The sequence below is a fragment of the Vibrio sp. Vb0349 genome (assembly GCF_033338975.1).
On the sequence record NZ_JAWOTS010000003.1, the window covers coordinates 57,672 to 115,342 of the forward strand.

Sequence of the window (57,671 nt, forward strand, 5' to 3'; positions counted from 1 at the left end):
CGCCTTGGGTAGGTGTTAATGAGGACCCAGTTACAGGCTCTGCACATTGCGCTTTATGTGTTTACTGGGCTAAAGAGCTCAACAAAAAGCAACTGAAAGGCTTCCAAGCCTCCAAGAGAAGTGGGGTCGTCCATACAGAGTTGTTAAGCACTGAGCACGTTAAGCTTTCTGGAAATGCAGTAACGATATTGCGAGGATTTATGAGAATCGCGTAGCGGTCCTTGTGGGAATGATTTTATTTTCGTGTTACCCAATGCTCAATAGTGAAGACGCTTGAATGCTGCTTATTTAAGTGGCTGATTTTTTTGTAAAAACACCCCTGGCACGGTGGTGTATAACGATTGGAGAGTTATATGAAAACTATCGGTCTTCTAGGTGGTATGAGCTGGGAGTCGACGCTTAGTTATTACAAATTGATCAACGAAGGAGTCAAAGAGGCGTTAGGCGGCCTAAATTCCGCAAAAATTTGTATGTATAGCGTGAATTTTTCGGAGATAGAGAAACTTCAACATCAAGGTAAATGGGAAGAAACGGCAAGCATTTTATCTGATGCTGCATCTTCAATAGAAAAAGGGGGCGCTGACTTCATTCTTATTTGTACTAACACAATGCACAAAGTTGCGCCTCAAATTGAAGCCAGTACTAATATCCCTATACTACATATCGCAGACGCGACTGCTGAGTTACTTCGTGAGAAAGGGGTTCAAAAGATCGGACTCCTTGGTACTCAATTCACAATGGAGCAAGACTTTTATAAAGGAAGGCTTTCAGACCTCTATGGGCTTGATGTCATCATTCCCGATCAAGACGACCGCTCTAAAGTACATAACATTATTTATAAAGAGTTATGCCAAGGTGAAATCAAAGAGGAGTCAAGGACGATATACTTGCAAATTATTGAAAAACTAAAAGAGCACGGAGCTGAAGCTGTGATTCTCGGGTGTACTGAAATTGCCTTACTTGTAAACCAAAGTCACACCGATGTTACACTACTCGATACCACTTCTATCCATGCTCAAGCAGCAGTCCGTTTGGCAATTGAAGGTGAATGATCTACGCTTTCTTTCCTGCAAAAAAAGAGAAAACCAAGCACGTGGTTTTCTCTTTTTTATTATCAAGTTATAAGCGAGCAAATTTGAGAGTTCTGTATCCACCAATCAAGTTGCGGGCTTTGTAACCATTGTTGACCAGCTGACGGTATGCTACGTTACCGCGTAACCCAACTTGACAGTAAATCACGATCTCTTTGTCTTTAGGAAGTTCGTGCATGCGACGACGTAGTTGATCGACAGGAATATTAATTGCACCTTCAAGATAACCAACGGACTCCAATTCACCAGGATTACGAACATCAAGTAACAGTTGGTCTTCTGTCAGTGAATCCATTTCATCATAATGAATCGCGGTCGCATCGCCTTTGATGATGTTATTTGCCACAAACGCCGCTTGGTTAATTACATCTTTAGCAGAGCCATAAGGTGGCGCGTAAGTTAGCTCGAGGTGTTGCAGTTGCTCTACCGTCATACCAGCACGCTGAGCAACTGCCATTACGTCGATACGTTTATCAACACCGTCTTTACCTACTGCTTGCGCACCTAATATTTTACCTGTTACTGGATCAAACAGCATTTTGAATGACACGGTTTCTGCACCTGGGTAGTAACTCGCGTGACTTGCTGTATGCACATACACTTTTTCATAAGCGATGTTTTCACGTTTCAGCTGTTTCTCGTTTTTACCAGTAGAAGCGACGGCTAAATCAAAAATCTTACAGATCGCCGTGCCTTGCGTACCTTGGTAAGTTTCTTGGCGGCCAAGCATGTTGTCTGCTGCCATTCGGCCTTGACGGTTTGCCGGGCCCGCAAGTGGCACTAGAGTTTGCTCGCCAGTCACGAAGTCTTTCTCTTCTACCGCGTCGCCGACAGCGTAGATCGAAGGATCGCTGGTTTGCATGTATTCATTGGTATAAATACCACCAAGAGCGCCGATTTCTAAGCCAGCTTCTTTTGCTAATTTGGTCTCGGGGCGAACACCAATTGCCATAATCAGAATATCGGTGGTGAGTCTTTCACCATTGTTTAGTGTTAATTCCAATTCACCTTCTAGATGTTGGTGTTTTTCGCTTTCACCAGAGTCGAAACTTGCCACGTGCTCGTTAGGTACGAATTTCACCGACTCAAGTGCGACGCCAAGTTTAAGGTCGATGCCTTTCTCACGAATTTCAGCATGTGCGAAGCCAGCCATTTCACGGTCAACGGGCGTCATCACTTGATCCGCCATTTCAACTAATGTGGTTTTTATGCCTAGCTGGTGGAAGGCTTCCATCATTTCCAAACCGATAAAACCACCACCAACGACCGTAGCGTGTTCAACTTTGTTGGTTTCGATCGTTTTAATGATGCGATCCATATCTGGAATATTGCGCAGCGAGTGTGTTAACGGGTTATCAATACCCGGAATAGGCGGCACAACTGGACCTGCGCCAGGGCTAAGTAGAAGAAAGTCGTAGCTCTCTTGGTATTCCGAGCCATCAAGCAAATTGTTAACCGTAACCGTTTTGTCTTGACGGTTAATAGAAACCACTTCGTTCATCACACGGACATCAACATTGAAACGCGCTAGAAAGCTCTCAGGCGTTTGAAGAAGCAGTTTGCTGCGCTCTTGGACATCGCCACCAATGTGATAGGGTAAGCCACAGTTTGCAAATGACAATTGTATGATAAGCTACATTTATGATTGTTTAAAATGTACTAGTTAAAAATGAAGAAATATCATCTATACCAACGTGTTAGCAAGCAGATTCAGGCAGAGGAAGGACTGGGCATACAAAGGCAAGAACAGGTTTGTGAGCATTGGATCTCTGAATACAACAAACGTCTCTTAGACGATGGTAAATCGGCATACTCAAAGGGATTAGTGTATGAAGACCATGGTAAAAGCGCTTACACAACCGCCAATTTTAAAAGAGGCGAACTCGGAACTTTGATGAAAGACATTGAAAGTGGCAAGATTGCAAAAGGCGATCTTATTGTAATTGAATTAATAGACAGGTTTAGTCGCGCTAATGTTGACTTTGTGAGGAAGAAATTTCAAAGCATTCTCGATGCTGGTGTTAAAGTCGCTATCACGAAATGGAATCTTGTATTTGAAGAAAATATGGAAGGTATATCTAGTGTATCAGCGAGACTACTACTTGAAATCGGAATGCACTTAGCATACCAAGAGTCTAGTCAGAAAAGTACAAGAATAAAAGCTAGTAGAAAATTGCTTGAACGTTCAGGAAAAAAGTCTATCGCTAAACCACCTTTCTGGTTAGTTAGGAACTTAGACTTGAGGTCTTATACAATAATTGAAGAAAATGCCGAAATTGTTAGGAAAATATTTGATTTAAAACTGAAATTTAATTATGGACCTCAAAAAATCATTAAGAGCCTTGGTGAATTGGAGATATACCGATACAAGTTTGATGATAATGGTAATCTAGTAAAAACAACTAAAAATAGTCCTCTATCTGAATCTTCTATCAATGCATATATAAGAAATCCAAACGTAATTGGAAAATTAGATGGTAAAGATTACTATCCTAGAATCATAGATGATAAAACATACTATGCAGTTCAAAAAAGAACGCGGGAAAATACTGGAGGTGCTAGTGATATATTTCGTAATGTTTTTGTCGGTGTAGGGAAGTGTGGTTGTTTAATTAGAAATGAAGATGAGAACGGCTATGTAAAATTTACTAAGTGTGGATATATAATGGCATACTCTAGCCGAAAGGTTAAGAATCCAACCAAAGGTCAGTATTTAAAGTGTAATAAGAAGAGGAAAAACACTAAATGTAAATCCGAAAATATAAATTATTATTTAGCTCAAAATAAAGTTTATAGTGTTCTTAAATCATTGAAATTTGATTTTTCGCAAAGTGTTGATATATCTCATTTAGAAGAAAAAATTAACATCCTTAATAAGGAAATGTCAAAGATACGTACATTTATGGCAAAATATACTGATGATGACGAATGGGAAAATCATTACAATGTTAAGAGAATGGAAAGAGAAAAAATTGAAAATGAAATCAAGAACAGTAAGTCATTGATTACAGGTAAAATTTCTAGCCTGGATCTTGATTTCTCAGCTGAAAAAGATAGAGTTTTATTTAATCAGTTTTTGAAAGATAATCGTGTAATAGTGTACTTCACAAAAGAGAATATGGAAATAATCATAGGCTCTTTAAACAACTTTTCGATAAAGTGTGGATATGATGATAGTAGCCGTGACATAGATCATATCATTGAATCTTATTCAAAAAATGGTTTAGTTGGAATAGAAGAAAAAGTTGGTAAATCAGAAGGTAAGGGATTACTTAGATTTAACCTACCCACTGTATCAGGATCGTAGGAGCATTCTAATATGTATAAGATACAAGACTGTTATACGATTATACCCGTGATCATTGAAGATGCTTGATTTTTTTAGAATCAGGATCATGCTACGAACCATGAAAATTACACTGACTCCTCAACAGAAACAACAACTCGAAGAGATGCACGATTCAACTCGTGATGGTCGAGTGCGTGACCGCATCAAAGTGGTTTTACTTGCGTCTGAAGGTTGGAGTCAGACCATGATTTCTCAAGCTCTTCGTATTCACGAATCGACCGTTGCTCGTCATCTCAGTGATTATGTTCTTTCTGAAAAACTTAAGCCTGAAAATGGTGGTAGCCAGAGCCGACTTTCTGCTGGGCAAACCATGCAACTTATCGAGCATCTGGCTGAAAATACGTACTTTCATACCCACCAAATTGTCGCTTATGTACAAGCTGAGTTCGGTATCCGTTAGTTGCTGGCATGAACAAGTGGTTACATCATCACGGCTTCTCATATAAGAAACCGAAAGGTGTACCGCACAAGTTTAATCCAGAGATGCAGCAAGCCTTTATCGAATACTACAACGAGACGCTAAAAAACAGCGAAGACCCTGTGTTATTCATGGATGCTGTTCATCCTACGCAGTCAACAAAACTCAGTTATGGCTGGATACGAAAAGGCCAAGACAAAGTGATTGAGACAACAGGCAGTCGAACACGTCTTAATATTATCGGTGCGTTACCGCTTCAAAATATTGGCGCAACGGTGACAGAAACGTATGACACGATAAACAGCGAGAGCATTGTTCGCTTCTTCTGGAAGCTCAAAAAGGAGCATTATCCGCTGGAGCAAAAAGTTCACCTAGTGCTTGATGGTGCCGCCTATCATCAGTCAGAGTTGGTGAAAAATGCGGCAAAATTGCTCAATATCGAGCTTCATTACTTACCGCCTTACAGTCCAAATTTAAATCCAATAGAGCGGCTTTGGAAAGTGATGAATGAGCATGTGAGGAATAATATTTACTTCGCATCCAAGCCTTAATTTACTTCAGCCATCAAAGAGTTTTTCGATGTGACGCTACCAGAAGTTGCAGGCACACTCGTATCCAGAATTACGGATAATTTTCAGATTTTGAAACCTGCATCTTTAAGTTGAACAGGTATAATTGCAAAAACAGTCATTAAACATAAATAGGTTGGTATTTAGATATCTGTGTCATTTCAGTATGATGTACATAACAGGAATGACACATGATCAAAGCCTATTGAGGCCAAATCGTGAGTGTTCACCAAGCCCTATTGACAACAAAAGTGCGACTTCGCGCAACTGCTCCGCCTTTGACTATTGAGTGATCGTTTTGGGTCTTCATTATGGGAGCATGACTAGAAAAAATCTTCCAAATACCAAGACTCACCACCTAAAGTCTATGATTTGAATGAGGTTAAGGTGCTTATTGATTAGCTGTGGGAACAATCTCTATTAATTGTTGTATGCTAAAATTGCATTGGATTTATATTTTAAATAAATTACCCATTAATTAATAGTAAGTAATATGTACTTAATCTTCAACTTATCATAATTACTGACTACTTATACTGTGAGAACAAGTTGTTATATGACTACTTAAGGTTTAAGATTATTAATTAATAGTCTACTTATTTAGAAAGTAACCTATTAATTAAAATTTTCAATGTTATTGATTTATATATGATTATTCAATTGTCCTAATTATTGGCCTTTGAGCTATGTCATTTGGATTAAATTTACTTCTATTAAAAGTGAAATATAAGTTGAAATTAATATTAATATAAAGCAATAATATAAAAAATGAAAATTTAAGCAAGCTATGTCTGTGAGTTCTATTTGTCCCAAATATCCTCATCAGACGATTTCCTCACAATTAGTTCGGTTGCACTAACACTCTTCGAGGTTAGCGCTATATTAAGCCATTATCGCTTCGCTCAAAAAAGTTGACATATAACAATTATAATAAGGAACACAAGCAATGAGTGATTACATAGATATATTCCATTCTGTAGATAAAAATGAACTTTTGAAAATAGAAAAAGCACTACAGTCTGCAAAGAAAGATAAAATTAAAAAAAGAAAGTCTGATGAAGACAAGTTGTCTAAATCAGTGAAAATAAACTTTACAGAAATTGAATATCAAACACAAATAGATAATAAGAAAAAATCAGGGTATAGCACTTTATCTGCTTATATGAGAGCTATATTAAATAGGACGATGGTGGTTAAACCAGTTGTACTTGAAGCTTCAAAAAGCTTTTTCCATAAAACATCGGGTATTTTTAAAGATATTAGCTCTATTGCTTCACACCTAGAAAATGGAAAACAGCTTGATAGACAAGAGGTAGAGCTAGTTTTCCAAGCATTTGAAGTATTAAAACGAGAATTCCAAGAAACCAGGCTCTTGTTAATAAATTGCTTTACTGAAGATACTGCGTATGAAATAGCAAAGGAGCATATTTCGATTGAAAAATTAGAAAGTTTGATACAAGAAAAAAAGAGAAAAAACTATGATATATGAAGAACCTGAACAAAAACAAAAAAAGCACAATAAGAAGACTGTACATATACTTGTTGATTATATAAAAGGTAACGATGAGCGTGTTGCGAAAAACCTAATTAACTATTCCGCTGGTACTAGCAAAGAGCGTGCTGCAATAACTGAGTTCATATACGCCAACAACATCATCCACATTCCTCATGAAGCTAGAACAGCGGCAGGGGAGTTATTAGACTTGTCAATGGCCATCACGGAAATGCATCAATCAATTGCTCTAAATCCCGCTGTAAAGCAACAGTTCAAGCACATGATAGTTTCTTTAGATACGAACGAACATTTGAGTAACACTCAATGGCAAAAGACTGTCAAGAGGCTTATGGATAAACTTGGATACGACAATTGTCGCTATATATCTTTCAAGCATAATGATACGGACGAAGAGCATGTACATATCGTGACTAGCACTATAGATATGATAACTCGAAAGAAAGTCTCTGACAGCTATAGCTATTATCTTGCACAAGAGGTAATGAGGGAACTTGAAATCGAGTTCGGCCTGCGGCAGTTAGTTTCGAGTATAGATATTTGCTATGACGATAGTTCAAGCATCAATAATGCAAGAGTTAAAACTAAAAAAGCGCAAGTTGCACGATTGATTTCGAGAGCGATTAACCGTCTTAATCATTGCTCAACGCTAGCGGAATTTGTCTTTGCGGTAGAGAAGCAACATCCAGAACTCACAGTCGAAGTACGAGAGAAGGACGGGAAAGTATCTAGCCTTATCTTTAAACTGAGCGACCACCGATTTTCTGCATCTCAGCTAGGTGGAAACCGCAAGTTTACCCTCGGTAAGCTTATAAAAAACGGAATACTATCAGCTGATTCACTCAATTTCGATCGTTTTAAAGAAGAAATTAATAAGTCAGCTTTGCTATCGCAAAGGCAGAAAAGAGAAGCGCATATAAGTTACGTAAAGCGTCAGTCTGACGATAACGGCTGGTTACTTGTTTTGTTCACTGCTAACAAAATTTACTTTAATAAACTGCAAGCGATTTTACAGAACGATCGATTCCATTTTCGCTCTAGAAGGTTTATACAAAGTGGAAATAAAATGTCTTGTGCGATCGCTATTCAGATCAATTTAGTACAACTTAGCGACGCATTCTCTGATGTTCTCCGCCAGTTGTTTATTGATTTGTTCTCTTCTATCAGAGATAACAGCAACGAGATTCAACACAAGTTAGCTATGCAAACATTCATCAACGATTTCAATTTAGAAGTGATCTCTTTAAAGGAACTTAAAAAATTTGAGTCACAGAAAGATTCTGAAACTTTTTGTACTGAAGAATTTATTGAGTGCAAATTTGAATGCAAAGGAGAAGCTATTGACATAGTGTAATATATTCATAATTAATTTTTTATCTGTAAGTTAGAAAAGGTTACTTCCAGAGGTGGTTATAAGTAGATGTTCGTTTTATATTAATTATCTTGGTCATTCAATGTAGATCTTTTATTATCTATAGATAATGATCTAGTCATTGTTTTTTAATATTTGCCTAAGGCTTGAAAACTCAATGATTCATCATGGTTAATAAATAATTTATCAAATCTTCCTGCCAATAATAATAAAATATTAGTTCCTTTGTATGAGATAGATCTTTAAGATCAATATCTTAAAATTATTTTTTTGAAAATATCAGTTTCTTTACTTATATTAATTTTACTGGTATCTTATATTAAAAGATAAAAATAAATGATAAGGTTTTAATCATGGCTAATAACGCAGATGCAATTAATATGGCAGTAGATAAAGAAAGATATAACAAAAATAATGATGGTATGTATTATACTCCGTATCGACATAGAAAAGGTATGACTCTTTATCTTCGATTAAATATAAAGATAAATAATGAAGATTCTAGAAATAGATCTCCAATGACAATGGTGATTAATGTTGCTCAAAAACGTATTGATGAGTACCCCAAGTATACATTTGAAGAATTTGTAAGTAACAATGCTTCTGAATGTGTGAAGTCGGGGGAGTTCGAGATTACTCGAGGTGCATATGAGAAATTTTTAGCTAAGCATAAATACTATTACGGAATATATCAAAAAACAAAAGTGAATGAATGCCGTGGTTACTTCGAGATTGACAGGGCGGGAATTAAGAAAGAGGCGGCAAAGATATCAAAGCCAGTTCATGACGTCGCAGATATGGCTGAAAAGCTTGCTTTAGATGGTCTTTTGACTGCTGTAGAAGCACAAGATCTGTATCAGTCAATGTACAGAATTAAACAAGTATTAGACGCATACGTTATGCCTGATATTCTTTTTCAGAATATGCTTTTCTATGATAAAAAATTAACTGATAAAATTAAGACTTACAATCATTTATCTAACTTCAAAATTTCAAGTAAAGCAAATGCTGATCGTTTTGTTAAACACATGAGCAAAATAGACGGTTTTGAAACTGGTAATAGAGTTAAAAAGTTAAGCACTGAAAGAAAGGTATTAGAGTCTTTGTGTTCCACTCTTTAATAAACCTCATTGATATCTGCCAGATCAAAGATCTGGCTTTTTACATTTTATGCGAATGTACATTTTGACATCTAGTGAATGAATAGGATTGTTTTTCACAAAATGATGAATTAATATTAACTCATACTCTTCTGTCAACATGTAATAGGGATGATTATGAAGGATGATATTCATGAGCAGCTTGGCGTCAATAAGTCATTTCTTAACGAAACATTTGCAATGATCCGCATATCTAAAAACGGCGAAGTTTGGGTGCAATATCAAGATAAGATGGATATACCATCAAACACTAAAGCAGTAAATATTGCAGCTGATGTCATTAAGCTTATTGCTAGTCATCAAAGTAGTGAGTAATAATAGTGAGATTTAAAGACAATTAATATATTATAAACATGGATAGACTATGAAAGCTAGTATCGGGATCGCCTCGGAAGAACTCGTTCGGAAGTATATCCTGGATATTTCAGGTGGTAAAATTAAACATGTCGAAGGTATGCCCAATATCTGGTTTACATCGTTAACAGAGCTGTCTCAGGTGTTAACTAACGATAATATTAAACTCCTAAACATGTTATCTCATGAGAGATCAAACAGTGTAGTGAAGCTAGCAGAGATAACAGATCGTAGTGTCGAAGAGCTTTCGATTTCTATTGAGAGCCTCATATCTAAAGGTTTTGTTCGTATTGATAGATGTGGATACGAAGATCGTCTTACTTCAACTTATACATCTTTTGAAATCTTCATAGGCTATTTTAATTTTTAAAACCAAGCAGTCTTCCTTATGCAGATATTCGTTATCGAAACAATCAATGATCAACCGAAAAAATATAATTTCTTATTCTAGAAATCGCCGATTACATGATTTTATGTTGAGTTTATTAGGGGGCCTAATTTCTTTTTCTAAGAGTTATAAAATCCATTCATAAACATCATGGATACTGAGAAGTAAGGGCTGATGGCGATGGCTTAAACCGATCTCAAGTATTAGTGCTAATACGACCATGCAGTTGTCAAAGCTACGAGTTCATGGTGCCAACTTTAAACGAAATGACTACTTGGTGCATGACTATACGTTGTGGCGATAAACACTCAAGTAAAACTAAAAGGTACTATTTAAAAATGATGGAAACTAATAGCTAATGTAGTCCATCATTTGAATAAGATACATTCGTATTTCATTGTCTGTTTGGCTATGCCAATAACCAAGCGTCAACGCTACTAACGGAACTCCAAACATTATCAATAGAATCATAATGAGTAGATGTTTAGCTGAAAGCTGCCAATTATTGCGAGTTTTAAAACCAAGTGAATCCTTTTTAGGACATGCAGCAACACAACGTAAGCAAGCTTGGCATTCATCAGTTCGAATTTGTGTCGCGGTATGAATAACAATGTTTGAGGGACATGCGCGTGAGCATTTATCACAATTTAGATCGTCGCGTTCATTTAAGCAATGATGAGCATCTCGACGAATTTTGAAAGGGCTGAACACACTTACTATCCCTAATAGTGCGCCATAAGGACAAAAGTAGCGACAAAAAGAACGTTGTCTCCATGCTGCCATTAATAACATTACCGCTAATATGGAAAGCGTAATTACTCCTGGTTCAACAAATACCCAGGCCGTTTTGACATCCGCAATTTTATGATAATTTCCGTTAAGATAGTAAGGGATATTCGCAATAGGCATTCCCAACGAAATAAAAATAAAGAATGCCAATAAGACATATTTCATCATGCGAAGTGGCCAGTCGAGCCAAGTTGGTGCCAAATAAGCTTTTCTTATCACCTTCAAACGAAAGTTATATATGTATTCTCCTGCCAGACCTAAAGGGCATACCCAGCCACAGAATGCGCGTTTACAAGTAATTGCAGTGAGCAGAACAGTCACAAGCATTACGGCTCCCGCAGGATGAGTTTGATCCCAAAATCCGAGAGTGAAAATGGCTTTGAGCTGAATTGCAGCAGCAATAGGTAAGAAAGCGTCAGTTACATCAGGTCGCATGAAGCTCGGTGATATTTGGTGAACAAGCAGCCAAGTATGAGCAGTGTATTGAATAGCAACTAAAAATAGCGTAAGGGCCATTGCGTGCTGGCAATACTTTCTTAATACGTTAGTTCTCGCATTCCCATCTAAAAATTTTGGTTGCAGTTTTGACAGTACAGAAATTACAACTAAACAGAGGAATAATGCAATTAGCGATGACAAGTTTAGATTGCAAATGAGTGCAACAAAAAAAATGCAACTGGTCGTCATTGCACCGAATTTTCTTCCACTGGTATACAACAAGCAAACGCTATAAATCAACGCTAGTATCAGGGTGAAAGATTCTATAAAAGTCATATCGTTACCATCAGTTAGGAATTGACATTATAAGATGGCAGCCACGGTAAATCTGTTGATAAGGATAGTAATTCAACTTACTTTGATTTCGGATAATTTTTGCACAAAAAGTATGTACCTACTTAGAGTTAATTTAGAGGTATTTATGCATTAGCATGAATTTTATCTTTCTAGATTACTGGCAGAGAAGACTGATCATGAAGATCGATAGAAAATGGGTAGTGGGCTAGTGTCAGTTTAAAAAGTGGTCGGCTAGTACGTAAAATTGATTTAAATCAATTTATGTGCTGTTTGATGTTATTACCAAGTATTTATATCTGATATTAGTAGTTTAGAGTTACTCATCAATTACATAAAAAATATCGGAGGTTAATTCGACACTCTCACACATTGCTTCGATATCTAGTAATCGAATTTGATTGCCATTTTCTGTAATGAAACCTTCCGCTTTGAGCTTCTTGAAAGCTCTAGATAGCGTTTCAGGGGTCATGCCCAATTGGGAGGCAAGTAATCGTTTGTTTGTTGGAAGCGTGATCTTCTGGTCATTTTTATTTTTAGTCCGATAAACATCCGCGAGCTTCATCACTAGCCTTTGGTTTGCATTTACTTGTGTGAGAATGTTAACTGTGTCCATTAGTTGATGTATGCGATTGGTCATATAATTCATGACTTTTATTGATGTTTCAGGCGATTGTGTAAATGCCTCGAGAACATCTTGATAGTGAAACACAGACAATTCCGTTTCTTGTTCCACTCGAGCACTCATAGGGTAAGTTCTCGGCGACATAAACATCGCCATCTCCGCGATAAATTCTCCCGCAGTAAAAACTCTAAACAATTTTTCATCGCCATTCGGCATCAATCGAAACAGAGAAACTTTGCCTTTCTCTACGTGATACATATGCAGTGCAGATTCGCCATGAGTAAAAAGCAGTTGGCCTGCCATATAACGCTTGAGTTTTCGCTTGGTAAGCAACTGAGCTTTTTCTTGAGCATTGAGAAGAGACAGAATCGAATTGGGCAATTTGCGTACCTTAGGCTTGATAATTGTCAAGCAAGTCATTTTGAGTAGGCTGCTAAAGTATAAATAAGAATCATTATTGATTTCAATGCCAATATCGTTTGTGTCCTCAAGGAGCAAATTATGAAAAACATCAGTTACGGATTCCGATGGATCGCATTAGTCGGAATGGTTGTCTTTTTTACCCCTGTCATGCTATTTACTTAGGAGCTACTATGTCTGAAAAACTCGCGATGCCTAACGCTGACCGTGAATTAGAAAAAACGCCTGGCCACTGGGTGCTTGCTCAACTTGGTAAGAAAGTTCTTCGCCCAGGAGGGCGGGAGCTTACAAATAGAATGCTCAATGCCTTATCCATCTCATCTCAAGACAGCGTGGTTGAATTTGCACCAGGTATGGGTTACACCGCACGTGAATGCTTAAAAAATCACCAGCGCACTATACGGCGATTGAACAAAACGAACAAGCGGCTGAAATAGTTCGGTCTTATCTAAATGGTCAAAACCAAACCTGCCAAATCGGCAACGCACAAGAAACAAAGTTGTTTTCGGACGTTGCTACGGTTGTATACGGTGAAGCGATGCTAACGATGCAATCGGACTTGCGTAAAAATGAAATTGTTTCTGAAGCGGCTAGGATTTTACAAAGTACTGGACGTTACGGTATCCATGAATTGTGCATTACTCCTGATAATATTGATGAAAACACCAAACGTAAGATCCAAAAAGCAGTTTCTCAAACAATTCAACATCCCGCAAAACCAATCACGCCGTCAGAATGGAAAACCTTGTTAGAAGGCAATGGCTTTGTTGTCGAATTCGAGGCGCTCGCGCCTATGCATTTGTTAGAACCAAAGCGGGTTATTGCAGATGAAGGGATTCTAGGTTTTATTAAAATTCTGAAGAATGTGCTGACCAAACCACAAGCCCGAAAGCGAGTTCTGGGCATGAGAAAAGTCTTCAAAGAACACAGTAACCACCTTTCTGCGATTGTACTTGTGGCGAAAAAGAGGAAGTAAATGATGTTCGAATATACTCTATATGAAGACTTAGCAAGTGAAGTTGATATTCCCAATGCAGGTATTACTAGTCGCCCTGTGTACAAAGGTGAACGTATGAGAGCGGTGATGTTTGGTTTTGCTCAAGGAGAAGAAATGACCGAACATACGGCTTCGGTACCTGCGATTGCACAAATCTTAGAAGGGGAGTGCATTTTCACTTTAGAGAATGAAACTAAGTCGCTTAAAGCAGGAGCATGGTTGCTAATGGATGCTCATTTGCCTCATAGTGTCGTCGCACAAACGCCTCTAAAGCTGATGTTTTATCTCCTGCGTGATGCGACGTAATTTAACAATGTTTTCTTGATTCGTATTCAAAAATGATTTTTAGGTAATCGGTATGTCTTCAAAATTGTTAGTCGGTGCCTTAGCTACTGAATTCAAAACGGTTTCTTCAATGATAGATGTTTATTGTCAAGCTCATCACAAGACAATAGAGACCTGTGATCATTGTAAAACCTTAAAAGAATATGCTGAAATACGATTAGACCGTTGCCCTTATGGAAACAGTAAACCAACTTGCAACAAGTGTCCGATACATTGTTATAAGAAAACTGAAAAAGAGCAGATGCGCTTAGTTATGCGCTATTCAGGTCCTCGGATGTTATTGACACACCCTATTCTGGCAGTACGACACCTTATACATGAAAGAAAATCCGTCCCAGACAAGATTATTGCAAAGAACTCAAATCGACATAAAAGATTGGCTAGGACGGGTGATGAACGCAACGTGTGAGAGGCAAGGTTCAATAGGACCAGCAAGGAGATTTTTCTCCTTGCCTAAATGAAATGATTTAACTTGTCTATTTAATTAAACTCAAATGTCCCTTTCATAATCGCCCAATGTCCAGGGAACGAACAAAAGAATGAGTAATCTCCCCCAGCGACTAGGTTTGCCGTATTGAACGTGATAGTTGTGCTTTCTCCGCCTCCAACAACTTTTGTATGTGCATAAACTCGAGAATCATCAGGTTTTACATAATCGTTTTCAATTCCCGCAGACATTCCCTCGGTGGCAACCGTTTGAAGGTTGGCTGTGTCGGTAATCACGACATTATGACCCATTGATTGAGCTGGTAATTTTCCTGTATGGTTGAGGGTTAGGGTGACATCAGCACAAGTTGCAGGAACCGCTAAACTTTGTTTTGAAAATTGCATCATGTCATTAGCTTCAATAGTGAGTTCACATTCAGAGTTTGCATATGAGCTGGTGCTGATAGCTGTAAGAAAAAAAGCAAACGATAATGTACGTAGTGTCATTTATATTCTCCGTTTGAGGGGGCGTTAATGCATGAAATTAGATTCATGATAAACAACATTTTTCATTTTCACCAAGTTAAACATGAAAGTGTTTGAGTAATATCTCATTCGTATCATGAATTGATAATTCAAATATGCATTTTAATCATTGCTTGATCTCTAAACGTTTCGCTAAACGATGTAGATTTCCACTATCAAGCTTTAATTGGCGAGCCGTTGCTGCCCAGTTTCCTTGGTTTTGATTGAGAGTATGAAGAATCGTTTTTTTCTGATACCTATCCGTTGCTTCTTTAAGCCCCACGATAGGTTCACTAATCGACGAAATATCGGGTGTGTTGATTCCATCTGAACTTGCAGATGGTGATGTCTCGATATCAAAGTCTGACACCATCAATTCGATGTCCGCTGAGTGTGTGCGAGCTTTGGACAATACACCTGCACGTTTGATCATATGCTCCAGCTCTCGCACGTTCCCTGGCCATGAGTATTGTTTGAGTGCTTGGATAAGAGCGGGCGAAAAACGAATACTATTAAGCCCCAATTTACTTCGTAGCTGTTCTGCGAAAAAACCAGCTAACAATATTACGTCCTCCTCGCGTTCACGCAGTGGCGGAACGCGAATAGGAAAGACGCTTAAACGATGATATAAATCAGCTCTAAAACGTCCTGTTGTGACTTCTTCATGCAAAATTCGGTTGGTGGCTGCCACAATACGCGTATTGACACGGATATGTCGGTCATCCCCGACGCGTTGAATGTCCCCATACTGCAAAGCTCGCAACAGCTTTGCTTGTAATTCAAGTGACAACTCACCAACCTCATCTAAAAATAAAGTACCACCGTCGGCCTGCTCGAATTTACCTTTGCGGTTACTTATCGCTCCAGTGAACGCTCCTTTTATATGCCCAAACAATTCACTCTCTGCTACAGATTCAGGTAACGCTGCACAATTTAGGTAGACCAATGTTTTATCTGCGCGATTAGAACGATGATGAATGGCGTTGGCAACCAACTCTTTTCCAACCCCAGTTTCGCCCATGACCAATACGGACAGTTCAGTATCGGCGACCGCATTAATTTGTTGTTGCAATGACTTCATTTCTGGCGATTCGCCAATAATGTCGTCATTCAATGCCCGTTTTTCAGTAAACGATTCTCTCGGCAAGCTGGTCTGTGTTTCCAATTGTTCTAGAAGCAATGCGGTATGAAGTCCGCCAGCGGCCAACGCACTGATAAAACGTAGCTCATGATTTAGAAGTGAATCAAACTGGAAGGGATCAAAAGCATCAATGGTGATTGCGCCAATGAGATGATCGTCTATTAACAAGGGCAACCCGATGCATGAATGGATGTGTAATTTGTCATCATGGTTCGGGATCAAGCCGTCGTAGGGGTCGGGTAAGTTACTATCCGATGGAAAACGCACAATATCACCCGCGCGGGCAATCGCTTCTAATCTTGGATGTTCATTGATAGAGAAACGGCGACCCAATACTTCTTTTGCTAAACCGTTGATGGCTAGCGGTTTAAAGTGTTGATCTTCATAAAGAAGCAGAGCAGACGAATCGCACTTTAAGACTTCTCGTATTGTGGTGAGCAAGGTGTCAAAGCGAGCTTGTCGAGTAAGAGCTGAATTCAGATCTTGTGTAATGTGAAGCCATTGGGCGATTAATGAAGTCATATTTAATACCTGCATTTGTCAATATGACAATTCTAGCGTCATAATGACAGTGGTCAACAATGTCATTATGACACCTTTGTGAGGGGTTTTTCTATAAATATATGATAATAAAGAAAATATATTTTTGGCATGCCTTGTGCTTTAACGAGTGTATCAGAGATAAATTAACTTAAATCCACGTTAAGGTAAGACAATGACAATTCATGTTAAAAACAATATTCACTGGGTAGGTCAACGCGATTGGGAAGTGCAAGATTTTCATGGTACAGAATACAAAATGACTAAAGGTACAAGCTACAACAGTTACCTCATTCGAGAAGAAAAAACGGTATTGATTGATACTGTTGATCATCGATTCAGCCATCAGTTTCTTCAAAATCTTGAGATGGAAATTGATCTTAAGTCCATTGATTTTATCGTTGTAAACCATGCGGAAGAAGATCACTCAGGTGCCTTATCTGCATTAATGGAGAAAATTCCTAACACCCCCATTTATTGTACCGAAGCCGCGATAGATTCAATTGTTGGACATCACCATCATCCTGAGTGGAATTTCAAAACGGTAAAAACGGGTGACAGCATTGATATTGGTAACGGAAAACAGCTTGTCTTTGTTGAAGCGCCAATGCTTCACTGGCCAGACAGTATGATGACTTATCTAACGGGTGACGCGGTATTATTTAGTAATGATGCATTTGGCCAACATTATTGTGATGAACGATTATTCAATGATGAAGTTGATCAAAATGAGTTGATGGATCAGTGCTTACGTTATTACTCCAATATCTTGACGCCGTTTAGCAGTCTAGTAACGGCAAAGATTAAAGAGGTGCTCAGTTTTAATCTGCCTGTCGATATGATTGCTACATCACATGGTATTGTGTGGAGAGATAACCCTGCTCAAATTATTGAGCAGTATTTGGAATGGGCGGATGACTATCAAGAAGATCGCATAACGATTTTCTACGATTCGATGTCGAATAATACGCGAATGATGGCGGATGCGATCGCGCAGGGTATTCATGATGTTGATCCTGGCGTTGCCGTTAAGGTCTTTAACGTCTCTAAGCATGATAAGAATGAAATTCTCGCGAACGTATTCCGCTCTAAAGGTATTTTGGTTGGATCTTCAACCATGAACAACGTCATGATGCCAAAAGTGGCAGGTATGCTAGAGGAAATCACGGGGCTTCGTTTTAAAGCGAAAAAAGCAGCTGCCTTCGGTAGTTATGGTTGGAATGGTGGCGCGGTTGATCGTATTCATGCGCGATTAACCGATGCAGGATTCGAAACGGCCATAAGTTTGAAAACCAAATGGCGACCAGATGGAAAAGCAATGCGCGAATGTCGTGAACATGGTCAGGCGATTGCTAAATTATGGGCTAACAACTCGCTATCAAGATCTACAAAAGTACATTCGACAGCTCTCGAACCAGCATCTCAGGCTCCTCAAGTGAATCCGCGAAACGTCGAAGAAGTTCAGCTTGGTGTCCAACAGGAACAGCCACACCCTGAAGGTTGTCAGTGCATGATATGTACTGTATGTAACTGGGTATATGATCCTTCACAGGGTGAGCCAAACCAAGGCATTGAACCTGGAACAGTATGGTCTGACATACCCGATTACTTCTTATGCCCAGAATGTCACTTAGGCAAAGATGTCTTTGTAGAACATAAAGCGTAAGGAGGCAGTATGCAGACACCTATAGTGATCATTGGTAGTGGCTTTGCTGCTTACCAGTTAATTAAAACAGTGCGTCGTATGGACGCACATATTCCAATTCAGGTTTTTACTGCTGAAGATGGTGCCGAGTACAACAAGCCAGATTTGAGTCATGTTTTTAGTCGAAAACAAACAGCCTCGGATTTAGTTGTCAAATCTGGCGACATGTTTGCAAAAGAACATAACATCGACTTGTTTGCAAACACCAAGGTTGAAAAGGTAGATATTTACACGCAGCAGGTGACAGCAAATGGGCAAGTTTACCCCTATGGAAAACTGGTGTTTGCTACAGGAGCAAAAGCATTTGTTCCACCAATGAATGGTGATGGAGTAGGAGGCGTATTGACGTTGAACTCGCTACAAGAATATCAGGCGGCTGAAACACAAATTAGCCGAGCAAAGCGGGTTTTGATCATCGGTGGCGGGCTAATTGGTGTTGAAATTGCAATGGATCTTGCAACCTGTGGTAAAAACGTAACCGTTATTGAGCCAAATATTCGCTTATTGGCAAACTTAATCCCTGAGTTCATTGCTTTGCCAATTGAAAGACAGCTTAAGCAGCAAGGTATCCAACTGGGATTAGAAACTAGCGTAGTCGCAATAGACCGTTCAGAAAGTGGATTAACGGCAACATTACGCTGTGGGCGCACAGTTGAAACCGATATCGTGATTTCAGCGGCTGGCTTATGTGCCAATACACAGTTGGCTAAAGAAGCGGCTATTAGAGTTAACAAAGGAATTGTCGTCGATAGTCGTTTGCAGACTTCAACTCGTAATGTTTTTGCGTTGGGAGATTGCGCAGAAATCCAAGATCGAATGATGCCATACCTACAACCTATTGTGTTAGGCGCCAACGTACTAGCCAAACAACTATTGGGGCAAGACGCCCAGTTAGTGTTACCTCCCATGATGGTCAAGGTCAAAACGCCTAGTTACCCAATCCAACTAGCAGGAACAGTAAATGAGGTTGATCATTGGGAAGTAAATATTTCTGTTTCTGGTGTTGTGGCGAAAGCGAAAGATGACAACGACCATCTCGTCGGTTTTGTCGTTACAAACGAACAAATAGAGCAGGCATTCCCACTGCTTCGTGAGCTATCACAGATATCTAGACAATCGTAACATCGAATTTAAACAAAAGAGGACATTATGTCACATTTGCGTATACCAAAAGAGTGGACGATTCAACGCTCAACACCTTTCTTCACATAAGACAACGTGCCGAGTGCTTTACTTTCTCACCATAACACGGCGGAAGATGTTTTCGGTCAATTGTGTGTTATGGAGGGGCAAGTGACTTACTATGGCTTTGCCGATGCGAATGCCACGGAACCTGAGATGGTTGTTGTTATTAATGCAGGTCAATTTGCGACAAGTCCACCGCAATATTGGCATCGTATTGAGTTGAGTGATGATGCCCAATTCAATATTAATTTTTGGTCCAATTCAACTAAAACCAATCAGCCAATGTATCAGTCTCAATCTAAATAGTTTTATCTATGTATCTTGGGGCAAAATTAGTTGCCTCAATGCTAATTAAATATCTATGATTAGTCTTGAAAATAAGGAAAATTGATGTATTCACTATTTATTCGTATGCGATTTGTGCATTGGTTAGGTGTTGTTATTCTTGTGATGAATGCATTATTTTTTACCGAAAATATGATTTCTCAGATACTTCAAGGCATCGTTGTTATTTTTTTAATTATACACGATATAGATGAAAAAATTTGGGGTGTTGATTCTCTAAAAAATGTCACCATGTATATGAGAAACTTTGAAAGGAAAGATTTATCAACACCTTGCAACATTAACAGCCAATACAACAGTGAAATTACCAATGTGTTGAATGTAATCAACACATTCAGATTCAATGTTAAGGTGGCGCTTGAAGAAATTCAGCAACAAGCGATTGCATCAGATGAGATTTCTACGCAATTGAAATATAAATCGACAAATATCTCGGAGCGAATTTTAAGGCAGGATGCTAGTGTTAGTTCACTAAATGAACAGCTTGAAGAGCTTGATAACACTTCAATCGCTCTTAAAGTGAAGGCCGAAGAAACTCAGATTCAAGTAAAGAGTACACACGCGAAGCTTGAGAATTCTGTTGGGATGATGGACAACCTTGTCCAAGGTCTCGATCAATACTTAGAAAGTAACCACCAGTTACAGAAGAGTTTCAATAAGCTTTCCGCGCAAACACTATCGATAGAAAATGTCGTTTCAGTTGTTGCAAAATTAGCGGACCAAACTAATTTACTAGCATTGAATGCCGCAATTGAAGCGGCCCGCGCTGGAAATCAAGGTCGAGGTTTTGCGGTTGTAGCAGATGAAGTCAGAAGATTGGCGCAATCCACGCAAGAGAGCTTGCATGAAATTAACTCGATAGTTTCTGAGATATCAACGACTGTAAAAATGGCTGGGGCGCAAATGTCGTCGCAAACATCGACGATAACTCTTCTATCTGAAAATACGATTAAAAGCCAAACTGAAATTCGCAACGCTAATGAAAGCATAGGGTCTGTACTGTCATTTATTGAACATAATGAAAGCGAACATGAAGTTAACATTCATACGATCAGTCAACTAGTTTGTGAAGCAAATTCCAAAGTTGATGAGTTGAAGCAATTGTCTAGTTCGAACGCTATTGACTGTGAGGCCCTTATAAAACAGGGTATTAATTTAACAAAGGTAACAGAAAATGTTGTTGAAAAACTGAGTATGTTCAAAACTGCTTGAATGAAATTGGTTGGTTGTAAATTATTAAAACCAACCAACCATTTCAAAGGGAATAAATCTATCAACCGTTTAGTTTATTGTTTTAAGTTGTACAAGAATTCGATTAGATCTGACTGTGTGACCATTCCGATTAATTGGTTATGGTCATTTGTAATCGGTATATGGTGAAACCCCGAGGTCAAATATGGAATAAGACGAGCGACATGTTGATCTTCATGCATAGAAATCGGATTTCTTTTCATATATTGGCCAATAGTGTTCGACGTCTTTTTCTTTGCCAAGAGGTATAAACCTACGAATGAATTTATTTTTCTTTTTTCGACATAAAGTAAAAAATCGACTAATGAAAAAATACCTACAATTTCTTTATCGGAGTTTATAATAGGAATTGCACTAAATTTATTTTTTTGAAGTGTGTTTAGACCTTCGTAGACTGAATCATTTTCTGTGAGTGCTAGAATGTTTTCTGTCATTACATGTTTGCAGGTCAGTTTTTGACTTTTGTGCTCTAAAGCGAGCAGGTGGGTTTGTTTAAAAATTTCGTCGAGCGTTTTTTCATCAATGTCTAACCATTCATTTCTTGTTTCCAAAACTTCATGTAATTCATCAAAGTAAAGTGATGACTTTTCATGTGCAGATTTTGAGTTCATTGATGGTTTTTCAGTCGTGTTCGAAGATCTCATAGTGATCCATCTACGATACACAATACCAGATAAGGCTAGGGGAAGTACGTTCAATAAAACGGGATCGAGTAAGAAATAGGCATCTGGTTGAGATGTATTACTCAACACAGGGACAAGCGCAGTTGCTACGCCTGGTGGATGAACACATTTTAGTACAATCATAATGATTATAGTGCTGGTTATCGTTAGTGTTATCAAGACTATGACATCATCGAATGCCGTCGATAAACCAATACCTACCAACGCCGCCGTAACATGTCCACCGAGCAAGGGCCATGTTTTTCCCATTGGACTGCTAGGGATCACAAAAATGATCGTGACGGAAGCCCCTATTGATGCAATCAACAAAGGGGTTGCGGAAGTGGTATGCCCGTAGTTTGCAAGTACCGCAATGATAGCTGATGTAAGGAATACAGGTATTGCAATGAATGAAAGATTGAATAAGCGGTCAAAATGAGACATAGGAATCAAAGTAAAAGTGAAAAACGGAATTTTATGCGATCATTAAATGTTGATAAAGCGTTTAAATTTTTATGGATATAATTAAAACGAACATGATTTGTCTAATCTTTATATAAATAGGCTTGATTTATAAATACCATTATCGTATGTCGCGTATAAATATGAAATGTTATTTTTCATTATTGTTGTAATCATTTAGGGGTAAATTTAATTGAATAATATATTAAGACTAATAGGTTAGATAGTTCTAGAGTAGAATAAAAGTGTTATGAAAGAGGATAATTGATATGAACATAAATAATATTTCCCTATGTGACATTATAAAAAACGTTCCAGGTTCAATAAATGTATTAAAATCGTACAACATTAATGTATATATAAACCTAAGGAAAACATTAAATGAAGTTTTAGTTATCGATGATATTTTCAAATATTCTAATATGATTGATGAATTAAACGAACTGAGTCGGGATAACAAAGAGTTGCTGAAATTTTGTGATATACCTCATCAAGAGTTGATAAAATATATCATTGCTAACTTTCACATAAAACACAGAGATCAATTGAATCGGGCGATAGAGTTAGCGAAACGTGTTGAAACTGTACACTATGACCACCCTAAATGCCCTCTTGGTTTGAGTGAATGCTTAGAAGGGATTGAGAACGATCTATGCAGTCATATGGAGAAAGAAGAACAAATCTTGTTTCCAATGATCAGTCAAGGGATCTATCCTGATGGGCCTATTTTCGTCATGGAGAAAGACCATGATGACCATATCCAGGCATTGAGTGAATTAATGACCTTGGTGAACTACTTGGAAGTTCATGAAGATGCATGTCAGTCATGGAAAAAATTATATTTATTATTAGAGCAATTTGAAAGTGACATCCTCACGCACATTGCTTTAGAGAACAATATTTTATTTAAAAATTAATGTACAGTGAAGAATGAATTTCTGCTTAATCGATGTGTTTAGGCAGAAATATCTAATTATTCGAACCTAATTTTTTCTTGATGTACCCAAACTGCTGCTTCAACTCGAGAGCGTAATTGTAGTTTTTTCAAGATGCTTTTTACATGAACTTTTACTGTGCTTTCGGAGATGAAAAGTTTATTAGCAATCATTTTGTTTGATAAACCAATAGCAATGTTTTTCAGAATCTCCTGTTCCCGAGTGCTAAGAACATCTATGGATACATTGGTTAGTTTTTCCTGTTTCTTTTCTCTTAGATTTCCTACTAAAATTGATGTTAATTCGGGGCTAATGACTGTTTTTCCTAAACATGCATTTTCAATAGAGGCTAGTAATTCTTCTGGTTCCATATCTTTTAAAAGATATCCGTCTGCACCTAATTTAATCGCCTTAGACACGTCTTCATCGTAATTTGAAACGGTAAAAATAATAATTTTGCTTGAGATGTGTTTATCTCGTAGTAATTTTAACGTTTTCAATCCATCTAACTCTGGCATATTGATATCTAATAGGATTAAGTCTGGTTCGTAGTCAATAGCATAATCCACCCCTTGAAGCCCATTACTTGCTTCTGCAACGACGGTTAGATGTTTTCTGGTATTGAGTAATTGCTTAATACCATTTCTCAACATTGGGTGATCGTCGATTAAAAGTATTGTGGATGCTTCAGCATTGGTAAATGTATGTTCTTTAATCATATTATACTCGTGAATATATAGGAAAAGTTAGGTAGAATTCAGTCCCTTTGCCAGGAGAGGAGATGATATCCCATTTTCCTGATAGAGACTGTGCTCTGTCACCAATAATTTTTAGACCATAACGAGAGTTTTCTTGTGAAGTAGAGAATCCACAACCATCGTCGAGAATAACTAAGGAGATATCATTATCTTTCATTGATAAATCTAGCGTTACATCGGAAGCTTGTGCATGCTTATAAATATTATTTAATAGCTCACGAATTATTTGTATTAAATGTATTGAATGATGAATGGATATTTTATTAGCTGGAATTTCATAACTAAAATTTATTTTGGTGCCAATTTTTTTGTTATATTCCTTAACCGTGTTTTCCAGCGCAGGTAAAAAACCTAGCCCATCTAACCTCAAGCGAAAGGTTGTCAAAAGCTCTCTAAGTTGACAATAAGCAACATTTACTTCTTCTCGCATTTCACCAATAATAGATATCTGTTCTTCGTCTAAGTTAGATAAATCCATTTGTAAAATACTCAATTTAATCTTGAGACAAGACAGGGACTGAGCGATTGAATCATGCAGTTCTCGTGCAATTGTATTTCTTTCTTTTAATATTAATAACTGCTGATCCTGCTGAACCTTATAGAAAACGGAAAGAGATTGTGTTAATAGTTCTGAAAATGCAATTATTAATTGCTCATTTTCTACATTTATACAGGATTTTATATTGTTTGATATGACGATTTTTCCATAGTCATGATTAGAGTCCTTTAGTTTTATAGTGATCTCTGATAGGTTTTCTATGAAAGTCTTTTCATTATCAAAGCAGAGGTTGCAGCTGAGGTTTTTGCAAAAATCAGGTCTGCTTATTGAACCAAAATCAAATATTTGAGTATTATCACTTTCTTGATAATCATTAATTAATATTTTAACTTTATGTATACCAGTTAATTCAATTAACTCTTGAGTTAATGGTGCCAACATATCGCAACTATACTGTTCATTATTAAACTTTTTACATGCTCGATATAGAAAGTCTAAGTATTTATTTTTTCTATTCAAATCCTCTGTCTTATGATATACAACATTCTCTAAATTTATATATGTTTCTTTTATACTTTCTGACATTAAATTAATAGAATCGCCCAATTCATTCATTTCATCTTTATGTTTCTGTACGATAAACTTCTTACTAAAGTCTCCAGATTTAATCGATCTTGATATATCAAGTATTGACATCCATGGCTTAAATAGCCTTGAGTATAAGTTTCCAATAGAATATATTCCAAATATTATTATCATAATAGAAAATGCTTTTTGGATGTTTTCTAGAGATTTAATATTGTTCTCGGTATTACGTTCTACTTTATAGATCAGATTATCTATTATTTTCACAAACTCGTCAGAGTTTGATCTTATTGATTCATAGTTTTGATTTTCTATATTTTCCTGAAAGAAAGCTACTAAATTTCCATGCTGATCGCTTAAACCACTTTTGATCATGTACTCTATTATGTTTGGATTATTCAGCTTTTTATTGATTCTAATTATATTTTCTGACGTAATACTTTTATCTGTAGACAAAATAGATTTATAGATGAGCATTCTTATCGAGCCAATTTGATTAACAATGTGCGTTCGACCTTGAATATTGTCTACCGTTATGAGTGAAATAAACATACCAGATAAAGATATGCTACAAAGTATTAATATAAAGAATGAAATTTTTTTTGTTATGGATATATTGAAAAAATTCATTATCTCATCTAATGAGCTAGTTTTCCGTATCCAATAACATACCGCTTTTTTATGATACAAGACATACTACCATTGGGTTACTACCTAATAGTTTCCTAAACCACCTGTTTATGGAATTTTTATTTTTTTTAATTATATCAATCGCTTATAAAATTAGGCTGTAACTATAATGAGCAGTATCACTTAACGGGAAGGTTTTGTTAGGAATATGTCTTTGATCTAAATCAACAAATTTACTACGTGATTATCACTAAATGTACTGGTTTTTCCAATAACAATGGTGTGAATCATGTCAATAAATATAGATACAAAGGACATGGAGTCGTCTGGTCGAGTAAGTGCGCATTCGATTAAACAATGGTTTCCTGAGGATAGACAGTTTTGGTTATCTCAAGGGCAATACATTGCAAAGCGAAACTTATGGATTTCGATTCCCTGCCTACTATTGTCTTTTTGTGTTTGGATGATCTTTAGTGCAGTTGCAGTAAATTTGCCTAAAGTCGGCTTTTCATTTAGTACCGAGCAACTTTTTTTGTTAACCGCATTGCCCTCAGTATCAGGTGCGATTGGTCGTATTCCTTATTCGTTCACAATTTCAATATTTGGCGGTAGACGTTGGACTGCATTCAGTACATTGATGCTTGTTGTACCAATGGTTTGGCTAGGAATCGCCATCAGTAATCCTCACACTCCATACTCCACATTCGTCATGATTGCGCTGCTATGTGGACTAGGTGGTGCAAATTTTGCCTCAAGTATGGCAAATATCAGTTTCTTTTATCCAAAGGAAATGCAGGGGAGTGCGCTTGGCTTAAATGGTGGACTTGGCAATCTCGGTGTCAGCATAATGCAGTTGGTGGTTCCTATTGCTATTTCCGTTCAATGGTTTACTTCGCAATCTGAAGGGCCACATCTACAAAACGCCGCATGGATTTGGGTGCCGTTAATTTTACTCTTTAGCCTTATTTCCTGGTTTGGAATGAACGATATAGAAAATGCAAAAGCCTCGTTCAAAGAGCAGGTCAAAGTACTTAAACAAGGACACTTATGGTTAATGAGTTTATTATATCTTTCCGCGTTTGGTTCTTTTATCGGTTTCTCTGCTGGTTTTGCAATGTTGTCTCAAACGCAATTTCCAGAAGTTGACGTTTTGAAATTTGCGTTTATAGGTCCACTCATTGGTGCTCTTATGCGACCTGTTGGTGGAGCATGGTCAGATAAATTTGGTGGTATAAAAGTAACGTTTTTAAACTTCGTACTTATGGCGTTATTAACCGTTCTTATCTTCTTTACTATTCCATCGGAAAGTACATCAGGTAGTTTTGTTCTCTTCCTTATCATTTTTATGGGATTATTTGCCTGCTCGGGTATTGGTAGTGGATCAACATTTCAAATGATAGCAGTTTTATTCCGCCGTATTGTTTCGCAACAAGCGAGAATGGCAGGATTGGATGAGGAGACTATCACGCGTAAGTCAGGAACGGATACAGCAGCAGCATTAGGATTTATATCTGCCATTGGCGCGTTTGGTGGTTTCTTTATTCCGCAGGCATTTGGTTTATCGCTCTCTCTTACAGGCTCAGCCTCAAGTGCTTTAATACTATTCCTATTTTTCTATGTCGTTTGCTCAATCATTACGTGGTTCGTTTATGGACGAAATATAGAGAATGGTTACGCAACAAAAAAATAAGTCACATATTTAATTCGAATTTTTTATCGTAGATATTAACTTAAGTTATCAATTAAATATAAATAATAATTAGTTCCTAAATATAGGAGAAACACTGAATGAGCAAGTTTTTGGATCGATTTCGATACTTTAAACAAGTCGGAGATTCGTTTTCTGGTGATCACGGACAAACACTTAATACAAATCGTGATTGGGAAGATGGATACAGGACGCGTTGGCAGCATGATAAAATTGTGCGCTCTACCCACGGCGTAAACTGCACTGGATCTTGTAGTTGGAAAATTTATGTTAAAAATGGGTTGGTGACATGGGAAACTCAACAAACAGATTATCCTAGAACACGTCCAGACCTTCCTAATCATGAGCCGAGAGGATGCCCGCGAGGGGCGAGTTACTCTTGGTACTTATATAGTGCGAATCGTCTCAAGTACCCAATGGTACGTAAGCCGCTATTAAAACTTTGGCGTGAAGCAAAACGCCGCTTTGCAGATCCTATCGATGCATGGGAATCTATCGTCACTAACTCTGAATCGACGACTGCTTATAAAACAGCGCGAGGACGAGGCGGATTTGTACGTAGTTCTTGGGCTGAAGTTAATGAAATTATTGCTGCTTCTAATATATACACCATAAAAGAACATGGACCAGATCGCGTGGTGGGTTTCTCCCCAATTCCAGCTATGTCGATGGTGTCTTACGCCGCTGGTGCGAGATACTTGTCTCTTATTGGTGGTTCCTGTTTGAGTTTTTATGATTGGTATTGTGATTTACCACCAGCATCTCCGATGACGTGGGGGGAGCAAACAGACGTTCCTGAATCAGCAGATTGGTACAATTCTTCATACATTATTGCTTGGGGTTCTAACATCCCTCAAACCCGTACTCCTGATGCGCACTTCTTTACCGAGGTTCGTTATAAAGGGACGAAAACGGTCGCAATTACACCTGATTACGCTGAAGTTGCAAAACTCTGCGATCATTGGCTTAACCCAAAACAAGGTACGGACAGTGCAGTAGCACTCGCAATGGGTCATGTAATTCTTAAAGAATTTCATGTTAAACGTCAGTCTGAATATTTCCAAAACTATTTGCGACAATACTCAGATATGCCGATGTTGGTGAAGTTGGAGCCTAGAGCTGACGGTAGCTACAGTGCAGGTCAGTTTTTACGCGCATCAGAGCTAGTGAATAACCTCGGAGAGTCCAACAATCCTGAATGGAAAACCATCGCTATTAACGAAGTCGATGGGGAATTAGTTGCCCCTAATGGCTCTGCTGGTTTTCGTTGGGGAGAAAAAGGTAAGTGGAATCTTGAGCAGCTAGCGGGAGATGGCCAGAATAATGTGAAGTTGCAACTAGGGATACAAGATGCAGTTGACACGGTTGATGTTGCCTTCCCTTATTTTGGTGGTTTAGAGCACGAACATTTTACCCATGTGCCACTCTCAGACCTCATTAATCGTAAGCTGCCAGCCAAACGTATTACTTTGGATGACGGAACCGAAACATTTGTCACAACCGTATATGACCTGACACTTGCGAATTATGGTGTAGAACGTGGATTAAGTGATTCGAGTTGTGCAGCAGAGTATTCCGAACTCAAAGCTTATTCTCCTGCATGGGCTGAAAAAATCACAGGAGTCTCAGCCGAAGAGATCATTCGAATTGCAACAGAGTTTGCGGATAATGCAGAGAAAACTCGCGGGCGTTCGATGATTATTGTCGGTGCAGGCTTGAATCACTGGTACCACATGGATATGAACTATCGCGGTTTGATCAACATGTTGATCTTCTGTGGCTGTGTTGGACAAAGTGGCGGTGGTTGGGCGCATTATGTCGGACAAGAAAAACTTCGTCCTCAGACAGGATGGCAACCTCTAGCGTTTGGATTAGATTGGCAGAAGCCTCCTCGTCATATGAATGGTACATCTTTCTTCTACAACCATTCGAGTCAATGGCGATATGAGAAGTTAAAAGTCGATGAATTATTGTCTCCAGTAGCGGATAAAACGCGCTACAGCGAACACTTGATCGATATGAACGTTAAAGCAGAGCGAATGGGTTGGTTACCTTCGTCACCACAACTTAACGTAAACCCGTTGAATATTGCCAAACAGGCACAAAGTACAGGACAGTCAGCAACTGATTACGTTGTGAGTGCGTTGAAAGAAGGTGAGATTCGTTTCGCATCAGAGCAACCTGAAAAACACTATCCACGAAATATGTTTATATGGCGTTCAAACTTACTTGGCTCGTCGGGCAAAGGTCACGAATACATGCTCAAATACTTACTCGGAACCGAGCATGGTATTCAAGGTAAAGATCTGGGCGAGTTTAGTGCAACAAAACCGAGTGAAGTGGAATGGAGTGATCAACCAATACAAGGCAAGCTTGATCTCGTTGTGACGCTAGATTTTCGTATGTCGAGCACGTGTTTATTCTCGGATATCGTTCTTCCAACTGCAACGTGGTATGAAAAAGATGATATGAATACGTCGGATATGCATCCATTTATTCATCCTCTATCGGCAGCGGTTGATCCAGCATGGGAAGCAAAGTCTGACTGGGAAATCTACAAAGGCATTACCAAAGCATTTTCGAGTCTTTGTGAAGGCCATTTGGGTAAAGAAACCGATATCGTTACGTTACCTATACAGCATGATTCTCCAGCGGAAATAGCTCAGGCATTTGACGTTAAAGATTGGAAACGTGGTGAATGTGAGTTGATACCTGGTAAAACTGCACCACATATTATGGCCGTGGAACGTGACTATCCTAATACTTATGCACGATTCACCTCTCTAGGACCACTATTAAATAGTCAAGGTAACGGTGGTAAAGGCATCAACTGGAATACCGATAGTGAAGTTGAATTGCTCAAAAAACTCAATTATGTCCATCATGAAGGAGCTGCAAAAGGACTCGCCAAAATTGAAACAGCTATTGATGCAGCAGAAGTGATTTTAACGCTAGCGCCAGAAACGAACGGGCAGGTAGCAGTAAAAGCTTGGGATGCATTAAGTGAATTTACAGGACGAGAACACCGCCACCTGGCCATCAATAAAGAAGAAGAAAAAATTCGCTTTCGAGACATTCAAGCGCAGCCGAGAAAAATCATATCGAGTCCAACATGGTCTGGTTTAGAAGATGAACATGTATCCTATAACGCTGGTTATACCAATGTACATGAGTTGATTCCATGGCGAACAGTAACAGGGCGTCAACAGTTATATCAAGATCACCAATGGATGAGAGATTTTGGCGAGAGTTTAATCGCTTATCGTCCACCTATTAACACTCGTACTGTTCACGACATTATAGGTAAGAAGGGAAATGGCAACAAAGAGAAAGCCTTGAACTGGATTACGCCACACCAAAAATGGGGGATTCACTCTACGTACAGTGAAAACTTACTGATGCTGACACTATCACGTGGTGGCCCAATTGTGTGGATGAGTGAAATAGACGCAAAAGACCTTGGTATTGAAGATAACGATTGGATCGAAGCATTTAACTCTAATGGCTCATTAACGGCAAGGGCTGTGGTCAGTCAACGTGTGCCTGAAGGAATGGTCATGATGTACCACGCACAAGAGCGTCTTGTTAACTTGCCAGGTGGTGAGATTACTGGGCAACGAGGTGGGATCCATAACTCAGTCACTCGGGTATGTCCAAAACCTACTCATATGATTGGCGGCTATGTGCATCAGGCTTATGGCTTTAACTACTATGGAACAGTCGGTTCTAACAGAGATGAATTTGTTGTTGTTCGTCGAATGAAGGAAGTCAAATGGCTAGATGGCGAAAACAACGATTATACACAAGCACCGAATATGTACAGTGGTTTAGCGGGAGATAAATAAGTATGAAAATTCGTTCACAAGTAGGCATGGTATTGAACCTTGATAAATGCATCGGATGTCATACCTGTTCAGTCACCTGTAAAAACGTTTGGACTAGTCGCGAAGGTATGGAATACGCGTGGTTTAATAATGTCGAGAGTAAACCTGGTACAGGGTATCCAAGTGATTGGGAGAACCAAGATAAGTGGAAAGGAGGATGGATTCGAAATATTAAAGGAAAGCTCGAGCCAAAAATGGGCAATAAAATTGGCGTTATGGCAAAGCTGTTCAATAACCCAGATATGCCGACCATAGATGATTACTATGAACCGTTCACTTTTGATTACGAGCATCTTCAAAATGCACCACAAAGTAAGCATCAACCGATTGCTCGTCCTCGTTCTCTGATCACTGGCCAGCGGATGGACAAAGTGGAAAAAGGGCCAAACTGGGAAGAAATTCTGGGTGGAGAATTCTCTAAACGTTCTGCTGATCAGAATTTCAATGACATGCAAAAGGAGATGTATGGTCAGTTTGAAAATACGTTCATGATGTATTTACCTCGTTTATGCGAGCACTGTTTAAATCCAGCTTGTGTGGCTACTTGCCCAAGTGGTGCAATATATAAGCGGGAAGAAGACGGTATCGTATTGATTGACCAAGACAAATGTCGTGGATGGCGGATGTGTTTGACAGGATGTCCATACAAAAAGATTTACTTCAACTGGAAGAGCGGCAAATCGGAAAAATGTATCTTCTGTTACCCAAGAATTGAGTCTGGTCAGCCTACGGTGTGTTCAGAAACCTGTGTAGGGCGCATTCGCTATTTAGGTGTGATTCTATATGATGCAGATAAGATTGATCAGGCGGCGTCCGCGAAAGATACGACGGATCTTTACCAAAACCAGCTAGATATATTTTTAGACCCGAATGATCCTGAAGTTATTGAAGAAGCACTTAAACAAGGTATTACGGAAAATGTACTAGAGGCCGCGCAGAAGTCACCCGTGTATAAAATGGCGATTGACTGGAAACTTGCGCTACCTTTGCATCCTGAGTATCGCACTTTGCCAATGGTTTGGTATGTGCCACCTTTGTCACCAATTCAGTCTGCGGCAGATGCTGGATATGTGGGTAATAATGGTGTGCTTCCAGACATAGAGAGTTTAAGAATTCCTGTGCAATACCTTGCAAATCTTCTGACTGCGGGAGATACCGTTCCCGTGCTAAGGGCATTAAAAAGAATGTTGGCAATGCGGCATTTCAAACGTGCTGAAACAGTTGATGGTCAAACAGACCTTAGTGCATTAGAGCAAGTTGGGTTGACGGCACAACAAGCTGAAGAAATGTATCGCTACCTGGCAATCGCAAATTATGAAGATCGATTCGTTATTCCATCAAGTCATCGAGAACTGGCGCGTGAAGCCTTTCCTGAAGCTAAAGGCTGTGGATTCAGTTTTGGTAACGGATGTCATGGCGGTGATGATAGTCGAATCAATCTATTTAATAGTCAGCGCATCAACTCTATAGATATCACAGCTAAGACGGTAGGAGACAAGTAATGGAACTGAAATCTCTCAGATTAATTTCGGCATTATTGGATTATCCGAACTGTGATATTTGGGATTATCCACATGAATTAATTCGTATAGTAAAACATTGCGAAGAATTAAGTCTCGATCAAAAGAAAACACTGGTTAAATTTATTAACAAAATTTTAGCTTTGGACCTGATGGATGCACAATCTAATTATGTCGATTTGTTTGATCGAGGACGCTCACTATCTCTTCTTTTATTTGAACATGTGCATGGAGAATCTAGAGATAGAGGCCAGGCAATGATTGACTTGATGAGCCAATATGAAGAAGTTGGGTTGCATCTTAGCGGTGGTGAACTTCCTGATTATTTGCCTAGATATCTAGAATATGTGTCTCAATTGAATGCAAAACATGCCAAGGAAGGGCTAAAAAATATAGCTCCGATTTTAGCACTTATTACTGAACGGTTAAAACAAAGAGACAGTTACTATTTTGACCTGTTTAAAATATTGTTGGAATTATCGGAAGAGAATGTAGACGCTGAAGCTTTGCATCAACAAGTATCTAATGAAGATGAGGACTATACACCAGAAGCCTTAGATGCCGTTTGGGAAGAAGAGCAAATCCGATTTTTAGGTGAAGAAGGATGTAATTCCGCGTTGCAACATCAACATCAAAGACGATTTGTAAATAATGTTTCGCCGCAGTATTTAAACATTAGTGATATTAATGGAGTACAGCAATGAGTTTTTTAAATGGTTTCTTTTTTAATATCTATCCCTACATCGCTGGTTCCGTATTCTTGATCGGTAGTTGGGTAAGGTATGACTATGGCCAATACACCTGGCGTGCAGGGTCTAGCCAAATTCTAGACAATACCAATATGAGATTAGCATCGGGGTTATTTCATGTTGGTATCATAGGCATATTTCTCGGACATTTCTTTGGCATGTTAACGCCTCACTGGGTCTATGAATCATTTCTGTCATTAGCCGCCAAACAATTAATTGCGATGATCGCTGGTGGTATTTTTGGCATTATGACTATCGCAGGAGGAGCAATGTTACTGAGACGACGTCTGACTAATGTTCGAGTGCGTGCAACATCATCTTTTGCCGACATCCTCATTCTTACACTGCTTGTCATTCAAGCATGCCTAGGTGTCTTGACGATTCCGTTTTCTGCACAACACTTGGATGGCAGTGAAATGATGAAGTTAGTTGGTTGGGCGCAAGATGTCGTGACATTTCAATCTGGTGCAGCAAGCAACTTAGATGGCGTGAGTTTTATATTTCGCATTCATATGATATTAGGAATGACGATATTTCTTATTTTTCCATTCTGTAGATTGGTTCATATTTGGAGCGTTCCATTTGAATATGTTTCAAGACGTTACCAGATAGTAAGAAGTAGAAGATAATACTAGTGAGCGAAGTGAGTACTGAATGTCTTTGTTTAGTACTCACTTTTTTCTACAACGTATTTTTACGTTAAGTTTATTATGGGTTTGAATTTAAAGGAAAATATATGGTTTATCATGTTTCAAGAAAATATCTTTTACATAAAATATTAGAGCCATTTTTTATCACATTTTTTTGGCCTTTTTCGATTTATTTAACTTCACAATTTGCTAACATTGGTATGAGTGAAGAATTAATTTATCAAATTAAAATATTTACTATAATTATATTTTTAATTACAATTGTTATCGCTATAATAAATATTTATTTTTTAAAAAACACAGTGCTTGTTATAGACAAGAATGGAATAATTTATCGAGTTAGAGATAAGATTACTAAATTTACATGGACTGATTTATCAAGGGTTGAAATTTATAAGTCTAAAAGAAAGATCATAAGTATTGTTCTGTTTCCTTACAGAAGTAAGTTGAGAGTATACTGTTTTGATAGGATGGATAATTTTATTAATGATATAGAAAGGCATGGAAAAAATAAAATTAATATTATTTATTAATTTATATTGGAGAATCATAATTTAAAATATATTTTATGGGGGTATTCGAATGGAAACGTGTGGGAAATGTAGACATTTTATCAGAGAAAAACTTACGGACAAGGAAATTTGTGAGGCATGGCAACAGCCTACCCATATGAAGAGACAGGCTTGTTACTCATATATACCTAAAAAAATTGAAATTAAATATCTCAGAAATGATAAACAATAACGCTATATTCGTTTGTTTCGGACAAGAGCACGTCTTACATTTTTACACATTTTTCCAAATGAATATATTTCGTCAAATGTAGGCGAAATTCCTCGATTCAATTGGTGCTGCCAATATGATAATTCTGAATCGACAAGCTCCATTAACTTTTTAGGACAACCGATACAACTATTGTCTGTGCCACATTTAAATGTATCCTCATTGTATAGGGGGAACTCATCTTTAACAGCATCAATTATCTGCTGCATTGCTGTTATTCTGTCTGGTTTTTTGCTCATAAGGTTACCTCCCGAGAAGGTATTATCAACAATAGACATACAAATTTCAGTTATCCTAAAGAGTTAAAAATTGCAATAAACTCCATGGCATTGTATAGCGAGCAATGACTAACGTTGCTATTGTTAGAGTTTATTCCTCTATTGCTTTTCGTCATTGAGCGAGGCACCCGCTTTTTAAGCTATGGCATTGAAAAATGTAACGCTTATCCCGACAAAAGAATACGGTGAGATTCCATAGATGATTTTAACAATGCTCGATAGTTTCAGAGTTAGTATGTTTTACATATCCAAGCAATCAGGAAAGAGGATGTAAGCGATAGTGATAGTTCTTCAATGATTCGTTAACTTGAAAGATCTCATATTTGAAATGGATTTGTTCATCAAGACATTGCGTAAACTTGTCTAACTGTTCTGTATGAATGAGTAAAGAAATTGGTGCGATTTGGTGATTATCGACATCATCGAAACAATTGTTAATGTGTGCTCTATCCAAATAAACAACATCTTGATTCTGCGTTGGAGTTTCTTCAATCAGTTTTGTATCAAATCCTGCCTTCTCGAACTGCTCAAGCAAATCATAGAGTTTGTCTACATCATTCTTGCCCTTGATTGCGCTATTATATTGTTGAACAATCCCATTTAAGTGTTTCTCGATGTTGCCGAGCTACAAGCGATGGTGAAAGCACTGTTGGCGTCAGAAATCCAATTGAAACAAGAGCGCCAGTCGCTGCTTGAACAGCTTAAACTTGCCTTCGACCGCCAGTTCGCTAAACGCTCGGAGGCATTAAGGCCTTACGATGAATCCCAAGGTGACCTCTTCAACGAAGCGGAATGTGAAGCCGCTAAGGAAGAAGAGGTTGACGTTGTCACAACGACCACCACAAAGAAGAAACGCGGTAAACGTCAGCCACTGCCAAAGAGCTTGCCTCGTGAGGTTATCGAACTCGATTTAGACGACAATGAAAAGCAGTGCGCTTGCTGCCAACATAACCTGCATAAAATCGGTGAAGACCGCAGTGAGAAACTGGAGTTTACACCTGCGGTACTTAAAGTGTTGGAATATGTTCGTCCTAAATATGCTTGCCGCCAATGCGAGCAAACTCAGGACAAAAACCACGTCGTTCAAAAGCCAGCGCCGCGAAGCATTATCCCTAAGAGCTTCGCCACAGAAAGCTTGTTGGCCAATATCATTCTCGGCAAATACCAATACGCGATGCCACTTTACCGCCAAGAATCGTTGTTTACTCAGTCGGGTATCGAACTCTCACGAACCACTATGGCAAGGTGGGTTATCCAAGTCAGTGAAAAGTTCGCCCCGCTTTATGCGGCCTTGAAAGCGCACCTACTTGAGCAAGTGGTGATTCAGGCGGATGAAACGCCGCTCAATGTCCTCAAAGAAGATAAACAGTGTTACATGTGGCTCTACTGCTCGGGCGCGGACTCGCCAGATGCCGCACTCCCTAATGTGAGAAATATCGTCTTGTATGACTATCAAAACAGTCGCGCGAGGTCGTGCCCTGTTGCCTTCTTGGGCGACTATGATGGGTATCTGCAAACCGATGGCTATGGTGTTTATGATGGGCTTCATCGAGTCACCAATGTCGGTTGCTTTGCGCATGCTCGGCGCAAGTTCATGGAGGCGAAAAAGCTTCAAGGCAAAGGTAAGTCAGGCAAAGCGGATAAAGCGCTGGCCAAAATCCAGAAACTCTATGGGATAGAATCACGCTTAAAAGGTGCCAGTGCCGAAAAACGGAAAGCAGAGCGCCAAGAGCATGCTAAGCCGATACTGGATGAGCTTTATGAATGGATGACAACTCAGAAAGTGCTTGAGTCTAGCCCGCTGGGTAAAGCGATAAAATACACGCTCGGTCAGTGGCCGAAGCTCATTCGCTATATCGATGACGGTCACTTATCGATAGACAATAACCGTGCTGAACGCGCCATTAAGTCGCTGGTGATTGGGAGAAAGAACTGGCTCTTCTCGACCAATCCCAATGGAGCGGAAGCGAGCGCGATGCTTTACAGTATCGTCGAGACAGCGAAAGCCAACGGCCTTATCCTTTACGACTACATAGTCAAGTGCATGCAGGAGTTAGCGAAAGCAGAACCAGATATCGATGCACTCCTGCCTTGGAACTTCAAACACTAACAATATCGCCCCGTGGGTTCATGGGGCGGATACGGCGGATACACAACGACAAGGTGTAACAGAGCGAAATGCGTGGAAGCTGGCGATGTCAGATAAAGGGTGGTGGCACTTAGCCCTCTCGCCCCAGGTGAATCACGCAATGCCAATCAAATGGTTCGAGGAGAGGGGATTGTACTCATTGAGAGATGGGTATGAGTCACTAAAGGTATATTCGGAACCGCGGTATGCGACCCACGCTTGTACGGTGGTGTGAGAGGATGGAGGCCGTGAGGCCTCTTCTTACTCGATTCGTGTGCTCTTGGCAAGAATTATAACTCACCTACTGTGGTTTTGACTACGTTTAAACGGGTAGTTTAGGCGACCCAATATTATAACTTCTAAGCAGTTTTGAAGCGGTACATGCTTAATGTTTCAGATTCACTTAGTTTTCGATGATACGATGGTGGTTGAACATTAAAAAGCAGCCAACAAATCATCTTCAAATCTCAGACCATGTAACTGATACTTAGCACAGATATCTCTGAATTTTTCTGTAGCGTAAAGCGCTTGGCAGCCCTGCATTTTAGATTTAAACAAAAGTCGACCTTGAACATCATCTTCGTCAAAGTAGAGTGTTTCCAAGCCATCCTCAATCCCATCAAGGTACTTCACTGTGCATACAGCTGTATCCTCTTGACCAAAGGAGAGGCAGTTGAAAATGTATCCTGACTCTGATCCTATGCTGATAGGAAGAAACTCACCTTCATTTTTAAGCACATCTGACAGTACGCTGTAGGCGCGTGAGTTCAAAACAAGGTAAGTACTTGCCCATAAGGAAACATCTGGCTCTTTAGAGTTTTTTCCCAGGACATCTTCAAAATCTAAAGCTAAGGTTTTCCAAATTGGTAGCAAGCTTGTGTTTTTTGAACGTTGAAAATGTATCGTCATCAAATGTTCTTCACCTAAAGCATCGAACAAATCATCGAGGTCGAGTTGTAGTTCTTTGTATTCTTCAGGCAGCTCTTTCAATTGATATACGTTCATTACTGACCTTTCCATTTCAAATCTTTAGGTGCGACAACATTTTCAGGGTATGAGCTATTTTTTAGCTGGTTTTTTATATTTCTTAGCCTATTGCGAAACACTTGCTCTGGTAAAGTTTCTCCAGCGAGTTGAACCGAGATCCATGTCTCATAGTTGTATCGATGAATCTTTTTATGGGCAGGAGCCTCTGGTGTAGCCCAGTGTCCTTCATCATCTTTAGTTCTTGGTAGCCAAACTCCATTAATTGGGTCGTTGATACCAATGCCATGCATATGCATGTTTAGCCTGGCAGACATCATGCGTGCTTTTCTAAACCGACCTGCCCCCATAATAATATGGTGAGGATCGTGTTTTTGACTTGGTTTTGGCTCGCCAATCGCTGTTAAATTTCTGGCTAGAACGGTTGTAGGATGATGCGGTTCTTGACGCAGTTCAGATACAGACTTTTTGGAACATTCTTCTCGGTACTCGGTCAATGAGCTTTGTAATAATACTTGAGCTGAAAGAGAATGCCTAAGTCGTTTGAGATGAGCCTTGTCCTGCTCCAACTGGATTTTAACTTTTTCATCTGCATTATTCTTTTGTGAGAGCATATTATAATGTTTTGCAGCCAGCACTTCATAACGATGAACCGCTAGCTCCAAAGGCGATGGGTTTGATGGTCTATGAGATGGAACGATGGGATTGTACGGTTTATTCAACTGTTTATCCTCTATGTCAGATATAAAAGGACTTGATAATCTTGGACGAGTCTCTAGCTACATTCAAATATGAATGCAAAAGAGGGTAATTATTCCTTTATTTCTGCATGAATCATTTTCACTTATCAATAAAAAATATAAGCATTTTAATCGTTAAGTTCTATGTATTGAACTTTGTCTCATTAATTGATAATTATAATGACATATCTAATAATTTGTCTCTTATTTAAAAATAGAATTATTAGCGATGTTCAGTAAGTTTTATAGTATGCGCCCCATGAACCCACGGGGCAATATTGTTAGTGTTTAAAGTTCCAAGGTAGGAGCGCATCGATATCAGGTTCCGCTTTCGCTAACTCCTGCATGCACTTGACCATGTAGTGGGCTTTGCGTAATTCGAGGGAACTTTGATCAGCACCACAAAACCTAGTCATTCGACTCCTGCGGCGCGAGCCGCTCACAATCAGCACTGCTTTCGCAGTGCATCAATCGATGTTTGATTCATAGTCAACAAACCATCTTTACCCCTTATCGGGGGTAAACCGATGGTTTGTTTTTATTAGATATAAATAGCGTCAAAAGTAAATGGTTCATATCTGTTAGCACAGAGCGATTCCGCCCTGACTATGCCTTGTTCATCGAAGATCCTTGATTTTCAATGAATTTATTAGTCAGTTTCTATATAATGCGGTTAATTGAATATAAGGTTTAACAGCAACATGAACTCGAATCTTAAAGATATCTTTGATAAAAGCCGTCAAGAACTCCTTGATATGGGGCTTAGAGGAAACACATTACTCAATGTCGGTCAGGGAGCCAAAGTTCTTGACATTGTTGACGAAAAGTCTGAACAAGTTTTTAAGCATTTGGTTGAATACTCAAAGACAATGTCATTTCTTCCAGCTCCCGATTCTCTAGATAATGAGGATAGCAATTCGATATCTTTAACTGATTTGACAGCTCATCTTGAAGAAAAAAATGGTGATAAAAGGCACACTGATAACGCTCTGCAAACTCGGCTATTTAGAAAATCGCTTGATACTCGCCTCTTGAAGCTGAGCGCGGAAGCTACGACCTTTGTTCAAGAACAGGGTGTTGATCTGCTTTATCTTGCCCTTGGTTTCGTTAAGTGGTTTGAAGATGATCATTCTGATAAGCCAAGACATGCTCCCTTAGTTCTTATCCCAGTCGAGATTTTCCGAGCTGATGCAGGTGACGCATTCAAAATTCGCTACACCGAATCAGAACTAGGTACAAACCTCACCCTTGCCGCCAAACTTAAAATGGAGTTCGGTATTGTTTTACCTGATTTTGAAGAAGGGGAAGAGGGTTATGATTTTCAAGGCTACTTAAATTTAGTTTCGAATGCCATTGCAGGTGAAAAGCGTTGGTCTGTAGAAAGCAATAAAATCGTATTAAGTTTCTTCTCTTTTGGTAAGTTTCAGATGTATCAGGACTTGTCAGATGAAGTGTGGCCTGAAGGCAATAAACCATCGGAAAACAGCTTAATTAAAAAGTTGTTTACCGAAGGTTTTGAACGTGATGAAGTTTTGCTTGATTCAACACCAATGGACGTTAACCGTGTAGAAGAAGTTCAACTGGTTTTAGATTCGGACTCTAGCCAAACAGAAGCCGTATTGGCTACAAAGTCAGGGGCTAACCTTGTTATTCAAGGTCCTCCTGGTACAGGTAAATCACAGACTATAACAAACATCATCTCTCAGGCTTTAGCTGATAATAAAAAGGTGCTGTTTGTTGCTGAAAAAATTGCAGCACTTGATGTTGTTAAACGCCGACTAGATAACTGCCATATTGGTGATTCGGTATTAGAATTACACTCCCACAAAGCGAATAAGAAATCGGTACTTGCTTCCTTAGAAAGTACACTGATGCAGCACGCTCCTGTCACTCCAGAGAGAAGTGATGACATCGACCGCTTGGTATCTCTTCGCAATAAGTTAGATAATTACTGCCTTTCAGTTAATCAAAGCATTGCCAATACCGAAGTGAGCTATCATGATGCTCTGGGTTATAGCTCACAGCTTGAGCGACTTGTTACTGACGCTTCAATCGACATGGACGAGTTACCAAGCACCGACTTTGATTTAAATGTGTGGGATAAGAGTTATTACTTATCAGCCTTAGCGAAGATAACTGAGACAGTTGACTATTTAATTGAGCACGATGTGCCAAGCCTTAATCTGTTTTCATCAACCACTCTTAAAGATTATTCGCCGTCTGATGATAAAGTGGCTCAAAAGCTCGTCTCTGAATTAGAAGAAACACAGCAAGAAATTATTAAACAGGTTATATGTCTTCATACTTGTGCTGGTTATGTTTCACCTATTTCTAATTACAAAGACTGTATCTCGGTTTTAGAGGGGCTTTCTCTCATTGCAGATAGACCTGAACTTGAAAGCGTTGATGCGAATTCCTCCGCGTGGGAGTCTAAAGGTGATGCGATACTCGAGTTTGCTCTTCAAGGTGCAACTCTACAAGAGCAAAAGGCCGAGTTATCAGAGTTCTTTGTCGATAATGCTTTAGATTACGATTGGACGCCTATCCGTGGATCGTTGCTGACAACTGGTCATAAGTGGTGGCGGTTCTTGTCAGGTGACTATCGAAGAGCGAAAAGTACCTATGCTGGTATGTGTAAGTATGAACTGACTGGTGGTGCTAATGAATGGATTGAAAAAATTGATGCCGTACTGTCCTATCGCTCCACTCAAAAGTGCTTTATCGATTCTGCGCAACTAGCAATCGAGATGATCGGTAGTCATTATAAAAATGATAGTACTGATTGGATGGCGCTTTTAAAACCGCTTCAATGGGTTCACCAGTGCCACGTAGGAATTAAGTCTGGTTTACTTGATGCGAGTGTTGCACAGTACTTAGACCCTTCAAAGGAAGTGAGATTTACTACAACTGAGCTTAACCATGTAAAGGATTTAATCAATAAGCGTGAAGGTGTGCTGAACGAATTAGCTTCATTCCTTCAGCTAGATCTTACGGATTTTAGTGACCGTTGTGACTCTTTATCTATTCATGATGTTGAGTCGTTGAGTAGTGATATTCAAAAATTCTACCCTCTAACTCGCTTTAACCGCTTAGGTGCTGAGTTAGACCGAATAGGACTCTCAAAATGGAAACAGCAAGCATTTACTTGGACTAATGCGCCAACACTTTTCCGTGACTGCTTCAGATATACGTTTTATCGTTCACTTGTTGAACATCAGTATGATTCGAGAGATGAAATCCGTTATTTCGATCGAGTTGAACATGAAAAAAAGATTGAACAGTTCAGGCACATAGACGAGCGGCTGTTCCACTTTGCTCAAGAGTCATTGGTTAAGCAGCTCTACGATAATTTGCCGAACCCATCAGCAAGAGGTGAAGTTGAAACATTAAGACGTGAGTTTAATAAGAAGCGCCGTCACATGCCAATTAGACGACTGCTTAATAAATCAGGCCGTGTGATCCAGCAAATTAAGCCTGTATTTATGATGAGTCCAATGTCGATAGCGACTTATTTAGAGCCAGGTGTGATTGATTTCGATTTGGTAATCTTTGATGAAGCCTCACAGGTTAAAGTTGCTGATGCTCTTGGGGCTATTATGCGTGGTAAGCAGGTTATCGTGGTTGGTGATACCAAGCAGATGCCGCCAACAAGTTTCTTCGGGAAACAGTTTGTCTTAGATGATGAAGAAGCAGAAGAAAGCCTTACTGCCGATATGGAAAGTATTCTTGGCATGTTCTTAGCGTCAGGCGCACCAGAAAAGATGCTTAAGTGGCATTACCGTAGCCGTCATGAGTCATTAATAGCAGTGTCTAACCAAGAGTTTTATGACAATAAGCTGATGATTTTCCCTTCATCTGGCATTAACCCCCATGCTAGAGGTTTGAGTTTTAACTATGTACCGAATACTACATATGATCGTGGTGGCTCACGAAGTAACGTAGGGGAGGCGACAAAGGTTGCAGAAGCGGTAATTAAACATGCTAAGACAACGGCAAATCAAACACTAGGTGTTGTTGCATTCAGTACAGCTCAGCGGGATGCAATCCTTTTGGAAGTTGAACGACTAAGAAAAGCAAACCCAGATCTAGAGGACTTCTTTGGAGAGCATGATGAAGGGGAAGATTTCTTTGTTAAGAACCTTGAAAACGTGCAGGGCGACGAACGTGACACCATTTTTATTAGTATCGGCTACGGTAAGACGAACGAAGGTCGCTTGCCAATGAGTTTCGGTCCACTAAACAGTGAAGGCGGTGAACGGCGGCTAAACGTTCTTATCTCACGTGCTCGTATGTCCATGGAGGTATTCAGTAACTTTAAAGGTGATGAGATGCCAACGACTAATGCATCGCCGTTCGGTGTTCGAGCGCTGAAGAACTTCTTACATTATGCAGAAACTGGTGATCTCGTTAAGAGAGAAGAAACGGGCAAAGCACCTGATTCACCTTTTGAAGAGGATGTGATTTCTTTAATTCACTCTTTAGGTTATCAAGTTCAACCACAAGTTGGTTGTGCAGGTTTCTATATTGATATTGCGGTGAGAGATCCAAATAAACCTGGTCGCTATATGCTTGCGGTAGAGTGTGATGGCGCGACATACCATAGTTCAAAGAGCGCTCGGGATAGAGATCGTATTCGTCAGAGTGTTCTTGAAGGACTTGGTTGGCGCTTTCACCGCATTTGGAGTACAGACTGGTTCCGTAACCGTCATAAAGAAATGGAAAGGTTAAATGATGCTATCCAAGCTGCTATTGCTTATTATAAAGCCTATGATTCAGAGCCTATTGCTGAAGTGACGGTAAAATCAAAACCAAAAGCGGTTATTGAAAGGGTAGAAGTTGAACATCAGGCATCTGCGGTCGTTTACCAAGTTTTTCCTACAGAGCAATTGTATCTTGGGTATGGTGATACGATATCAGAAATAAGCACGACAACCCTTGCAGAGGATATTCTTAAAGTTGTAGAACTAGAATCACCAATCCACATCAAACATCTAACTATTCGTCTTTTGTCTGCGGTGGGTAGCTCACGAAGTGGTGCTCGGATAAATCGAGCGATTTTAGACGGCATCGGTTTACTCAATCGGCGTGGTAAAGTTGAACTGGACGGTGAATTCATTATTGCTAAGAGCCAAGATGAAATTACGATTCGTAATCGATTTGAACTACCTGCAAACGAGCGCAAGTATGATTTTATCTATGATGGTGAAATCGCAAAAGCCGCAATAGAGACTGTTAAGGATACTTTCTCTATATCTAGCGATGACCTTATTAAGTCGATTACTGAGGCACTCGGTTTCTCTAGCACAAGTAAAGCGATGAAGGAGAGAACAGAAACAATACTGTTTAAGCAAGTTCAGTTGGGTAAGTTGGAAATAAAGGGTAACACCTACCAAGTCGCTTAGGATGGCATTAAGTATGTTTCACTGAACTATATTGGAGTCAGTTTTTTTAGTGTAAAAGCCAGTGCTAATGCACTGGCAAAACCTATGTTTGTCGCGGGATCTGCCTGATTGTATCGTAACTCATAAATGGACATTTTCAATTTAGGACGATAGGACGATTTCTACTCTATCGATAAGTTTTAGTATCCCAAAACGACAATGACCACCATTTATAACGGTGGTCGCCGTAACAGGAATTGGACATCAGTGAGCATTTTTAAAAGCTGGAGCATATTAGTAGTTCGCATAACTATGCATTTAAGTAGCTCATATATTGCCTCTGCCTACTTAAACACTTAATTCCAAAGCACGCTGGTATGCCGCTTTAACCGCTTGTTTTACAGCACTTTCAACTTCTCTCTCATGCAGAGTAGTAAGCGCCGCTTCAGTGGTTCCCCCGGGTGACGCAATACGTTGGCAAAGTGTATCTGGTTCATCATCAGGTGGTAATGCTAATTTTGCAGCCCCCAGGGCCGTATGACCAACCAGGCGCTTTACATCATCAGATCTTATCCCCAGCTCTTCACCAGCTGAGATCATGCATTGCATCATAAGCAGGAAATACGCCGGACCGCTACCAAAAAGCGCTGTGACTAGGTTAATGTCATTTTCATTCTGTACTTCTAAGCACTCACCAAAAGATTCAGCGACCGTGGTTGCAAGCTTCTTTTGTTGCTCATCGGTGTTGGCATTTGCATATAAACCAGACATCCCAGCGCCGACCAGCGCTGGCATATTGGGCATCAAGCGCACTATTGCACACTCATGGCCCAATATATTCTCGAGTGTTTTGATAGATGTGCCTGCAGCGATGGAAACAAAAACCTGACTTCTATCTGCTCTGATATCAATTTGTTTTGCAACAGCTTCTATAACCTGAGGCTTGACCGCCAGCACAACAACATCGGACTTATCAACGACATCCTGCGTTTTACTTACCGTAGATACACCATATTTGTCTGATAACCATGCCACTCTTTCTGCGGATGGTTCTGACACCTGTATATCCTGCGCCAGAAAACCTTTCGAAATCAGCCCACTAATCATGGCGGCGGCCATATTACCCCCCCCCCCAATAAACCCGATAATCGGAGATTGTTTATCTTGTGTCATTTCGCCCTCCTTAGAAACCTGTAACAACCGTAACGCCAGGTGTGGTTGCCGAATCCATAGTGGTTAGAGCCTCAATCGATTGTTCTAGGCTGATAGTACGGCCCAGCAATTTCTCTGGTGTTAATTTTCCGGACATCATCATGGCTAACATGGCATCGTAACGATGTGCTTGCATGCCGTGGCTACCTATAATTTCCAGTTCGTCAGCGATAACTTTAGCCATAGGCATAGCAGGGTTGGCCTGTTCAGCAAGTAATAACCCGACTTGTATATGCTTGCCTAATTTGCGCAAGCTCTTCACTGAGTTTACACAGGTGATAGGGTGCCCCAGAGCATCAAGAGAAACATGTGCACCTCCTTTACTGATCTCAATTACAGCTTCTGCAACATCAGCGACTTTATTGCCATTTACCGTGGCTACAGCCCCAAGCGAGCGTGCCATTTCCAGCTTGGTATCATCAATATCGATGGCGATTACATTGGCACCAATTGCAGTCGCAATCATAATCGCTGACAGGCCGACACCACCACAGCCATGTACTGCTACCCATTGTCCGGCAGAAACTTTGCCTTGATCGACTACCGCTCTGAATGAAGTTACAAACCGGCAGCCAAGGCTGGCTGCTGTAACAAAGTCCAGATGCTCTGGTAGGGTGACCAAATTTACGTCAGCGTGATCAACAGTGGTGTATTCAGCAAATGATCCCCAATGCGTAAAGCCGGGCTGGGTCTGGTTACCACACACCTGATGATTACCGGTATTACACTCAGGACAGGAGCCACATGCGTTTACAAACGGCACTGTCACTCGCTGGCCAACCTTGAACCTATTCACCTCTGAACCAACTTCTTCGATAACACCGGCAAATTCATGACCGGGTACGTGCGGGAGTACAACGTCCTCATCATGACCTTGCCAGCAGTGCCAGTCACTGCGACATACGCCTGTCGCTTCAACTTTAATTACCACACCATGGGAAGCGGGTGTTGGATCCGGTACATTTTTGATTTCTGGAATAGATGAAAATTTTTCTATAACGACGGCTTTCATAGGCTTCTCCGCAGTGCTGTTTAGTGGTATCAGTTGTTAACAGTCTATCTTTGTGCGAAGAAATTACCTTGCAAAGGTTGCCTGGATATCAATCAAAAAGTAAATAGTCTTTCATAAAACAACGTAATTATGAAAGACTAATTCAAATGTAAAGAAATTGTGACATAGGTTGGTTGTGTCAAAGAGAAACCGGTAGCCTTGTGGATGACTTCAGCTCTCGTAGAGAAATATTTGAGCTAATCACAGACACGCCGGGTAGCTGCCTTAGCTCTCTTTCAACAAAATCGCTGTAATCATCAAGATCTTTAGCGACAACCTGGAGCATAAAATCCGAATCGCCGGTTGTATTGTGGCAAGAAAGCACGTTCTCAGAGCTTTGGATAATAGACTCGAAAATCCTAGTTGTTTCAGTATCATGCTTTGTACAGGTAAGCTGAACAAATGCCAGAACGCCAAACCCTAGCTTGCGGCGATTCAGGTTAGCCTGATACCCCTCTATATATTGCTCTTCTTCCAAGCGCTTTAGCCTCCTCCAACAGGGGGTTTCACTGATTGCCAGCTCTTGGGCAAGCTTTGCATTTGTTAAGCGTCCATCCTGCTGCAAACGCTGCAATACGGCAACATCGACTTTATCAAGCTTCTTCATGGAAAGATTCCGCCATTAATGAGGTAGTAATTGGAAGACTAATGCAAAAATGGGCTTATGTCACACCTGAAAAGCAAGGCAATTCCTGCTATGACCGATAAGATTAGAGCTTATTAGTCGAGTTTTTAGCCGAGGTACAACAATGCAGTCTTCCATACTTAGCGACATCAGTCCGGTTGCGTCACAATTGAAAGAGTCTTCTATCCGCGCTATTGCCAACTTTGGTATGTCGCAAAAAGATGTCATTCCCCTGTGGTTTGGAGAGTCAGATATTGTTACACCTGATTTTATTAAGCAGGCGGCTTTCGAAAGCCTGGAGCAGGGGCAGACATTGTATACACCAAACAATGGTATACCGCAGTTGCGCCAGGCGCTGGCTGACTACCAGTCACGTCTGTTTGAGCGTCCGTTTACCGATGAGAATATCGTAGTGACCTTGTCTGGTACCAATGCGGTGATGCTTGCCGCTCAGGCCGTATTAAAGCCAGGGGATAAGGTGGTTGTTATCAGTCCTGCTTATCCGATACTGACCGCTATTCCAAGTCTACTTGGTGCGGAAGTCGTAGAGTTCCCTCTTACTCAGGTCGAAGGACGATTCGAACTGGATATGGAGGCGCTTTTTGCGGTGACGAAAGATGCCCGGGCATTAGTTATCAATTCACCAGCCAATCCGACTGGATGGATGGCGAGCGAACAACAGCTTAAAGCGATAACCGAGTTTTCTCGACAGACCGGGGGATGGGTAATCTCGGATGAAGTGTATAACCGCCATGTTTATGAGGGAACATCTGCCCCTTCCTTTTGTCAGTTCATCGATGACCATGATCGTATTATTGTTTGTAATAGTTTCTCCAAAACCTGGTGTATGACGGGATGGCGTTTGGGCTGGCTTACTCTGCCTAAGCCTCTCCGGCCAACGATTACCAAGCTGATTGAGTTTAATGTTTCCTGTGCTCCTGCCTTTGTTCAGGCCGCAGGCGTTGCTGCAATTGAGCAGGGCGAAGTCTTTTTACAACAGACACTGAAGCGTTTTCGTCATTCGAGAGATATGGTGCGTGAAGCATTAGGTAATATCTCTGGCGTAACCTTGTATGAAATGCCGGCAACCTTTTATGCCTTCCTGAAGGTTGATGGGTTAGCCAACAATAGCCAACCATTTATTCTGGATATGATTGAGAAGTCTAAAGTAGGCGTCGCACCCGGAGAAGCATTTGGTGAGGCGGGCTGTGGTCACCTGCGTGTCTGTTATGGTACCAATCACACTAGTCTTGCCATCGCTTTAGAGCGTTTACAGACAGCACTGGAAAACAGGTAGTAAGATGTTTGAATTAGTCATTGGAATACTGTTTCCGCTATTTTCCCTCGTGGCTGTGGGGTACGGCATTGGTCGTTGGATTCAAATGGATTTTCGGCCCATTAACCGTATTAACATGGATATGTTCTTGCCTGCTCTGGTGTTTTCTTCAGTAGGAACGATGCCACTTGATATGACCCAAGTGCCGCTGCTTAGTGCCTCGCTTATTGCGATATTTATCCCTGGCTTGTTAATGGTTCCAATATGTTGGTTGCTTAAACTGCCTTATAAAGTCTGGGCTCCGCCACATATGTTTCGCAATAGTGGTAACTTAGCAATACCTCTCTTTACTTACACGTTTGGCGAGGCTGCTATAGCACCAGCAGTACTGTTGCTCGTCGTTTCGGTTTGTACGCATGTCAGTCTTGGTCTGACATTAGTCAGCAAAGGGAATCCTCTTAAGCAAGTGGTACGTATGCCTATGTTTATCGCGGCTATTGTGGCTCTGATACTAAACTTGACTGACATTGGTATCTGGGAGCCTCTTTATAATGCAACAGCACTTCTGGGGCAGACAGCCGTCCCAATTATGCTTTTATCCCTCGGGACTCAGATGTGTAATATGCGCCTGAGCGGTCTTAAAGTCGGTCTGCTTTGCACTCTGCAGTCGTTGGCAACAGGGGCGGTTACTTTTGGGATTATTTATATGCTTATTCCACTGCCGACCATGCATTTGCAGATGATGTTACTCTTTTCGATGTTGCCTCCAGCAGTCATGAATTACCTGCTTGCTGAGAGGTTTGGCCTTGAGCCTGCCAAGGTCGCTTCAATGGTTCTGTTTGGTAACTTTTTAAGCATCGTAACTTTGCCAGTGCTATTGACGATTGCTTTGTCATTAGAGCCTTTTTAATCAATGTTCTCTTTTGAATGACTATACATTCTGGACAAAACTCTTAAGAGTTCATGTTTTTCTCGCTTTTGTCCAGAATGTGCACACCCCGGCTCTGGTTCGACATTAGGAAATATAGGGCAAATTCTGACGGGATTTATCGATCGAAAATTTTTTTAGCAAATAATGGGGCATTTTTGATTCAGACGGATTTGTGCAGCAGGCTGTTGCACAATTTGGCCAGATGGAAGTTATTGCAACAGTCCGACTGCCGAGGAATCCGTATTGCTAGTTAGTGCTATGAGAGCGATCTACACCAAAGTTTTCATCTGGAAGGTCTTGCTCATCATCGAACATTACAATGCTTCGACGATGCTCCTTTAGAGCAGATAACGCAACTTGAAAACAACTTTCACACATATCAAGGTGGTGAGTAATGCCGTCCATTTTTGACCCAACCCCCCAGTTGGCAGTCAGTTCACCAACCTCTTCTAACTGAACGCCATTAGAATCGACCATCACGCTAACACCACAAATATCACAATGTCGATCAACAACGACCTCTATCGTTTTTTGTCCATAAACTTTCATTGTGAACTCCTGTCGCTGATAAGATTAATCATTACTTGGATGTTAGCCAGTACCAAATAACGACTAAGTAGTAGCTGAAAATTATAGCTGTCCTAAAGGCAACTGAACAACAATTACCAAAGTCACTGAATAATCATCGTGACTCAACGAAGTAGCCGCTTATGTAGCCACGTTAAACGTATTAGCAAAACTAAGTCATATGACAGAGCATCAGGGAACAGGCTCAATTGACGCTGGCACACAATGGGGCAAAAGTGCGTTTCAGTTATTAAATGGGGAAGTGTTTTTCCTCATACTCTTCAACCAATGCAGCGAGCCTTTCAAGCTCGTCACCTTCAGGAGTGCTAGCTTCGGCTGCATCAAACAGTGATTCAATTCGCTTCAACGCGGCCTTGTAATCACTTTCAGAAATTTCAAGCCCCAACTCATCCACTGTTACCTCAGCTAATTCATCACTATGCACTGTATGGGGTGTCATTCCCTCGATCAGTTCTTTTTCAGATAACCGTTTTTTGCTCACAACTCGTCTTTCCATTCAAAATGAGATTAGATAATTTATAGCATACTGAGTTATTAGCTACAGCGTAAGGTTTTGTCCTAAAACACGTAATGGGGTTGATCAGCACCACAAAACCGAGTCATTCGAACCCTGCGGCGTTAGCCGCTCACAATCAGCACTGCTTTCGCAGTGCATCAATCGATGTTTGATTCATAGTCAACAAACCATCTTTACCCCTTATCGGGGGTAGCCTGTCGTTTACCCCTTATCGGGGGTAAAACCGATTCTTTGTTTCTATTAGATATAAATTGAATCATAAATCAATAACCTACTGTTTAAATTGGAATAAATCATTGGCGAAAAGGTTTTTATACGTTTTAATAAGCTTGAACACTCTCTATCTCAATTTGTATAAAGATTGAGTTAAATAAATTAAACAATATCAAAGAATTCATCACCTTATCGGTGAGAGGAGGGAATTATTTTTTAATAAAAGGAAACGCCAAAATGGCCAAGCAAACACTTACTCTCGTGCGTGGATTACCAGGCTCTGGAAAGTCTACATACGCAAAAACTCTCGATGCTATCTTAGTTAAAGCTGATCAATTTTTTATCGATAAAAACGATAATTATCAATACGCCCCCGCACTAATCAAAATGCTCACGCATGGTGTCAACTCGAAACGAAGCGCTTACTTCGTGCAGGATTTGACGTCGTGGTTGCAAACACATTTGTAAAAAACTGGGAAATGTCATTTTATAAATCACTTGCGGGAGAGATGAATGTATCATTCGAAGTCATTGATATAAATGGGAAATGCCAAAATATTCATGGTGTGCCTGATGCTGTGATTGCTCGAATGAGTAAACAGTTTGAGAAGTTAAATCCTGCGTTGATGTCTTCACCTGCAATGGAGGCGTCACAATGAGTTCAATAAAAATTAAAGGTTTAGATGAAGCGCTCAAATCAGTGCAAAAAAGTTCACGTGCTAGAGAATTAACTAGCGAAGGTGTCTATAAAATACTCAACGAAGTGCAACAGACTTATCTATTTAAAAAGGATCAGGTAGGTGTTCAAGTATTGGTTGCAGTTTATACAAAAGTTGCGAATTCTTACAAAGGCATACCATATGCAACTTTCGTTAAAGTTGAACGCGGTAAAACCGTGTGGAAATTGAAGAACGCATATCGTGGTGAAGCGATAGCCGCAGACGCAAAGATTCTTAATTCGGAAAAATTTGCTGATCAGATTTATTGTAAAGCTGAAAAGAAACTCAATAGACTGGTGTATCCTGATATAGAATTGTAGATTGTGGGATAGCTAGCACCTGATCTTCGGTAAATCGATCCACCGTGTCGTATATTGCGGCGTTAACATCTGACGCCGCATTGACCACTTCTGCGATATTCCTTGTGCCGCTAAAAATACAGTCTCACTCCCAAATCGATTGTTTAATGAGTCATACACATTCATAAGCTTAGGATTATTCGGAGTCAGATTAAAAAGATCAGGCTGCTCATGCTGCCCGTCAACTAAGTCAATCAGCCCAACACCAATTTTATAAAACCTGACATCCTGCTGGAATAACTGCTCAGCCAGTCGAGAGGCGGCTTGAGTTATCTGGGTCACATCAGCAGTTGGATACGCAAAACGATGAATCGCTCTACGTGACACAGGAAGCGAGTCAAACGGAGAACTGTTAGCGAAACAAAGCATTACTCGACACAAGGATTTTTGCTTTCTAGCCTTAAAAGAAGCAATATTTACATGCTTGCACAACGCTTGCTGCAACGACTCCAGGTCAGTAATTCTCTGTCCTGCACTGCGAGTAGAGAATATTTGCTTTTTATCCGCTCTAGCCGTATCCCAGCCCTTGCATTTTTGCCCATTGAGTTCACGTACTATACGCTCCACTTCGACGTTAAACTCTTTTCTAATCAGTGCAGGGGGATAATTAGCAAGCTTGAGCGCCGTATTAATCCCCATCAATTCTAGATGACGGGTGATTTTTCGACCGATTCCCCACACATCGCCAACGGATAACTGACCCAAAATCGCCTTACGCTCTCGTTCGCTATCTAAGACACACACTCCATTATACCCTTCTATTTTTTTCGCAGCATGATTGGCTACTTTGGCAAGAGTCAGAGTTGGCCCGAATCCGACACAAATAGGAAGGCGGCACTCACGCCAGACGGCTCGTCGTAAGAGCATGCCTTGCTCTCTAAAGCATTTAATGGCGGGATAAGAACGCTCAAAAGAGAGGAAAGATTCATCAATACTGTAGATGTGTTGCTCGGGCGCAAAGCGGCCAATAACCTGCATCATTTTGGCAGATAAATCCGCGTACAGCTCATAGTTCGATGACAGAGCGATTATCCCTTTCTGTTCGCAAAGTGCTTTAACTTGAAAGTAAGGTTTGAATTTCTCGATTCCAGCTTCCTTAGCCTGTCGATTCGCTGCGACAATACAACCGTCATTGTTGGACAAGACAACCATCGGCTTACCGCGCCAGTCAGGGCGGAAAACTTGTTCAGCACTACAGTAGAAAGAGTTAGCATCAACCAGCGCAAACATTAGCTTTTGCTCAATAATGGGCTAGGGCGGTGACAGCGAATTGAGCGGCTTACAACCCCTTCTACTGAGAATTGATCAAACTCATGTATCGGCACAGCTTGATAACACTGATTGGCAGAAAGCAGTAAACGGCGCTTCATATCGATCTGTTTACAAACAAACTCACCATTCAGATTAGCGACAATAACGTCCTGATCTTGTACTGCTAAGCAGCGATCAACAATCAGCAGATCTTTATCAAAAATGCCTAGACCTTGCATCGAATCACCGCAGGCATAGCCCAAAAAAGTTGCGCTCGGGTGTTCAATCAAAAGCTGGTCGAGATCAAGATCTAACTGAGTGTACTCTTCAGCTGGGCTTTCAAACCCCGTTATGCCTGCATGGGCGAAAATGGGTATAACTTTCATAGCAATAATAAAATAACTGTACATATATACAGTTATTTTATGTGTGTGGTGGAATTTTGCAAGATCAAAGCACTGACAAGTCTTTTGTGGGTTTAAGTAATATGACGAACGAACTGAGATGCAGGTTTTAAATGTAAGGTAATCAAGCATGTAAAGAGAACGGCCATTCGTTCTATGCGGCGATAGCCGTTTTTATGCAGCACTGCTTGCGCAGTGCATTGGCCAATGGTTTGATTGTACTCTCTCTAACGACTTGAGTTTCGGTCAAAATCGTCAGATTTCTATTTGAATAGTGTATATATTGATGTTACTCAATGCGTTAAAGGTTTAAGAATATGTCAGGTACGAATTACCAAGAAGTTTCGAAAGAAGATTTGCAAGAACTAGAGTACACAAGGCTTGATCTACTGAATGATTTCAAAGAGCAACTGGCTGTGTTTTGCGACTATCTAAACGTTGACATAGATCAGCACGCGGCTTTGCAATCATTAGACACGGCAACAGCATATATTCTTTCCTCTCCACATTATGTTCCTTCACGAAAGGGAGATGTAAAAATCTCTGTTCTAGGCTATTTAAACTTAAAATTGATTGAACAGGTCAAATCAACCGCTTCAGGCATCGTTAAGACGCTAGCGATACAAATTGCAGATTCTTCCCAAAAACTGCCATGTAACGATATTGCGCTTAAAGGTTCGGTAGATTCCATCGCGATAAAGCTGACTCAACGCCATTTATTTGGTTATAAACGCTTTTATGACGTTGAATCAATTCCAGAAGTCCCAACATTGAGGAATAATGACTTAAGTGCGTTGTGTGAGCGTCATCTGCTAGAACGAGTAGAGGAGCGTTACACGGCACAGTATCACCGCTACAGATTATGGGACGGAAAAGCCATCGCTTTGCTCTCTAGTTACTTGTTTGATGTTAAAAGTGAAGAACATAATTTCTTTGATTCTAAGAACCTAATTCATCTGTTGGATAACATCCCTGAACCAATCACAAAAGAACGGTTTAAAGATGAATGCATCGAATGTTGGGAAGACCTTCATGCGAATGGCCCATGTCATGCGTATACCGAACTTGCCTACCCCGATGAGAATGGTGTTATTTTTGAAGAATATGTGCCGCTAAATATGGTCAGTGAAGAAGTATGGGATTCGCTTTATGAGCGCTACAAAAGCAAACTTAAAGAACATGTAGAGTTCACTCAATAACGCTGGTGTGTCTTAGCATTCATCAGTTAAGCAAATAACCGTCAATAAAAGGAACAAAGTAAAAATGACCGCGACAATTTCAGTCAGCAAAAGTGCGATATTTGAGCTAATCATGGCTGGCATAGAGGCTTATGCTGTAAAGCATCAAGGCAGTAGGGGCATCTCTGTAGAAACTGCCGCTCACCTTTGGGGATACGTCAACAAAACACATCCATTTAAATGTACGATACATCATGTTTCAGTAGAGACATCAGCAAAGCGAAAACGTTCTTCTGTTGAATTCAATTCTCAATCTCTTTTGATTAAAAAGGATATCGCAAAAGTTTTCGGAGACGAGTATCAATACATCGGAACTGCTCATTCCCATCCTTATTTACGAGAAGAAAGCGTTGATGCCGCAATGATTAGAAAAAATAAGTGGTATGAATTATCTGACGCGGATCATGAGTGTGAGCTTGGATGCCCTGAAATAGAGGTCGCTGGTAAATCATACAGTGTGGCTTTGGTATTAACGATTCATTCAATGCTTAAGGCAGATGATAGAAAAGATGGCACTTACTTCGGAGAACCACTTGTCGAGTTCTCACTTGGCAATATCAAGTGCTGGCTGTATGGCCGAGTTTTTGAGCATAAACCTAAGTTATCGCTAAGCGATGAAGAGCGGCAATCTTTTGGGCGCTACAAATTGACCTTGGACGGTATTCCAAATGATAAAAAGGTTCCTGTACCACTAGAGACAGTATTAGAAAGTAGTGTCTTTATCGATACGTTGTGCAAAGACTTTGGCAGATTAACATTTTTGGAAAATGAATCCGAATATGACATAGCTGCTGTTGCAGAACGTCGATGGAGTTAACGGTTATGGCACAGACGTTATCTTCTAAGGGATAATCTAAAAAATACACTGGCTAACAGCCCTAAGGCGCTTATTCCCTTTTTGCGAGTCCTTGCGGCTTTAGGCTGTTTAGCCACAGGTCAGAAAACATAAGGTCATGAGACTATATGGCTACAACGTTGGTTGCTAAGTAGATTGGTGCAATGTGCAACGCCATTACAAACACTATCCTAGGACGCGCACACCACTTTTTCTATGACTTTACTAACGCCACATTTTTGAATGACGGCTCTGATTTTGCGGTACTAGATTACTGACCCGATCTGCAACATCCTGTACAATCAGCACAATTTTTTCATATTCAATGTGCTGATTATAATGACTAACAACAATTTCTCTTCAACAGCAGCGTTTTTATGGTCGGTAGCTGACCTTCTACGTGGTGATTTCAAGCAATCTCAATACGGACGCATTATCCTTCCATTCACACTGTTAAGACGCTTAGAGTGTGTGCTAGAAGCCACCAAGCCAGAGGTACTGGCAAAATACGAAACAGTCAAAGCCATGCCGATTGAGGCGCAAGATAAACTGCTCACCCACGCAGCTAAATTAAGCTTTTACAACACTTCAAAAATGGATTTAAACCGCCTTGGTGAAACAGGTGTGGCGAGCAATCTAGAGAGCTACATTCAGTCGTTCAGCCCTAATGCGCGTGAGATTTTTGAGCATTTCGATTTTTTCAATACCATCGACAAACTGGAAGAGGCCGATCTGCTTTACAAGGTAGCAAAACGCTTTGCGGCCACCGACCTTCACCCGAATACCATCAGCAACTATGGTATGGGTTTAGTGTTTGAAGAGTTGATCAGACGCTTCGCGGAGAGCAGCAATGAAACCGCAGGGGAACATTTTACCCCAAGAGACATTGTTGAGCTGACCACCTCATTACTCTTCACCAATGAAGAAGAACTAACCAGTTCTGGCTTAGTGCGTTCAATTTATGACCCTACCGCTGGGACAGGTGGATTTTTATCGTCTGGTATGGAGTATGTTCATAAGCTGAATGAAAAAGCCTCTTTATCTGCATTTGGTCAAGAGCTAAACCCTGAGTCCTACGCTATCTGTAAAGCGGATATGCTGATCAAGGGGCAAAAGGTCGATAACATTAAGCTAGGCAATACCTTATCGAACGACCAACTGCGCAACGACAAGTTTGACTATATGCTGTCAAACCCTCCGTTTGGGGTTGATTGGAAGAAGATCCAAAAACAAATCAATGATGAGCACACGCAAAAAGGCTTTGAAGGTCGATTTGGCGCAGGCTTGCCACGCGTGTCTGACGGTTCATTACTCTTTTTGCTGCACCTAATTAGCAAAATGCGCCCTGTCAGTGAAGGCGGCTCACGTATCGGTATTATCTTGAATGGCTCGCCACTCTTTACGGGTGGTGCGGGGAGTGGTGAAAGCGAAATTAGACGCTACATTCTGGAAAATGACCTGCTAGAAGCCATTGTGGCGCTGCCAACCGATATGTTCTACAACACAGGCATTGCCACTTATATTTGGGTGCTATCTAGCCATAAACCTGCTCATCGCAAAGGCAAGGTTCAACTTATCAATGCATCAAAAGAGCGTGCCAAAACTGGCGGTCGTGGTCGCAGTGGTGGTGGTGAAGTAGAAGGTGATGATGAAAATGTATTCTATGCAGCAATGCGTAAATCACTGGGTAGTAAACGCAAAGAACTGACAGAAGGCGGCATCAAAGAAATAGTACAAACCTATGGTCAGTTTGCCGAAAACGACTTTAGCAAGATTTTTGACTACAAAGAATTTGGCTATCGCCGCATTACGGTTG

The 57,671-nt window shown here is 40.1% G+C and carries 45 protein-coding genes and 7 pseudogenes (2 of these 52 cut by a window edge); 33 read left to right on the forward strand and 19 right to left on the reverse strand.

Going from position 1 to position 57,671, the window contains the following annotated elements; all coding sequences use genetic code 11:
• Positions 1 to 215, forward strand: the final stretch of a protein-coding gene (locus R7Q47_RS05285) for a PhzF family phenazine biosynthesis protein (protein WP_154204411.1). The gene continues 586 nt to the left of window position 1, outside the view; only the last 215 of its 801 coding nucleotides appear in the window; the start codon falls outside the window, past its left edge; the stop codon is at positions 213 to 215.
• 138 nt (positions 216 to 353) lie between these two features.
• Positions 354 to 1,052: an aspartate/glutamate racemase family protein gene (locus tag R7Q47_RS05290; RefSeq protein WP_154204410.1), complete on the forward strand. Its 699-nt coding sequence runs from the start codon at positions 354 to 356 to the stop codon at positions 1,050 to 1,052.
• 67 nt (positions 1,053 to 1,119) lie between these two features.
• Here the strand turns inward: R7Q47_RS05290 and R7Q47_RS05295 are convergent.
• Positions 1,120 to 2,712: pseudogene (locus R7Q47_RS05295) on the reverse strand (FAD-dependent oxidoreductase); the annotation flags it as partial.
• 48 nt (positions 2,713 to 2,760) lie between these two features.
• On the opposite strand from R7Q47_RS05295, the gene R7Q47_RS05300 reads away from it, so the two are divergent.
• The 7 genes and pseudogenes from R7Q47_RS05300 to R7Q47_RS05330 all read left to right on the forward strand — a co-directional run bounded on the left by R7Q47_RS05300 (position 2,761) and on the right by R7Q47_RS05330 (position 10,196).
• Positions 2,761 to 4,398, forward strand: coding sequence for a recombinase family protein (locus R7Q47_RS05300; protein WP_213901232.1), 1,638 nt, complete (start codon positions 2,761 to 2,763; stop codon positions 4,396 to 4,398).
• A 100-nt stretch (positions 4,399 to 4,498) separates the two neighbouring features.
• Positions 4,499 to 5,523, forward strand: a pseudogene (locus R7Q47_RS05305) (IS630 family transposase).
• Positions 5,524 to 6,373: 850 nt separating this feature from the next.
• Entirely contained in the window at positions 6,374 to 6,916 is a 543-nt protein-coding gene (locus tag R7Q47_RS05310) for a hypothetical protein (RefSeq protein WP_014234480.1), read from the forward strand.
• Positions 6,906 to 8,294 carry a relaxase/mobilization nuclease domain-containing protein gene (locus tag R7Q47_RS05315; protein WP_268208445.1) on the forward strand — a complete coding sequence of 463 codons (1,389 nt, stop codon included), beginning with the start codon at positions 6,906 to 6,908 and terminating at the stop codon, positions 8,292 to 8,294. The genes R7Q47_RS05310 and R7Q47_RS05315 overlap by 11 nt, the downstream gene beginning before the upstream one ends.
• A gap of 371 nt (positions 8,295 to 8,665) precedes the next feature.
• Positions 8,666 to 9,433 carry a hypothetical protein gene (locus R7Q47_RS05320; protein WP_140064756.1) on the forward strand — a complete coding sequence of 256 codons (768 nt, stop codon included), beginning with the start codon at positions 8,666 to 8,668 and terminating at the stop codon, positions 9,431 to 9,433.
• A gap of 156 nt (positions 9,434 to 9,589) precedes the next feature.
• A complete protein-coding gene (locus R7Q47_RS05325; RefSeq protein WP_065779155.1) occupies positions 9,590 to 9,787 on the forward strand; it encodes a hypothetical protein in 198 nt (65 codons plus the stop codon).
• A gap of 49 nt (positions 9,788 to 9,836) precedes the next feature.
• The gene (locus R7Q47_RS05330) at positions 9,837 to 10,196 is read left to right on the forward strand and encodes a transcriptional regulator (RefSeq protein WP_029830526.1); all 360 of its coding nucleotides are present in this window, start codon (positions 9,837 to 9,839) and stop codon (positions 10,194 to 10,196) included.
• A gap of 366 nt (positions 10,197 to 10,562) precedes the next feature.
• On the opposite strand, the gene R7Q47_RS05335 is transcribed toward R7Q47_RS05330, so the two are convergent.
• Entirely contained in the window at positions 10,563 to 11,777 is a 1,215-nt protein-coding gene (locus tag R7Q47_RS05335; protein ID WP_029830527.1) for a 4Fe-4S binding protein, read from the reverse strand.
• Between the two features lie 337 nt (positions 11,778 to 12,114).
• Entirely contained in the window at positions 12,115 to 12,801 is a 687-nt protein-coding gene (locus R7Q47_RS05340; protein ID WP_065779166.1) for a Crp/Fnr family transcriptional regulator, read from the reverse strand.
• 212 nt (positions 12,802 to 13,013) lie between these two features.
• Here R7Q47_RS05340 and R7Q47_RS05345 point away from each other — a divergent pair.
• From R7Q47_RS05345 to R7Q47_RS05355, 3 genes and pseudogenes are all read left to right on the forward strand, one after another.
• Positions 13,014 to 13,816 (forward strand): annotated as a pseudogene (locus R7Q47_RS05345) (class I SAM-dependent methyltransferase).
• Positions 13,817 to 13,819: 3 nt separating this feature from the next.
• Entirely contained in the window at positions 13,820 to 14,143 is a 324-nt protein-coding gene (locus tag R7Q47_RS05350; protein ID WP_198107476.1) for a cupin domain-containing protein, read from the forward strand.
• Positions 14,144 to 14,195: 52 nt separating this feature from the next.
• Complete coding sequence (locus R7Q47_RS05355) at positions 14,196 to 14,591, forward strand: nitrous oxide-stimulated promoter family protein (RefSeq protein WP_079852185.1); 396 nt, start codon at positions 14,196 to 14,198, stop codon at positions 14,589 to 14,591.
• 71 nt (positions 14,592 to 14,662) lie between these two features.
• On the opposite strand, the gene azu is transcribed toward R7Q47_RS05355, so the two are convergent.
• Together azu and norR are read right to left on the reverse strand one after the other, a co-directional pair.
• Positions 14,663 to 15,115 (reverse strand): azurin, encoded by a 453-nt coding sequence (gene azu / locus R7Q47_RS05360; protein WP_000175463.1) that lies wholly within the window; start codon positions 15,113 to 15,115, stop codon positions 14,663 to 14,665.
• A 145-nt stretch (positions 15,116 to 15,260) separates the two neighbouring features.
• Positions 15,261 to 16,796, reverse strand: coding sequence for a nitric oxide reductase transcriptional regulator NorR (norR, locus tag R7Q47_RS05365; RefSeq protein ID WP_029830530.1), 1,536 nt, complete (start codon positions 16,794 to 16,796; stop codon positions 15,261 to 15,263).
• A gap of 193 nt (positions 16,797 to 16,989) precedes the next feature.
• On the opposite strand from norR, the gene norV reads away from it, so the two are divergent.
• The 4 genes and pseudogenes from norV to R7Q47_RS05385 all read left to right on the forward strand — a co-directional run bounded on the left by norV (position 16,990) and on the right by R7Q47_RS05385 (position 21,261).
• Positions 16,990 to 18,480 carry an anaerobic nitric oxide reductase flavorubredoxin gene (gene norV / locus R7Q47_RS05370; RefSeq protein ID WP_006071637.1) on the forward strand — a complete coding sequence of 497 codons (1,491 nt, stop codon included), beginning with the start codon at positions 16,990 to 16,992 and terminating at the stop codon, positions 18,478 to 18,480.
• 9 nt (positions 18,481 to 18,489) lie between these two features.
• Positions 18,490 to 19,641: an NADH:flavorubredoxin reductase NorW gene (gene norW / locus R7Q47_RS05375; protein ID WP_029830532.1), complete on the forward strand. Its 1,152-nt coding sequence runs from the start codon at positions 18,490 to 18,492 to the stop codon at positions 19,639 to 19,641.
• A 27-nt stretch (positions 19,642 to 19,668) separates the two neighbouring features.
• Positions 19,669 to 20,010 (forward strand): annotated as a pseudogene (locus tag R7Q47_RS05380) (DUF1971 domain-containing protein).
• Positions 20,011 to 20,094: 84 nt separating this feature from the next.
• Positions 20,095 to 21,261: a methyl-accepting chemotaxis protein gene (locus tag R7Q47_RS05385; protein ID WP_025612678.1), complete on the forward strand. Its 1,167-nt coding sequence runs from the start codon at positions 20,095 to 20,097 to the stop codon at positions 21,259 to 21,261.
• Positions 21,262 to 21,335: 74 nt separating this feature from the next.
• Here the strand turns inward: R7Q47_RS05385 and R7Q47_RS05390 are convergent, their stop codons facing one another.
• Entirely contained in the window at positions 21,336 to 22,406 is a 1,071-nt protein-coding gene (locus R7Q47_RS05390) for an HPP family protein (protein WP_025612679.1), read from the reverse strand.
• 287 nt (positions 22,407 to 22,693) lie between these two features.
• Between R7Q47_RS05390 and R7Q47_RS05395 the strand changes: the two genes are divergently transcribed.
• Positions 22,694 to 23,341 (forward strand): hemerythrin domain-containing protein, encoded by a 648-nt coding sequence (locus R7Q47_RS05395; protein ID WP_025612680.1) that lies wholly within the window; start codon positions 22,694 to 22,696, stop codon positions 23,339 to 23,341.
• A gap of 56 nt (positions 23,342 to 23,397) precedes the next feature.
• On the opposite strand, the gene narL is transcribed toward R7Q47_RS05395, so the two are convergent.
• Both narL and R7Q47_RS05405 read right to left on the reverse strand, forming a co-directional pair.
• The gene (gene narL, locus R7Q47_RS05400) at positions 23,398 to 24,078 is read right to left on the reverse strand and encodes a two-component system response regulator NarL (RefSeq protein ID WP_006071645.1); all 681 of its coding nucleotides are present in this window, start codon (positions 24,076 to 24,078) and stop codon (positions 23,398 to 23,400) included.
• A gap of 1 nt (position 24,079) precedes the next feature.
• The gene (locus R7Q47_RS05405) at positions 24,080 to 25,576 is read right to left on the reverse strand and encodes a histidine kinase (protein ID WP_318088675.1); all 1,497 of its coding nucleotides are present in this window, start codon (positions 25,574 to 25,576) and stop codon (positions 24,080 to 24,082) included.
• Between the two features lie 544 nt (positions 25,577 to 26,120).
• Between R7Q47_RS05405 and R7Q47_RS05410 the strand changes: the two genes are divergently transcribed.
• From R7Q47_RS05410 to R7Q47_RS05435, 6 genes are all read left to right on the forward strand, one after another.
• Complete coding sequence (locus R7Q47_RS05410) at positions 26,121 to 27,521, forward strand: NarK family nitrate/nitrite MFS transporter (protein WP_025796300.1); 1,401 nt, start codon at positions 26,121 to 26,123, stop codon at positions 27,519 to 27,521.
• Positions 27,522 to 27,619: 98 nt separating this feature from the next.
• Positions 27,620 to 31,384, forward strand: a complete 3,765-nt coding sequence (locus R7Q47_RS05415; RefSeq protein ID WP_268208464.1) for a nitrate reductase subunit alpha — start codon at positions 27,620 to 27,622, stop codon at positions 31,382 to 31,384.
• Positions 31,385 to 31,386: 2 nt separating this feature from the next.
• A complete protein-coding gene (gene narH / locus R7Q47_RS05420) occupies positions 31,387 to 32,925 on the forward strand; it encodes a nitrate reductase subunit beta (protein ID WP_065779152.1) in 1,539 nt (512 codons plus the stop codon).
• A complete protein-coding gene (gene narJ, locus R7Q47_RS05425; protein WP_031809831.1) occupies positions 32,925 to 33,647 on the forward strand; it encodes a nitrate reductase molybdenum cofactor assembly chaperone in 723 nt (240 codons plus the stop codon). The genes narH and narJ overlap by 1 nt, the downstream gene beginning before the upstream one ends.
• Positions 33,644 to 34,321 (forward strand): respiratory nitrate reductase subunit gamma, encoded by a 678-nt coding sequence (gene narI / locus R7Q47_RS05430; RefSeq protein ID WP_014234456.1) that lies wholly within the window; start codon positions 33,644 to 33,646, stop codon positions 34,319 to 34,321. Before narJ ends, narI begins: the two co-directional genes overlap by 4 nt.
• Positions 34,322 to 34,428: 107 nt before the next feature.
• Positions 34,429 to 34,875, forward strand: a complete 447-nt coding sequence (locus R7Q47_RS05435) for a hypothetical protein (RefSeq protein WP_065779151.1) — start codon at positions 34,429 to 34,431, stop codon at positions 34,873 to 34,875.
• A 213-nt stretch (positions 34,876 to 35,088) separates the two neighbouring features.
• Here the strand turns inward: R7Q47_RS05435 and R7Q47_RS05440 are convergent, their stop codons facing one another.
• Both R7Q47_RS05440 and R7Q47_RS05445 read right to left on the reverse strand, forming a co-directional pair.
• The gene (locus tag R7Q47_RS05440) at positions 35,089 to 35,364 is read right to left on the reverse strand and encodes a hypothetical protein (protein WP_000038913.1); all 276 of its coding nucleotides are present in this window, start codon (positions 35,362 to 35,364) and stop codon (positions 35,089 to 35,091) included.
• Positions 35,365 to 35,659: 295 nt separating this feature from the next.
• A pseudogene (locus tag R7Q47_RS05445) lies at positions 35,660 to 36,025 on the reverse strand (DUF2913 family protein); the annotation flags it as partial.
• Between the two features lie 12 nt (positions 36,026 to 36,037).
• On the opposite strand from R7Q47_RS05445, the gene tnpC reads away from it, so the two are divergent.
• Positions 36,038 to 37,513, forward strand: a complete 1,476-nt coding sequence (gene tnpC, locus R7Q47_RS05450) for an IS66 family transposase (RefSeq protein WP_065779164.1) — start codon at positions 36,038 to 36,040, stop codon at positions 37,511 to 37,513.
• Positions 37,514 to 37,556: 43 nt separating this feature from the next.
• A pseudogene (locus tag R7Q47_RS05455) lies at positions 37,557 to 37,766 on the forward strand (hypothetical protein); the annotation flags it as partial.
• A gap of 200 nt (positions 37,767 to 37,966) precedes the next feature.
• On the opposite strand, the gene R7Q47_RS05460 reads toward R7Q47_RS05455, so the two are convergent.
• A complete protein-coding gene (locus R7Q47_RS05460) occupies positions 37,967 to 38,536 on the reverse strand; it encodes a hypothetical protein (RefSeq protein ID WP_065779150.1) in 570 nt (189 codons plus the stop codon).
• Complete coding sequence (locus R7Q47_RS05465; protein WP_139103815.1) at positions 38,536 to 39,237, reverse strand: AHH domain-containing protein; 702 nt, start codon at positions 39,235 to 39,237, stop codon at positions 38,536 to 38,538. Before R7Q47_RS05465 ends, R7Q47_RS05460 begins: the two co-directional genes overlap by 1 nt.
• A 719-nt stretch (positions 39,238 to 39,956) precedes the next feature.
• Here R7Q47_RS05465 and R7Q47_RS05470 point away from each other — a divergent pair.
• Complete coding sequence (locus tag R7Q47_RS05470; RefSeq protein ID WP_065779149.1) at positions 39,957 to 44,657, forward strand: DUF3320 domain-containing protein; 4,701 nt, start codon at positions 39,957 to 39,959, stop codon at positions 44,655 to 44,657.
• Positions 44,658 to 44,984: 327 nt separating this feature from the next.
• On the opposite strand, the gene proC is transcribed toward R7Q47_RS05470, so the two are convergent.
• From proC to R7Q47_RS05485, 3 genes are all read right to left on the reverse strand, one after another.
• On the reverse strand, positions 44,985 to 45,809 hold the full coding sequence (gene proC, locus R7Q47_RS05475) for a pyrroline-5-carboxylate reductase (RefSeq protein WP_318088676.1): 825 nt from the start codon (positions 45,807 to 45,809) through the stop codon (positions 44,985 to 44,987).
• Between the two features lie 10 nt (positions 45,810 to 45,819).
• Positions 45,820 to 46,779 carry a zinc-dependent alcohol dehydrogenase family protein gene (locus tag R7Q47_RS05480; protein ID WP_213867793.1) on the reverse strand — a complete coding sequence of 320 codons (960 nt, stop codon included), beginning with the start codon at positions 46,777 to 46,779 and terminating at the stop codon, positions 45,820 to 45,822.
• Positions 46,780 to 47,038: 259 nt separating this feature from the next.
• Positions 47,039 to 47,506, reverse strand: a complete 468-nt coding sequence (locus tag R7Q47_RS05485) for an Lrp/AsnC family transcriptional regulator (RefSeq protein ID WP_137282532.1) — start codon at positions 47,504 to 47,506, stop codon at positions 47,039 to 47,041.
• 142 nt (positions 47,507 to 47,648) lie between these two features.
• Between R7Q47_RS05485 and R7Q47_RS05490 the strand changes: the two genes are divergently transcribed.
• Both R7Q47_RS05490 and R7Q47_RS05495 read left to right on the forward strand, forming a co-directional pair.
• Entirely contained in the window at positions 47,649 to 48,821 is a 1,173-nt protein-coding gene (locus R7Q47_RS05490) for a pyridoxal phosphate-dependent aminotransferase (protein WP_137282531.1), read from the forward strand.
• Positions 48,822 to 48,825: 4 nt separating this feature from the next.
• Positions 48,826 to 49,710: an AEC family transporter gene (locus R7Q47_RS05495; RefSeq protein ID WP_137282530.1), complete on the forward strand. Its 885-nt coding sequence runs from the start codon at positions 48,826 to 48,828 to the stop codon at positions 49,708 to 49,710.
• A gap of 267 nt (positions 49,711 to 49,977) precedes the next feature.
• Here R7Q47_RS05495 and R7Q47_RS05500 read toward each other — a convergent pair whose 3' ends face one another.
• Both R7Q47_RS05500 and R7Q47_RS05505 read right to left on the reverse strand, forming a co-directional pair.
• On the reverse strand, positions 49,978 to 50,280 hold the full coding sequence (locus tag R7Q47_RS05500) for a hypothetical protein (RefSeq protein WP_140064759.1): 303 nt from the start codon (positions 50,278 to 50,280) through the stop codon (positions 49,978 to 49,980).
• 268 nt (positions 50,281 to 50,548) lie between these two features.
• A complete protein-coding gene (locus R7Q47_RS05505; protein WP_065779139.1) occupies positions 50,549 to 50,800 on the reverse strand; it encodes a hypothetical protein in 252 nt (83 codons plus the stop codon).
• Between the two features lie 486 nt (positions 50,801 to 51,286).
• On the opposite strand from R7Q47_RS05505, the pseudogene R7Q47_RS05510 reads away from it, so the two are divergent.
• Together R7Q47_RS05510 and R7Q47_RS05515 are read left to right on the forward strand one after the other, a co-directional pair.
• Positions 51,287 to 51,708 (forward strand): annotated as a pseudogene (locus R7Q47_RS05510) (ATP-binding protein).
• The gene (locus R7Q47_RS05515; RefSeq protein ID WP_065779138.1) at positions 51,705 to 52,088 is read left to right on the forward strand and encodes a hypothetical protein; all 384 of its coding nucleotides are present in this window, start codon (positions 51,705 to 51,707) and stop codon (positions 52,086 to 52,088) included. The pseudogene R7Q47_RS05510 and the gene R7Q47_RS05515 overlap by 4 nt, the downstream one beginning before the upstream one ends.
• Before the next feature lie 12 nt (positions 52,089 to 52,100).
• Here the strand turns inward: R7Q47_RS05515 and R7Q47_RS05520 are convergent, their stop codons facing one another.
• Positions 52,101 to 53,357: a Y-family DNA polymerase gene (locus R7Q47_RS05520; RefSeq protein WP_065779137.1), complete on the reverse strand. Its 1,257-nt coding sequence runs from the start codon at positions 53,355 to 53,357 to the stop codon at positions 52,101 to 52,103.
• Entirely contained in the window at positions 53,357 to 53,764 is a 408-nt protein-coding gene (locus R7Q47_RS05525) for a LexA family protein (RefSeq protein ID WP_065779162.1), read from the reverse strand. Before R7Q47_RS05525 ends, R7Q47_RS05520 begins: the two co-directional genes overlap by 1 nt.
• 335 nt (positions 53,765 to 54,099) lie before the next feature.
• Between R7Q47_RS05525 and R7Q47_RS05530 the strand changes: the two genes are divergently transcribed.
• The 3 genes from R7Q47_RS05530 to R7Q47_RS05540 all read left to right on the forward strand — a co-directional run.
• The gene (locus R7Q47_RS05530; RefSeq protein ID WP_065779136.1) at positions 54,100 to 54,981 is read left to right on the forward strand and encodes a hypothetical protein; all 882 of its coding nucleotides are present in this window, start codon (positions 54,100 to 54,102) and stop codon (positions 54,979 to 54,981) included.
• Between the two features lie 64 nt (positions 54,982 to 55,045).
• Positions 55,046 to 55,837, forward strand: coding sequence for a hypothetical protein (locus R7Q47_RS05535; protein WP_025789656.1), 792 nt, complete (start codon positions 55,046 to 55,048; stop codon positions 55,835 to 55,837).
• Positions 55,838 to 56,194: 357 nt separating this feature from the next.
• Positions 56,195 to 57,671, forward strand: the 5' portion of a protein-coding gene (locus tag R7Q47_RS05540) for a class I SAM-dependent DNA methyltransferase (protein WP_065779135.1). It continues 563 nt past the right edge of the window; 1,477 of the gene's 2,040 nt are visible here — the first part of the coding sequence; it begins with the start codon at positions 56,195 to 56,197; its stop codon lies beyond the right edge, outside the window.

Excerpts from the sequence above, each read along its gene's own strand:
- R7Q47_RS05315 (WP_268208445.1), top strand. The coding sequence starts at position 6,906 with ATGATATATGAAGAACCTGAACAAAAACAAAAAAAGCACAATAAGAAG.
- narL (WP_006071645.1), bottom strand. The coding sequence starts at position 24,078 with ATGATTAAAGAACATACATTTACCAATGCTGAAGCATCCACAATACTT.
- norR (WP_029830530.1), bottom strand. The coding sequence starts at position 16,796 with ATGACTTCATTAATCGCCCAATGGCTTCACATTACACAAGATCTGAAT.
- R7Q47_RS05470 (WP_065779149.1), top strand. The coding sequence starts at position 39,957 with ATGAACTCGAATCTTAAAGATATCTTTGATAAAAGCCGTCAAGAACTC.
- R7Q47_RS05495 (WP_137282530.1), top strand. The coding sequence starts at position 48,826 with ATGTTTGAATTAGTCATTGGAATACTGTTTCCGCTATTTTCCCTCGTG.
- R7Q47_RS05525 (WP_065779162.1), bottom strand. The coding sequence starts at position 53,764 with ATGAAAGTTATACCCATTTTCGCCCATGCAGGCATAACGGGGTTTGAA.
- R7Q47_RS05460 (WP_065779150.1), bottom strand. The coding sequence starts at position 38,536 with ATGAACGTATATCAATTGAAAGAGCTGCCTGAAGAATACAAAGAACTA.
- R7Q47_RS05485 (WP_137282532.1), bottom strand. The coding sequence starts at position 47,506 with ATGAAGAAGCTTGATAAAGTCGATGTTGCCGTATTGCAGCGTTTGCAG.
- tnpC (WP_065779164.1), top strand. The coding sequence starts at position 36,038 with ATGGTGAAAGCACTGTTGGCGTCAGAAATCCAATTGAAACAAGAGCGC.
- R7Q47_RS05515 (WP_065779138.1), top strand. The coding sequence starts at position 51,705 with ATGAGTTCAATAAAAATTAAAGGTTTAGATGAAGCGCTCAAATCAGTG.
- R7Q47_RS05440 (WP_000038913.1), bottom strand. The coding sequence starts at position 35,364 with ATGAGCAAAAAACCAGACAGAATAACAGCAATGCAGCAGATAATTGAT.
- R7Q47_RS05500 (WP_140064759.1), bottom strand. The coding sequence starts at position 50,280 with ATGAAAGTTTATGGACAAAAAACGATAGAGGTCGTTGTTGATCGACAT.
- narJ (WP_031809831.1), top strand. The coding sequence starts at position 32,925 with ATGGAACTGAAATCTCTCAGATTAATTTCGGCATTATTGGATTATCCG.
- norV (WP_006071637.1), top strand. The coding sequence starts at position 16,990 with ATGACAATTCATGTTAAAAACAATATTCACTGGGTAGGTCAACGCGAT.
- R7Q47_RS05335 (WP_029830527.1), bottom strand. The coding sequence starts at position 11,777 with ATGACTTTTATAGAATCTTTCACCCTGATACTAGCGTTGATTTATAGC.
- R7Q47_RS05405 (WP_318088675.1), bottom strand. The coding sequence starts at position 25,576 with ATGATCAAAAGTGGTTTAAGCGATCAGCATGGAAATTTAGTAGCTTTC.
- proC (WP_318088676.1), bottom strand. The coding sequence starts at position 45,809 with ATGACACAAGATAAACAATCTCCGATTATCGGGTTTATTGGGGGGGGG.
- R7Q47_RS05310 (WP_014234480.1), top strand. The coding sequence starts at position 6,374 with ATGAGTGATTACATAGATATATTCCATTCTGTAGATAAAAATGAACTT.
- R7Q47_RS05350 (WP_198107476.1), top strand. The coding sequence starts at position 13,820 with ATGTTCGAATATACTCTATATGAAGACTTAGCAAGTGAAGTTGATATT.
- R7Q47_RS05435 (WP_065779151.1), top strand. The coding sequence starts at position 34,429 with ATGGTTTATCATGTTTCAAGAAAATATCTTTTACATAAAATATTAGAG.
- R7Q47_RS05290 (WP_154204410.1), top strand. The coding sequence starts at position 354 with ATGAAAACTATCGGTCTTCTAGGTGGTATGAGCTGGGAGTCGACGCTT.
- R7Q47_RS05535 (WP_025789656.1), top strand. The coding sequence starts at position 55,046 with ATGACCGCGACAATTTCAGTCAGCAAAAGTGCGATATTTGAGCTAATC.
- narH (WP_065779152.1), top strand. The coding sequence starts at position 31,387 with ATGAAAATTCGTTCACAAGTAGGCATGGTATTGAACCTTGATAAATGC.
- R7Q47_RS05330 (WP_029830526.1), top strand. The coding sequence starts at position 9,837 with ATGAAAGCTAGTATCGGGATCGCCTCGGAAGAACTCGTTCGGAAGTAT.
- R7Q47_RS05520 (WP_065779137.1), bottom strand. The coding sequence starts at position 53,357 with ATGTTTGCGCTGGTTGATGCTAACTCTTTCTACTGTAGTGCTGAACAA.
- R7Q47_RS05320 (WP_140064756.1), top strand. The coding sequence starts at position 8,666 with ATGGCTAATAACGCAGATGCAATTAATATGGCAGTAGATAAAGAAAGA.
- azu (WP_000175463.1), bottom strand. The coding sequence starts at position 15,115 with ATGACACTACGTACATTATCGTTTGCTTTTTTTCTTACAGCTATCAGC.
- R7Q47_RS05300 (WP_213901232.1), top strand. The coding sequence starts at position 2,761 with ATGAAGAAATATCATCTATACCAACGTGTTAGCAAGCAGATTCAGGCA.
- R7Q47_RS05385 (WP_025612678.1), top strand. The coding sequence starts at position 20,095 with ATGTATTCACTATTTATTCGTATGCGATTTGTGCATTGGTTAGGTGTT.
- narI (WP_014234456.1), top strand. The coding sequence starts at position 33,644 with ATGAGTTTTTTAAATGGTTTCTTTTTTAATATCTATCCCTACATCGCT.
- R7Q47_RS05410 (WP_025796300.1), top strand. The coding sequence starts at position 26,121 with ATGTCAATAAATATAGATACAAAGGACATGGAGTCGTCTGGTCGAGTA.
- R7Q47_RS05390 (WP_025612679.1), bottom strand. The coding sequence starts at position 22,406 with ATGTCTCATTTTGACCGCTTATTCAATCTTTCATTCATTGCAATACCT.
- R7Q47_RS05490 (WP_137282531.1), top strand. The coding sequence starts at position 47,649 with ATGCAGTCTTCCATACTTAGCGACATCAGTCCGGTTGCGTCACAATTG.
- norW (WP_029830532.1), top strand. The coding sequence starts at position 18,490 with ATGCAGACACCTATAGTGATCATTGGTAGTGGCTTTGCTGCTTACCAG.
- R7Q47_RS05355 (WP_079852185.1), top strand. The coding sequence starts at position 14,196 with ATGTCTTCAAAATTGTTAGTCGGTGCCTTAGCTACTGAATTCAAAACG.
- R7Q47_RS05415 (WP_268208464.1), top strand. The coding sequence starts at position 27,620 with ATGAGCAAGTTTTTGGATCGATTTCGATACTTTAAACAAGTCGGAGAT.
- R7Q47_RS05530 (WP_065779136.1), top strand. The coding sequence starts at position 54,100 with ATGTCAGGTACGAATTACCAAGAAGTTTCGAAAGAAGATTTGCAAGAA.
- R7Q47_RS05395 (WP_025612680.1), top strand. The coding sequence starts at position 22,694 with ATGAACATAAATAATATTTCCCTATGTGACATTATAAAAAACGTTCCA.
- R7Q47_RS05325 (WP_065779155.1), top strand. The coding sequence starts at position 9,590 with ATGAAGGATGATATTCATGAGCAGCTTGGCGTCAATAAGTCATTTCTT.